Origin of the sequence: Actinomadura sp. NPDC049753, from assembly GCF_040674655.1 — a bacterium.
Taxonomy (GTDB): domain Bacteria; phylum Actinomycetota; class Actinomycetes; order Streptosporangiales; family Streptosporangiaceae; genus Spirillospora; species Spirillospora verrucosospora.
Genome location: NZ_JBFARL010000016.1, coordinates 1 through 57,671, shown reverse-complemented (window position 1 = coordinate 57,671; position 57,671 = coordinate 1). Strand labels below are relative to the sequence as shown.

Annotated in this window: 47 protein-coding genes and 1 pseudogene; 33 read left to right on the top strand and 15 right to left on the bottom strand. The window is 70.5% G+C overall.

Going from position 1 to position 57,671, the window contains the following annotated elements:
- Positions 1–128: 128 nt before the first annotated feature.
- The 11 genes from ssd to AB0K37_RS07010 all read left to right on the top strand — a co-directional run bounded on the left by ssd (position 129) and on the right by AB0K37_RS07010 (position 12,792).
- Positions 129–1,202: a septum site-determining protein Ssd gene (ssd, locus tag AB0K37_RS07060; protein ID WP_363976059.1), complete on the top strand. Its 1,074-nt coding sequence runs from the start codon at positions 129–131 to the stop codon at positions 1,200–1,202.
- Entirely contained in the window at positions 1,199–2,368 is a 1,170-nt protein-coding gene (locus tag AB0K37_RS07055) for a TadA family conjugal transfer-associated ATPase (protein WP_363976056.1), read from the top strand. The genes ssd and AB0K37_RS07055 overlap by 4 nt, the downstream gene beginning before the upstream one ends.
- A gap of 414 nt (positions 2,369–2,782) precedes the next feature.
- On the top strand, positions 2,783–3,478 hold the full coding sequence (locus AB0K37_RS07050; protein WP_363976053.1) for a type II secretion system F family protein: 696 nt from the start codon (positions 2,783–2,785) through the stop codon (positions 3,476–3,478).
- Positions 3,479–3,797: 319 nt separating this feature from the next.
- Positions 3,798–4,382, top strand: a complete 585-nt coding sequence (locus AB0K37_RS07045; RefSeq protein ID WP_363976050.1) for a type II secretion system F family protein — start codon at positions 3,798–3,800, stop codon at positions 4,380–4,382.
- Between the two features lie 297 nt (positions 4,383–4,679).
- Positions 4,680–5,831 carry a tyrosine-type recombinase/integrase gene (locus AB0K37_RS07040; protein ID WP_363976047.1) on the top strand — a complete coding sequence of 384 codons (1,152 nt, stop codon included), beginning with the start codon at positions 4,680–4,682 and terminating at the stop codon, positions 5,829–5,831.
- Positions 5,828–8,365, top strand: a complete 2,538-nt coding sequence (locus tag AB0K37_RS07035) for a tyrosine-type recombinase/integrase (protein ID WP_363976044.1) — start codon at positions 5,828–5,830, stop codon at positions 8,363–8,365. Before AB0K37_RS07040 ends, AB0K37_RS07035 begins: the two co-directional genes overlap by 4 nt.
- The gene (locus AB0K37_RS07030) at positions 8,362–9,024 is read left to right on the top strand and encodes a DUF6262 family protein (protein WP_363976041.1); all 663 of its coding nucleotides are present in this window, start codon (positions 8,362–8,364) and stop codon (positions 9,022–9,024) included. Before AB0K37_RS07035 ends, AB0K37_RS07030 begins: the two co-directional genes overlap by 4 nt.
- Positions 9,025–9,191: 167 nt before the next feature.
- Positions 9,192–10,010, top strand: a complete 819-nt coding sequence (locus AB0K37_RS07025; protein ID WP_363976039.1) for a hypothetical protein — start codon at positions 9,192–9,194, stop codon at positions 10,008–10,010.
- On the top strand, positions 10,010–11,041 hold the full coding sequence (locus AB0K37_RS07020; protein ID WP_363976036.1) for a hypothetical protein: 1,032 nt from the start codon (positions 10,010–10,012) through the stop codon (positions 11,039–11,041). Before AB0K37_RS07025 ends, AB0K37_RS07020 begins: the two co-directional genes overlap by 1 nt.
- Positions 11,038–11,589, top strand: a complete 552-nt coding sequence (locus AB0K37_RS07015; RefSeq protein WP_363976033.1) for a hypothetical protein — start codon at positions 11,038–11,040, stop codon at positions 11,587–11,589. Before AB0K37_RS07020 ends, AB0K37_RS07015 begins: the two co-directional genes overlap by 4 nt.
- A gap of 579 nt (positions 11,590–12,168) precedes the next feature.
- A complete protein-coding gene (locus AB0K37_RS07010) occupies positions 12,169–12,792 on the top strand; it encodes a hypothetical protein (RefSeq protein ID WP_363976031.1) in 624 nt (207 codons plus the stop codon).
- A gap of 352 nt (positions 12,793–13,144) precedes the next feature.
- On the opposite strand, the gene AB0K37_RS07005 is transcribed toward AB0K37_RS07010, so the two are convergent.
- Positions 13,145–14,446 carry a hypothetical protein gene (locus tag AB0K37_RS07005; protein ID WP_363976028.1) on the bottom strand — a complete coding sequence of 434 codons (1,302 nt, stop codon included), beginning with the start codon at positions 14,444–14,446 and terminating at the stop codon, positions 13,145–13,147.
- 398 nt (positions 14,447–14,844) lie between these two features.
- Between AB0K37_RS07005 and AB0K37_RS07000 the strand changes: the two genes are divergently transcribed.
- Positions 14,845–15,258 (top strand): hypothetical protein, encoded by a 414-nt coding sequence (locus tag AB0K37_RS07000; RefSeq protein ID WP_363976025.1) that lies wholly within the window; start codon positions 14,845–14,847, stop codon positions 15,256–15,258.
- Between the two features lie 519 nt (positions 15,259–15,777).
- Positions 15,778–16,318: pseudogene (locus AB0K37_RS06995) on the top strand (recombinase family protein).
- 117 nt (positions 16,319–16,435) lie between these two features.
- On the opposite strand, the gene AB0K37_RS06990 reads toward AB0K37_RS06995, so the two are convergent.
- Complete coding sequence (locus AB0K37_RS06990) at positions 16,436–17,011, bottom strand: hypothetical protein (protein WP_363976022.1); 576 nt, start codon at positions 17,009–17,011, stop codon at positions 16,436–16,438.
- A 103-nt stretch (positions 17,012–17,114) separates the two neighbouring features.
- Positions 17,115–17,357 carry a hypothetical protein gene (locus tag AB0K37_RS06985; RefSeq protein WP_363976019.1) on the bottom strand — a complete coding sequence of 81 codons (243 nt, stop codon included), beginning with the start codon at positions 17,355–17,357 and terminating at the stop codon, positions 17,115–17,117.
- A gap of 370 nt (positions 17,358–17,727) precedes the next feature.
- Here AB0K37_RS06985 and AB0K37_RS06980 point away from each other — a divergent pair, with 370 nt between their 5' ends.
- Together AB0K37_RS06980 and AB0K37_RS06975 are read left to right on the top strand one after the other, a co-directional pair.
- Positions 17,728–18,924 carry a DUF5753 domain-containing protein gene (locus AB0K37_RS06980; protein WP_363976016.1) on the top strand — a complete coding sequence of 399 codons (1,197 nt, stop codon included), beginning with the start codon at positions 17,728–17,730 and terminating at the stop codon, positions 18,922–18,924.
- 90 nt (positions 18,925–19,014) lie between these two features.
- Positions 19,015–19,851 (top strand): SAM-dependent methyltransferase, encoded by an 837-nt coding sequence (locus tag AB0K37_RS06975; RefSeq protein ID WP_363976014.1) that lies wholly within the window; start codon positions 19,015–19,017, stop codon positions 19,849–19,851.
- A gap of 925 nt (positions 19,852–20,776) precedes the next feature.
- On the opposite strand, the gene AB0K37_RS06970 is transcribed toward AB0K37_RS06975, so the two are convergent.
- The 3 genes from AB0K37_RS06970 to AB0K37_RS06960 all read right to left on the bottom strand — a co-directional run bounded on the left by AB0K37_RS06970 (position 20,777) and on the right by AB0K37_RS06960 (position 23,048).
- On the bottom strand, positions 20,777–21,289 hold the full coding sequence (locus AB0K37_RS06970) for a hypothetical protein (RefSeq protein WP_363976011.1): 513 nt from the start codon (positions 21,287–21,289) through the stop codon (positions 20,777–20,779).
- Positions 21,286–21,636, bottom strand: a complete 351-nt coding sequence (locus AB0K37_RS06965; protein WP_363976008.1) for a helix-turn-helix transcriptional regulator — start codon at positions 21,634–21,636, stop codon at positions 21,286–21,288. The genes AB0K37_RS06970 and AB0K37_RS06965 overlap by 4 nt, the downstream gene beginning before the upstream one ends.
- Before the next feature lie 494 nt (positions 21,637–22,130).
- Complete coding sequence (locus tag AB0K37_RS06960) at positions 22,131–23,048, bottom strand: hypothetical protein (protein ID WP_363976005.1); 918 nt, start codon at positions 23,046–23,048, stop codon at positions 22,131–22,133.
- A 727-nt stretch (positions 23,049–23,775) separates the two neighbouring features.
- On the opposite strand from AB0K37_RS06960, the gene AB0K37_RS06955 reads away from it, so the two are divergent.
- Together AB0K37_RS06955 and AB0K37_RS06950 are read left to right on the top strand one after the other, a co-directional pair.
- Positions 23,776–24,249, top strand: a complete 474-nt coding sequence (locus AB0K37_RS06955; protein WP_363976096.1) for an IS3 family transposase — start codon at positions 23,776–23,778, stop codon at positions 24,247–24,249.
- Positions 24,204–24,425: a hypothetical protein gene (locus AB0K37_RS06950; protein WP_363976002.1), complete on the top strand. Its 222-nt coding sequence runs from the start codon at positions 24,204–24,206 to the stop codon at positions 24,423–24,425. Before AB0K37_RS06955 ends, AB0K37_RS06950 begins: the two co-directional genes overlap by 46 nt.
- A 174-nt stretch (positions 24,426–24,599) precedes the next feature.
- Here the strand turns inward: AB0K37_RS06950 and AB0K37_RS06945 are convergent, their stop codons facing one another.
- Entirely contained in the window at positions 24,600–27,554 is a 2,955-nt protein-coding gene (locus AB0K37_RS06945) for an N-6 DNA methylase (RefSeq protein WP_363975999.1), read from the bottom strand.
- Between the two features lie 638 nt (positions 27,555–28,192).
- Positions 28,193–31,612, bottom strand: coding sequence for an NB-ARC domain-containing protein (locus AB0K37_RS06940; protein WP_363975997.1), 3,420 nt, complete (start codon positions 31,610–31,612; stop codon positions 28,193–28,195).
- A 478-nt stretch (positions 31,613–32,090) separates the two neighbouring features.
- On the opposite strand from AB0K37_RS06940, the gene AB0K37_RS06935 reads away from it, so the two are divergent.
- Entirely contained in the window at positions 32,091–32,633 is a 543-nt protein-coding gene (locus tag AB0K37_RS06935) for a hypothetical protein (RefSeq protein ID WP_363975994.1), read from the top strand.
- A gap of 162 nt (positions 32,634–32,795) precedes the next feature.
- Here AB0K37_RS06935 and AB0K37_RS06930 read toward each other — a convergent pair whose 3' ends face one another.
- On the bottom strand, positions 32,796–33,395 hold the full coding sequence (locus AB0K37_RS06930) for a hypothetical protein (RefSeq protein WP_363975991.1): 600 nt from the start codon (positions 33,393–33,395) through the stop codon (positions 32,796–32,798).
- A gap of 640 nt (positions 33,396–34,035) precedes the next feature.
- Here AB0K37_RS06930 and AB0K37_RS06925 point away from each other — a divergent pair.
- The 5 genes from AB0K37_RS06925 to AB0K37_RS06905 all read left to right on the top strand — a co-directional run bounded on the left by AB0K37_RS06925 (position 34,036) and on the right by AB0K37_RS06905 (position 38,245).
- On the top strand, positions 34,036–34,170 hold the full coding sequence (locus AB0K37_RS06925; protein ID WP_363975988.1) for a DUF4244 domain-containing protein: 135 nt from the start codon (positions 34,036–34,038) through the stop codon (positions 34,168–34,170).
- Between the two features lie 11 nt (positions 34,171–34,181).
- Positions 34,182–34,526: a TadE family type IV pilus minor pilin gene (locus AB0K37_RS06920; RefSeq protein WP_363975985.1), complete on the top strand. Its 345-nt coding sequence runs from the start codon at positions 34,182–34,184 to the stop codon at positions 34,524–34,526.
- 164 nt (positions 34,527–34,690) lie between these two features.
- Positions 34,691–35,095, top strand: coding sequence for an Rv3654c family TadE-like protein (locus tag AB0K37_RS06915; RefSeq protein ID WP_363975982.1), 405 nt, complete (start codon positions 34,691–34,693; stop codon positions 35,093–35,095).
- 210 nt (positions 35,096–35,305) lie between these two features.
- Positions 35,306–36,520, top strand: a complete 1,215-nt coding sequence (locus tag AB0K37_RS06910) for a hypothetical protein (RefSeq protein ID WP_363975980.1) — start codon at positions 35,306–35,308, stop codon at positions 36,518–36,520.
- Positions 36,521–37,873: 1,353 nt separating this feature from the next.
- Positions 37,874–38,245 (top strand): hypothetical protein, encoded by a 372-nt coding sequence (locus AB0K37_RS06905; protein WP_363975977.1) that lies wholly within the window; start codon positions 37,874–37,876, stop codon positions 38,243–38,245.
- A gap of 5 nt (positions 38,246–38,250) precedes the next feature.
- On the opposite strand, the gene AB0K37_RS06900 is transcribed toward AB0K37_RS06905, so the two are convergent.
- Positions 38,251–40,560, bottom strand: a complete 2,310-nt coding sequence (locus AB0K37_RS06900; RefSeq protein ID WP_363975974.1) for a DEAD/DEAH box helicase — start codon at positions 40,558–40,560, stop codon at positions 38,251–38,253.
- A 246-nt stretch (positions 40,561–40,806) separates the two neighbouring features.
- On the opposite strand from AB0K37_RS06900, the gene AB0K37_RS06895 reads away from it, so the two are divergent.
- The 5 genes from AB0K37_RS06895 to AB0K37_RS06875 all read left to right on the top strand — a co-directional run bounded on the left by AB0K37_RS06895 (position 40,807) and on the right by AB0K37_RS06875 (position 46,274).
- Positions 40,807–41,160, top strand: coding sequence for an STAS domain-containing protein (locus tag AB0K37_RS06895; RefSeq protein WP_021597910.1), 354 nt, complete (start codon positions 40,807–40,809; stop codon positions 41,158–41,160).
- A gap of 16 nt (positions 41,161–41,176) precedes the next feature.
- Positions 41,177–41,626, top strand: a complete 450-nt coding sequence (locus tag AB0K37_RS06890; protein WP_363975970.1) for an ATP-binding protein — start codon at positions 41,177–41,179, stop codon at positions 41,624–41,626.
- A 1,379-nt stretch (positions 41,627–43,005) separates the two neighbouring features.
- On the top strand, positions 43,006–45,522 hold the full coding sequence (locus AB0K37_RS06885; RefSeq protein WP_363975967.1) for a sodium-translocating pyrophosphatase: 2,517 nt from the start codon (positions 43,006–43,008) through the stop codon (positions 45,520–45,522).
- 130 nt (positions 45,523–45,652) lie between these two features.
- Entirely contained in the window at positions 45,653–45,793 is a 141-nt protein-coding gene (locus AB0K37_RS06880; protein ID WP_345187328.1) for a hypothetical protein, read from the top strand.
- Between the two features lie 10 nt (positions 45,794–45,803).
- A complete protein-coding gene (locus AB0K37_RS06875; protein ID WP_363975964.1) occupies positions 45,804–46,274 on the top strand; it encodes a histidine phosphatase family protein in 471 nt (156 codons plus the stop codon).
- 4 nt (positions 46,275–46,278) lie between these two features.
- Here the strand turns inward: AB0K37_RS06875 and AB0K37_RS06870 are convergent, their stop codons facing one another.
- From AB0K37_RS06870 to AB0K37_RS06850, 5 genes are all read right to left on the bottom strand, one after another.
- The gene (locus AB0K37_RS06870) at positions 46,279–48,528 is read right to left on the bottom strand and encodes an FUSC family protein (protein WP_363975961.1); all 2,250 of its coding nucleotides are present in this window, start codon (positions 48,526–48,528) and stop codon (positions 46,279–46,281) included.
- Between the two features lie 61 nt (positions 48,529–48,589).
- On the bottom strand, positions 48,590–49,792 hold the full coding sequence (gene serB / locus AB0K37_RS06865; protein WP_363975960.1) for a phosphoserine phosphatase SerB: 1,203 nt from the start codon (positions 49,790–49,792) through the stop codon (positions 48,590–48,592).
- A gap of 64 nt (positions 49,793–49,856) precedes the next feature.
- Positions 49,857–50,900, bottom strand: a complete 1,044-nt coding sequence (locus AB0K37_RS06860; protein ID WP_363975957.1) for an S-adenosylmethionine:tRNA ribosyltransferase-isomerase — start codon at positions 50,898–50,900, stop codon at positions 49,857–49,859.
- A complete protein-coding gene (locus tag AB0K37_RS06855; protein ID WP_363975954.1) occupies positions 50,897–52,228 on the bottom strand; it encodes an MFS transporter in 1,332 nt (443 codons plus the stop codon). The genes AB0K37_RS06860 and AB0K37_RS06855 overlap by 4 nt, the downstream gene beginning before the upstream one ends.
- Positions 52,229–52,251: 23 nt before the next feature.
- Positions 52,252–52,920, bottom strand: a complete 669-nt coding sequence (locus AB0K37_RS06850) for an SDR family oxidoreductase (protein ID WP_363975951.1) — start codon at positions 52,918–52,920, stop codon at positions 52,252–52,254.
- A 214-nt stretch (positions 52,921–53,134) separates the two neighbouring features.
- Between AB0K37_RS06850 and AB0K37_RS06845 the strand changes: the two genes are divergently transcribed.
- The 5 genes from AB0K37_RS06845 (at position 53,135) to AB0K37_RS06825 (ending at position 57,470) form a co-directional block, all read left to right on the top strand.
- Positions 53,135–54,274: a GAF domain-containing sensor histidine kinase gene (locus AB0K37_RS06845; protein ID WP_363975948.1), complete on the top strand. Its 1,140-nt coding sequence runs from the start codon at positions 53,135–53,137 to the stop codon at positions 54,272–54,274.
- Positions 54,271–54,972 carry a response regulator transcription factor gene (locus AB0K37_RS06840; protein ID WP_363975945.1) on the top strand — a complete coding sequence of 234 codons (702 nt, stop codon included), beginning with the start codon at positions 54,271–54,273 and terminating at the stop codon, positions 54,970–54,972. Before AB0K37_RS06845 ends, AB0K37_RS06840 begins: the two co-directional genes overlap by 4 nt.
- 36 nt (positions 54,973–55,008) lie before the next feature.
- Positions 55,009–55,794 carry a protein phosphatase 2C domain-containing protein gene (locus AB0K37_RS06835; protein ID WP_363975943.1) on the top strand — a complete coding sequence of 262 codons (786 nt, stop codon included), beginning with the start codon at positions 55,009–55,011 and terminating at the stop codon, positions 55,792–55,794.
- A 529-nt stretch (positions 55,795–56,323) separates the two neighbouring features.
- Positions 56,324–56,668 (top strand): DUF2752 domain-containing protein, encoded by a 345-nt coding sequence (locus AB0K37_RS06830; RefSeq protein ID WP_363975940.1) that lies wholly within the window; start codon positions 56,324–56,326, stop codon positions 56,666–56,668.
- Positions 56,669–56,756: 88 nt separating this feature from the next.
- Positions 56,757–57,470, top strand: a complete 714-nt coding sequence (locus AB0K37_RS06825) for an RDD family protein (protein WP_363975937.1) — start codon at positions 56,757–56,759, stop codon at positions 57,468–57,470.
- The last annotated feature ends 201 nt before the right edge of the window (positions 57,471–57,671 follow it).

The window sequence follows — 57,671 nt, the reverse complement described above, 5'->3', positions numbered from 1 at the left end:
CCCGGGGTGAACGATCCCGCGCCACCGCCCGCCCGCCCCGGCGAAGTTATCCACAGTCCGCGGAACCTTCTCGCCGCCTCCGCCGCGCGCCGCAAGGTGGATGTCTCCGAACGTCGAAGGAGCATCCGATGAACCTCGCGGCACTGATCGTCACCGGCGACCCCGCGCTCGCCGACGGCCTCCTGCGCCTCGCCGCGGCCGCCGACGCCCACGCCGAGGTCGCCTACGGCGCCGACGAGGCCAGACCCGCCTGGGCCTGGCCCTCCCTCATCCTCGTGGGCGCCGACGTCGCCGAGGACGTCGCCGCCGCCGGCCTCCAGCGCCGTCCGGGCGTCGTCCTCGTCACCGGCGGCGCCGCCCCCGACGCCTACCGCCTGGCCGTGGAGGCCGGCGCCCAGGACGTCGTCGCCCTCCCCGACCACGAGGACTGGCTGATCGACGCCTTCGCCGCCGCCTGCGAGCCCGAGGGCGGCTGGGCCACCGCCCTCTGCGTCGTCGGCGCCCGCGGCGGCGCCGGGGCCAGCGTCCTCGCGACCGCGCTCGGCCTCCGCGCGGCGGGCACGGGCCTGCGCACCCTCCTCGTCGACGCCGACCCGTTCGGCGGCGGCATCGACCTCCTCCTCGGCCTGGAGTCGCACGAAGGCGTCCGCTGGCCCGACCTGGCCGAACGCCGCGGCCGCCTCAGCACGGCGACCCTCCGCGAGACCCTGCCCGGCACGGGCGACCTGTCCGTCCTGTCCTGGCGGCGCGGCGAGCCCGTCCCGGTCTCCGAGGAGGCCGTCCGCTCCCTGTTCGACGCCGCCGCCCGCGGATTCGACCTGGTCGTCGCGGACGTCCCCCGCCACCCCGGCGACCTCGGCCGGGCGGCCCTGCGCGCCGCCGCCGTCACGTTCCTCCTCGTCCCGGCCGAGGTCCGCGCCACCGTGGCGGCCGACGGCCTCGCCGCCGCCCTCCGCCGCGACACCGCCGACCTGCGCCTCGTCGTCCAGGGCCCCGCCCCGGGAGGCATCACCCCCGACGCCGTCGCGGGCGTCCTCGGCCTTCCGTTCGCCGGTTCCTTCGACCGCGACCGCCGCCTCCCCACCGCCATCGACTCCGGCGACCTCGAACGCGCGTGCCGCCGCGGCCCCCTCGCCGACTTCTGCGCCACCGTCCTGGCCGACCTCGCCCTCCAGCCCTACGCCTACCGGGAGGCGGTATGACCGGCCTCTCCGACGCCGTCCGCGACCGGCTCGCCCACACGGGCGGCGAAGCCACCACCGGCCGCGTCGCCGCCGCGCTCCGCGCCGAGGAGCGCCTGCTGGGCGACCGCGAAGTACTGGCCCTGGCCGACGAGTTACGCGCCGAGTTCGTCGGCGCCGGCCCCCTGGAGCCGCTGCTGCGCTCGCCGGACGTCACCGACGTCCTGGTGAACGGCCCCGACGAGGTCTGGATCGACACCGGCTCCGGCCTGGTCCGCACCGCGGTGCGCTTCCCGGACGAGGCGACCCTCCGCCGCCTGGCCCAGCGCCTCACCGCCGCAGCAGGCCGCCGCCTCGACGACGCCTCCCCCTACGCCGACGCCCGCCTCCCCGGCGGCGTCCGCCTGCACGCCGTCCTCCCACCGGTGGCCGCGACCGGCACCTGCCTGTCCCTGCGCCTCCCCCGCCGCCGCGCCTTCACGCTGGACGAACTGGTCGCGGCCCGCACCGTCCCCGCTGGGGGCGCCGACCTGCTGGCCGCCCTGATCGATTCCCGAGCGGCCTTCCTGATCAGCGGCGGCACCGGCACAGGCAAGACCACGCTTCTGAGCAGCTTGCTCTCTCTGGCGAACCCGTCCGAACGCCTCCTCCTGGTAGAGGATTCGGCCGAACTGAAGCCCACCCACCCCCACGTCGTCAGGCTGGAGGCACGTCCGCCCAACACTGAGGGCGCCGGCGGCGTGACCCTCAACGACCTGGTCCGCCAAGCCCTCCGCATGCGCCCCGACCGCCTAGTGGTAGGCGAGGTGAGAGGCCCTGAAGTAGTAGTTCTCCTGCAAGCTCTGAACACGGGGCACGAGGGAGGCTGCGGCACCCTCCACGCGAACACAGCAGCCGACGTCCCCGCACGCCTCGAAGCCCTGGCATGCGCGGCGGGCCTGACCCGAGAAGCCGTCCACAGCCAGTTGGCCGCCGCGTTGGACATCATCGTCCACCTGGTCCGCGACCCCGGCGGAGGCCGCCGCCGAGTAGCCGAGATCTGCCTCCTCCAGCGTGCCCCGAACGGCCTGGTCGGCGTGGTCCCCGCAATCTCCTTCACCGCCTCCGGCGAGACCATCCCCGCCGCAGGCGCAACCGCACTGACCACCCGCCTGAAAGCCCCCAACGATGACCGCGACCACCCCTAGAGCCCAAGAGGCCCCCACCTCCAGCACCCCAACTGGATCGCCCGCCCCATACTCTGCGCTGCCGCCGCGCGGACGTGCCGGACATCCACCCCGCGCCCTCACGCCTGTTCCATTACGAGGCACCACGTGTCGATCGTCCGACCCGTACTCTGAGCCGCCGCATGGATATGCCGGAGACCCCCGCCGCCTCCCGCCTGATCCGCACAAGGCACGACAGGCTGATCGACTACCAGGTCTCTGCACAGCGGTGGCCGGTGGCGGGTGGCGGGTCGCCCTACGCAAGGCTCGCCCAGGCGCTTCTGGTCCAGATCGCTTGCGAGGCACGTGGTGTCGATCTCCTTGGCCGTCCTCCGCGCGGACGACTCAAATACCCGCCCCCGAGCCGTTCCGCCTGCTCCGCCTGCGAGGTGGCTGATGTTCATCGTCCTCGCCGCCTTCTGCGCGGCGGCCGCGGTGTGGACCTATCTGGCGCCCACTCCGGCGGCCCATCGCCTCGACCGCCTGGGTGCGGCACCACCGGGCGACCCGATGCGTCCGCTGCGCATCAGACTGGAGAGCTTCAGGGAACGTCGAACGCTGCCGCAACGCCGGCGAAGCTCGATCATCGAACTCTGCGACGCCATGGCCGCCGAGCTGTCCGCCGGCCGGACCCCTGACGAAGCCTTCACAGCAGCCGCCGCCGTCCTCGACCCACACGTCTCGAAAGAACTGCTCGGCCTGCCTCGCCCGCCCCCGGACCACCTGGACGAACTGGCGAGGCAGCCAGGCGCCGAAGGCCTTCGCCTCCTGGCGGCCTGCTGGCGCGTCGGCTCAGAACGCGGCGGCACCTTGGCCACCGTCCTGGATGGCCTGGCAAGCGCCCTCCGCGATGAGGAGGCCCAACGCCAGGACGTATCCGTCCAGCTAGCCGGCCCTCGAGCCACGGCCCGCCTCCTGGCCGCCCTCCCGCTCCTGGGCCTGGCCATGGCCGCCGCCCTGGGCGCCCACCCCATTCCGTTCCTCTGCACCACCCTTCCCGGCCTCGCCTGCCTGATCACAGGCACCGCCCTCAACGCCACCGGCCTCTACTGGACCCGCCACCTGGCCAAATCCGCCGAATCCCCCCACTAGCCGACGCCTCAACCCACCCGGAGAGCCGCCATGAACGCCCAGAGATCCGCATGGAGGAGGTGAAGTGATGACGACCCTCATGGCCATGCTCTGCGCCGCAGCATCGGGGTTCCTCTTTCCCAAGGGGATCGACGCCTCCACGCGGAGGCTGATCGGTCAGTTCGGAGAGCCTTCCCCGAGGCATGCATCTCCCAGACGACGGCTCGCATGGGCGACAGATCACGCTCGCCCTCAAAGGAGATCCATCCCAGCTACGGGGGTGAAGGAGCGAGACGGGCCATCCAAGGCGTCCGGGCGCCGCGACGTCATTCTTCGACGGGTGGCCGCCGGCGTGGCGGGAGCGCTGTGCGTGGTGCTGCTGGGCGGTCTGGCCGGTGGAGTGATCGGCGTGCTGGTCGCCGCGGGCGTCTGGCTGTCCTTCAGCCGCCTCGGCAGTGGGGAACGCCGCCGCAGACGGGCACGACTCATCGCCGATCTCCCCGTCGCGGTCGATCTCCTCGCCGCCTGCCTGCGCGGCGGCGCGCCCTGGCACGAGGCGGTCGAAGCGGTCGCGGACGCGGTGGGAGGCCCGCTCGGCGAGGAACTGCGGGCCGTGTCCGTTCAGATCAGACTGGGGGCCGACCCGGCGGAAGCCTGGCCGGCCCTGGCGGAGGAGCCGATGCTCGCGCCCTTGGCGCGTGCGGCCGTCCGGGCGGCGTCGACGGGTGCGGCGCTGGCCCCGTCCCTCGGCCGCCTCGCCCGTGACCAGCGCCGTGTGGCACGTGCGGCAGCCGCCGCCAGAGCACGATCGGCGGGCATTCGGGCACTCGCTCCACTCGGCCTGTGCTTCCTTCCCGCCTTCGTCCTCCTCGGAGTCGTCCCGGCCATCGCCGGGATCGCCTCGACGATCCTCCTGCCCTGGTGAGCGGGTTATCCACAGAATGCGGTTCGCCCATCACCCAGCTTCCCCGCAGAGCAGCCTGGTACCGACCACGAGCGAAAGGAGCCCCGATGAGGGCATGGAAAACGGTGGTGCGGCGATGGTCCGGCACGTGCAAGGACCGCGGGATGTCCACAGCCGAGTACGCGGTAGGCACCATCGTTATCTGGAGTGACTATATGCAGTCATCCATGTACAGCATGTAGGGTCTGCTGGTCCGTGCCTTACATGTATCTGGGGGGCTGTTCAGGCATGTCATCCATGTCAGCGACGTTGCCTGCGGTGCCGCAGCGTTACCGCCGTGAGCGTGCGGTGGCCGCTGATGGGTCCGTGCTGTGGGTGGTAGTGGATGAGGACTTCGGTCTGCACGCCGAGGCGTGCGCGTATCTGGCGGGGCTGCGGGGGGCCGGCAGGGCGTTCAACACCGAGCAGACGTACGCGGGCCGGATCGCGTTGTACTTGTCGTACTGCGTGGATCACGGGGTGGATTGGTCGAGGCCTTCGCTGGCGCAGTTGGCCGCGATGATGCGGTGGCTGGTGGACGAACCGCTGCCGCCTCAGTCGCGCAAGCCGGGGGCGGCGGTGCGGTTCCGCGACAAGAGGACCGCGAACGCGATCATGGGGACGGCGGGTGGGTTCCTGGCGTGGTGCTGCGCGCGGGGGTGGGTGCCGCCAGCGGTGGTGGCGATGTTGGGCGAGCCGAAGTTCCTGCGGTTCGTTCCTCCGGGGTTCGACGTGGGTGAAGACGGTCAGAACCGGACAGTGACGGCCCGCACGATCAAGTTCCGAGTCGCGGTGCCGGGCTATGAGTGGCTGTCGGACGAGGAGATCGGCGTGCTGCTGAGTCTGGCCAGGCACGCCCGTGACGCCTTCTTGATCCAGGTGCTGGCCGCCACGGCGATGAGGATCGGTGAGGCGCTGGGGATGCGGCGCGAGGATATGCACCTGCTGCCGGATTCCCGGTTGCTGGGGTGCCGGCATGAGGGCCCGCACGTGCATGTCGTGCGGCGGGTGAACGCCAACGGCGCGTTCTCCAAGGCGCGCAGTCCGCGGGTGATCCCGGTGGAGGCCGATACGACCGAGGCTTATGTGCGCTACCGGCACGAGCGGGACGAGGTCGCCGAGGCGGCGGACTGCGACATGGTGTTTGTGAATCTGTTCCGTGCTCCACTGGGTGAGCCGATGAAGTACGACAACGCCCACGATCTGTTCTGCCGTCTGGCGGCCCGGGCCGGGTTCCGGGCTCGTCCGCACATGCTGCGGCACAGTGCGATCACCACGATGCGGCGGGCGGGGGTGGAGCGGCGGGTGGTCCAGGAGATCGCCGGCCACGTGTCGGAGTCGTCGCAGGATGTGTATTCCCACGTCACCGACGCCGACAAGCGGGAGGCGGTCGAGATGGTGGCGGCCAAGCGCAGGGCGGCGCGGTCGTGACCGGCCCGGGCGCCGGCGGTGAGGTGATCGTCCTCGGGGAGCGGGCGGAGCGCGGGGCGGGATCGGCATCGGGCCAGACGCCGGGGCTGTCGCCCGAGGAGGCCGCGTCCTGGTCGCAGTGGCTGTCGGCGAACACGCCGCCGGGGTGGCGGCCCGGGGAGTGGGACCGTTCGACGCGGCTGTTCACCGGAGATGTGAGCAACCGGTCCACGGTGGCCTATCGGTGCACGGTGGCGGCCTGCGACCGGGTCTCGCGCACCCAGGCGCTGTGTGACCACTGCGAGAAGGCGCTGCCGGGTTCGGGGCTGGCGCTGGAGGAGTTCCGGGCGGTGTTCGTCCCGGACCGCGACCGGGTGGTCGACGGCCGGGCGGGACAGTGCGCGGTGGCGGGCTGCCCGCGGGACGCGGCGTTGTGGGGGTTGTGCTCGGCGCACGGTTCGCTGCGTTACAAGGACATGATGCGGGGCCTTGGCGGGGCTGATGATCTGCAGGAGTGGATCGCGGCCGCGACTGCTTATGAGGCGGTGCCTGCTTGCCTGGTGGGCGGCTGCGAGCGGGACGGGCGGCAGGGCTGGGGGCTTTGCGACATCCACACCCGGCGGCTGAAGGCCGACGGGATGCAGGCGGTGGAGGAGGTCTGGCTGGACCGTCAGGCCCCTCACCTGATGGTTCATCAGTTCTCGCTGGCACCGCTGGAGCCGCTGGTGCGGACGGAAGTGCTGTTCGCGCTGGCAGCGCGCGATGAGCGGGGGCAGCGCCTGGACCCGACCGCGGTCCGTCAGTCGGTGCGGATCCTGGCCGACCACCAGGTCGGCTCGATCGCGGTGTTCGCGTTCGGGGAGTTGCCGCGGCGGGCGGCGGCGAATGTGGATGCGCTGCTGCGGGAGACGTTCCGGGTGGTGGCGGCGGCGTTCGACCGGTTCCGCGGCGTGGATCCTGCGAGCCGACCGACGCTGGATCTGGCCGAGTTGGGCGCTCGCGGCAAACGCGGCAAGCCCACGGCCAGACCCGGCGATCTGGACATATCGATGATCCGCCAGGTCTGGCTGCGGGAGGCCCTGGCCGCCTGGATCAGCGAGGCCAAACCGACGACTGCCGACGCCCGCCGGGCGCACCGGGCGGTGCAGACCGCGGCCAGGGCTTTGGACGCCCGCCCTGGCGGCGGCCTGCAGGTCGCGTCGTTGGCCTTCGCCGACATGAACGCGGTCGTCGCGGGGTTCGAGCACCTGGTCAAGGCCGACGGGCAGCCGATGGGCGCCAAGCACAAGTCCAATCTGCTGTCGATGTGGTTCAAGGTCCTGGACTGGGGCCGGCTCACCGACCGGTTGAACGGGATGGGCGCGGGGTTCACCCGGCATCCCTCGCACGTGATCCGCCAGCCTGACCCGAATGAGGACGAGATCGGCAGGGCCATCCCCGAGTCGGTGATCGCTCAGCTGGACGCCCACACCGACCTTTTGGGCGTGGGGATCCGGCACGGGCGGATGACAGAGCAGCAGGTGGCCGCGATGTCGGTGGCGGTCTATGAGCTGCTGCGCGACACCGGCCGGCGCCCCTATGAGATCGCCCAGCTGGACCTGGATTGCCTGGAGAGGGACGGGAACGACTGGCAGCTGCGTTGGGACAACGGCAAGGGCGGCCGCAACGGCCGACGGCTGCCGATCCCATCGGAGACGGTGGCCACCATCCACACCTGGCAGGCGGTACGCGCCACGGTCGAGTTGCCGAGCGGGTCGCAGGGGTTCCTGTTTCCCCCTGCGGGTGAGTTCGGGCAGGTCCGGCACCTGGAGTCCGCCCAGATCTCGCCGATCGTCCGGGCGTTCGCCGACGCCGTTCCCACGTTGTTGGCAGAGGAGTTTGGGCCGGACGGACAACGGCTGCCGTTCGACCGGTCCTTGATCTTCCCCTATGCGTTCCGGCATTCGTACTGCCAGCGGCACGCGGACGAAGGAGTGCCGATCGACGTGCTGCGCGAGTTGATGGACCACCGCTCGGCGAACACGACCGCCCGCTACTACAAGGTTTCCCTGAAGCGCAAGCGGGAGGCGGTGAAGGTGGCCGCACGGCACGGCTTCGACCGGGCGGGCCGGGACCAGAAGGCGTGCTCGGGGACCACCTACCAGGCCCAATCGGTGGCGGTGCCGTTCGGCCGCTGCAGGGAACCGGCCAACGTCAAGGCGGGTGGGAGGGCCTGTGTCATCCGCTACCAGTGCGCCGCCTGCAAGTTTTTCGCTCCCGACCCCACGCACCTGCCCGCGATGGAAGAACAGATCGCGACGATGCGCATCGACCGGGAGACCGCGTTGGCGATGGAGGTCGATGAGTTCGTCCTGCGCAACTTCGACGACAACATCGAGGCGATGGAGAGAGTGGCCGCTGTCGCGCGGGACAAGCTGGCCGCGCTGCCCGAAGACGAGCGGGCGGAGTTGCTAGAGGCCACCGAGGTGCTGCGGGTCGTCCGCGCCCAGCAGGCGGGCACCGCGATCGAGCTGGGGATGCCCCGGCTGCCAGGTCGCGGACAGGAGACCGCATGAGCAGCGGGACGGGCGACTCACCGTCGCCTGCGGTGGCCGGAGGAAGGCGGCGCAGTGGAGGGCGGCAAAGTGGCGAGCAGCGCAGTCCCGGCGAGGTGCTGGCCGCCGCGCGAGCCGAGGACAGCCGCCGCAAACGGGCCAGGGTGCTGGCCGCGTTGGAGGAGCTGAAGGCCAGCGGGGAGAAGATCTCGGCGCAGGCGGTCGCCCGCCGCGCCGGGGTGTCACGCATGCTGGTCTACTCACAGGGTGTCCGTGAGCACGTCGAGGCCGCTATCGCCGGGCAGGCCCGCGCGGCGGACAAGTCTCAGCGGCGCGCCGAGAAGTTGGGGGCCAGAGCCGACGGGGCCTCGGCCGCGTCCCTGGCCTGCGACCTGCAGCTGGCCCGCGAGGAGATCAGACAGCTGCGCGCCGAGCGCGACAAGCTGAAGGCCACCGTTCAGCGCGGGCTCGGGGCGGCGCTGGAACACGCCGGCACCGCCGAGCTGACGGCACGGATCAACGAGCTGCTGGCACAGGTCGAACGCCTGGCCGTCGAACGCGACGCCACCGCAGCGCACAACGCGCAACTGCAGGCCAGGCTGACCGACGCCGAGAACAATCTGACCGCCAACCGCCAAGCCCTCAAAAAAATGATCAAATCGGCCAACCTCGAAGGGTGACCGCCGCGGGCGTCTGTCAAGCAACCCGCACCTGCCAGACCTGACCAGGCAATCACCCAACAGGATCGTAGTCATTCGCTTACACTGCGTGCTCGTCGTTGGTCGGGCTCCGGTCGGGGGTTGGGTTGAGGTTCACTGAGCGCGACGTGCGCGAATGCCGCCGTCTGATGATCGCAGGACGCGCTGGGCAGCTGGCCATCGGCGACATCCTGGCGGCCGAGTGGGCCGGCAGCGCCGCCGCGCTCGGAGCGTTCTGCGAGCGGATCGGCTTGTCGGTGAGCACGGCCAAGCAGTGGCGGGCGACGGCGGCGGCGGTCACCCCCGACCTGCGCATGCACCTGGAAGAGTCCGGTGTCTTCGTCTCCTACAGCGTGTTGCGGGAGGGCGCCCGCCCGCGGGGCGGCCAAGTGCCCGATCCCGGCTACGCCAAGCTGCATCATCTGATCGCCGACGCCCGCAACGCCGGGGTCGACCGGGTCAACCTGGCCACTTACCAGACCGTCCTGGGCACGGCGCCGCCGCTGGCCGCGGTCATGAGCCCAGCAGCCCGCGACGCCGACGACGAGGTCGCCGACTACGTCACCGAGGTCCAGCACAGCCCCAACCGTGACGACCTGGTCAACTACCTGGCCATCCAAGAGAAGGTGACCCGCGCCGAGGTGACCGCCGCGCTCGAGGCCCGCAGGACCGAGAAAGCCGAGCAGCAGTCCCAGACCCCGTCCGCCCCGCCCCAGGCGGGAAGTGGCGCCGCGCTGGTCGCGGCCTTGACCGCGCTGGCCGGACAGGCCGGACGGCTGGCCAAGCGCTTTCCTCCGAACATCCTCAAACTCGACCCCGCAGAGCAGGTCGACGTCTCGGTCGCGCTTGGCGACCTGGACGTGTTCATGGTCTGGGCCCGCCAGGTCAGCGCGATCCCGGCCGCCGCCGCGCGCACCAGCCGCCGCCCGGCCGCTGCTGCACAGGCTATGGCGCACCAGGCCACCTGATGAATACGGAGGAGGGCTACTGGACGCCCGAGCCGGACCTGCCCAAGCAGGCCCAGCCCAAGCAGGCCCGACCTGAGCAGGGGACCGCGCCGACCGGCAATGACGGCGAGGAGGCCCTCGCCGACGACATCGCCCAGTTCACCAGCATCGAGCAGTCGGGCCCATGGATGCTGGCCTACCTGGTCGCAAGACGTGTCCTGCCCGGGGAAGGCGACGGGGTCGGGTTCGAACAGGAGTCCACAAAGTGTTTCGGCCGAAACACTTTCCTGCGGATCAGCGCGCGGGAGTTCGCCAAGCGGGCCGACACCAGCGCCAAGCGGGTCATGGCCCTCTGGCGGGCATGGAACCGGCTGGCCGAGGCCACCGATGGCCTGTTTCCGCACGCCCTGGACCTGCAACCCGGTGAACATATCGAGCTTCCCGACCTCAAGAAGTATCCGTTCTACGGCAAGGACGGCTATTACCGCGGTTGGGAGACCAGGAACATGTCGGCCGAGCGGCGCGAGAACATCGAGCGGGAGGCCGAGGCGTCCGGGATCCGGCCTGCGGCCATCACCTACGTCATCAGCCACCCGAGCGCGGTCAAGAACGCGCTGCTGGCCGACGAGACGACCCGGACGGCGGCCAGGGATGCCTTGGCGGAGTTCGACGCCCGTCAGGCCAGAGCGGACGCAGACGACCGTGAGGCCGCCGACGCGGTCACCTCGCAGCGGACCAGTGAGTTCGACGCCCACCGCAGCGAGCGGGAATCCCTCGCCGCGGCGGCCCGGGCCGCCCGGGACGGAAACGAGGCCGATGCGTCGATGGAGGTGTTCAACGCCATCGCCGCGATCAAGATGGCCGCCGCCCGGGCGGTGGCCCGGTTGAGCAAGCAGCACATCAACTTCACCCCGGAGCGGGCCGAGGCCATCGCCGACCTCTGCGACGACGCCGAGACCGCCATCGCAGCCGTCCGGGACCTGGCCACCGGTGCCGCCCTGGACGACGCCGCCCTGGCCGCGTTTCTGGACGACAATGGCGGACTGCGGTGAGCCCGCGGCGGGACGCGGCCGGCTGGACGCAGGCCGAGACCGACGTCGCGGACGTGATGATGTGGCTGCTTAGCAACCACGGCCAGGAACTGTCCTACGACGACATCGGCAAAGGCGTCGGGATCAAGAGCAAGCCCCGGCTGCAGCGGGCGGTCCGGCTGGTCCGGGTGATCGCCGCCGACCGGGGCGACCGACTGGAGCGGTTCATGCCGTCGACCGACCCCAAGCGCCGCCGGATCTTCACCACCCGCTACATGCGCCAAGGCAACGGGGACCAGTTCAGCGCCCGCGACGCCATGGCAGCCGCACGAGCGGCGATGACGTCGGTGAAGGACATGCACCGCGCGACCACCTTCGAAGCCGCCAACACCCGCTCGATCGCCCAGACCGAGTTCCAGGCGATGGCCCAGGCCGCCGACGAGTGCATCACCAAAGTCGCCGGCATCGACAAGATCGGCCCCCAGACGGTCCGGCGCGAGGACACCAGCCTGCTCACCCAGATGATCGCCGACCTGGAAGCCAGGCTTACCGAGCCGACGACGAAGTGATCAGCGGTACCCATTGCGCACCGTTCTGCAGGCAACGGTTCGCATGCCGCAGCGGGTTCTTCCGTTCAGTCCTGGCCCCGGGGATCGGTCAACGCCCTCTGACGGGTCGGCGACGATTCGGCCAGCAGATGGAGTCCCTGCGTGTCGTGCCGCTCCCTGCCCGTACTCGCCATCAAGGTGATCAAATGCTCGACCTGTACGAGCCTGTCACCGTCTGGCGTCAAGAAAGGAGCGGCGGCGTTGTACCTGGTGCGTGCCGAACGACAAGATCCCGAATTCCCCACCTGGCATCTGATGTGCCCGGTCTGCGGCGCCTTGCCGGGGACCAGCTGCGTGCAGGACGGCCAAGAGCAGCGCGCACTGCACCCATCACGCCGCCTGTCGATCCAGGAACGCAACCGCCGAGCCGCGGCCGGATGGGTCCCTCCGGAACTGGCCGTCCGACAAGGACGACGCACGCAACCGCCAGCACACCCCCAGGCCCCAGCCCCAGCCCCAGCCCCAGCCCCAGCCCCAGCCCCAGCCAGCGTGCCGGCCGCTCGAAGGACGCCGCGGCACTCCTCACTGGCCGAGGCGTTGATGCGGTTCCTGGCCTCGGTCGCCGACGAAGACGGCGTTGTCCGGCTGCCGCGCTGGCAGGTCGCCGTGGGGTGTGGCTACGTGACCGCGACCAGGCCATGGGACAAGACCCGCCAGGCCAAGATGGCGGGGGTCATGCGCACGCTGCGCCTGAGCGGTCGGCTGCGGGTCCTGGCCGCACCGACCGAGCCCGGAGGACCCGAGACCCTGCAGATCGAACGCAAGCGAACCCGACGCAAACGAGTCGATGACCTCACCGCGACCGCACGGCCCGAACCCCCATCGGCACCGTCCCTGGCAGCCAGAACTCGGAACGAGCTGACCAGTGATCCGCACATGCGGGCATTCGATGAACGCGCGACCCGCTGGCCCGAGGACCGCCGCAGGACCTGGCGAAGCGTCTGGGCAGCGGTGCTTACCCAGAGCACCAGCGGATACTTCGACGGCGACGCCGACACGCTGGCCGCCATGGCCAGCGACCATCTCGGCAGGAACGTGACACCGCAGACCGTCGTCCAGTTCCTGCGATGGAGCGTCGCGACCCGCCTCACCGACCAGGTCCGTCAAGGCGATCCGAGCCGGTTCCAGATCCGGCCCCTCGCCGACGAACAGCGAGATAGGTGACAACTCTGCCGCGCTGGGCTGATCGGCGTCGTAGACGGGCTGGTGCGGTTGGGCTGCCAGGAGCGGGCCGAGGTTGCCGCGCGGGGTGATCGCGCCGGCCTGGGCCAGGTGTAGTGCGGTGGTGGCGACGGTGAGCGTCCCCCGCGCATAGCAGCCCTGGTGGCTGGACTGGTCGGGGCACCACCCGAGGTCGTTCGTTCATCAGCACCTCGGCTGGTGCCGACCAGGACTCCGATGCCCGTGGCCCGACTTCTGGAGCTGTTGAGTTTCGGCGGGTTTGAGCCAGGAGTTGGCGGGCCAGGGCAGGGCCTCCGAGGAGGATCGGACCGCAGGGGGCCTCCTCGAAGGGCCTTCACGACTCAGCGATGTCGAGCAGGTCTTGGTAGCGCCTTTCGATGTAGGTGCTCTGGGTGCACGCCCGCTGGACGTCCTTGTCGGACCCGAGTTCGATGAGGATCGGCCGGGCGATTTCCTGAGCGTCCTGGATGATCGAGGCGACAAGCGGGGCGCCGGAGTTGCTGTAGAACACCTTCCGGTTCACCCCCATGCCGCGGCCCCCCGGCTCACCCACGTAGAGCAGCACCATCCACTTGAGGATCTCGCGGAGTTCCTGGTCCGGGATCGCCTGCAGCCCACCGAACTCCTGAAGCTTGCGGAGAAGGTCCCCGTGGGCCGTGGTGGAGGACCAGTGGTGACCGATGCGGTTCAACTGCTCGAGGAAGGCCGCGAAGAACGCGCGACGCTGCGGCTTCCGCAGGTACGGGAGTACACCGGACGCAGACGCCACCCGGACCTGAAGCTCGGTCAGCGGGGTCCGCCGGCCGATCTTGTCCTGAACATGCTTGGCCAGCTCGACCGTTACGGCAGGCCGGGTCACCTCAGCAAGGATCCCCGTCATCGTGAAGGCGTTCTGCCGAACCAGGTCCGGCTCGTCGTCGCTGGTGGCAGTGGAGAACAGGAACTTCCCGATCTCTAGCTGGCGGCTGTCTGGCGCGTGCTGGTAGTCCTCCACCAAGCTGGGGTCCGCGGTGGCCGGGCCGGCGGTCTCGATGACTTTTTTGACCTCGCTGACCCGGATGAGGGTCACCGGGTCCCGCGAGAGGACCGCCTCAATGCAGGTCTTGAAGATGTAGACGCAGTCCTCGACCCCGGCCTCGTACTCCGAGTCCTCGTGCTCCAGGTCGCGGCGTATCTCGTAAGACCTGGACAACCGGCGCCACTCAGGGCGTGACAGCAGACCCATGCGGTACGACAGCTCGATGATGTTGTGCGTCGAGTAGTTCTCGATGTCCTCCGGCCGCTCCACCGACGGGAGCTTGCTCGCCTTCGCGGCGTCCCGGGCAATGTCGAGACCCGCGATGTTGATCTTCTCCCGAAGGTCTGCGATCGCAGCGTTGAGGAGCCGCTGGCAGGCGCTGCTCGGGTCAACGGCCATGAGCCGACGGACGCGCTCGATCAGCCCCTTCGACTGCCACTGCGGCCGGATCCGCGACATGAGCTCTGGCAGCCCACTGTCCTGGATCACCTCAACGTCCGGGTGAACGATCACCGCTACTTCGCTCCCGGGTTCGTTCGCCACGTTCGTCCTCCCGTTTCGTCGCTTCGCCGGCTCCATGCTGCCAGCGCGGGACACCTCAACGGCCGTCTTTTTCATCCGGGGCCCCACGGCGGCTCCCCTTGCAGCCGCGGCATTGCGCTGCATGGCCCTGTTTGCGCGGTCGTCGGCGGGGCCCGGCCGGGCGTCAACATCGTGTTGAAGCCCTCGCCTTCAAAGGGGGTTCCGGCAGTAACGGCGGAATCCAGTGGATATGGCTCTGACCTGGCGTTCGATGCCACTCAACTCCGCTCGCTAACGCCGTTGGCCGGTCGGCTGCCACTCAAGCTCCGACGTTACGTCCGTTGAGCGTTCCGACGCGGGTGTGGCCCGCCGTCCCGGTGCTAGCCGCTGCAAGCACCTCGCCGGACCACCCCCGGACGATCGGCACGCCCCACCATCTATGGGCTTGATCGACAGGCCCCGGCGCCGGCCCCGGCGAGGGCTACATTTTCCCGATGACATTGACACCGGCACGGCAGCGGAACGCCGTCTCCGGGGGGATGGCGCTCGGTCTGATATTGAACAAGCGCGTCTCCCTCCCGCACAACAAGGTCGCGCTCGATCTGTCGTTCGAGGGGGCGTGGGAGTCTTGGCCCTACCGGTCCAAGTTCCCGCAGGTTGCTAGGGACCTGGCCAACGGTACGGACGGGATCGTGGCGATGACGCGAGCCGACGAGGACAAGCACACGGCCGGGGTCCTGTACTGGAAGGTCGACGGCTCTTCGCTGCGGATCGCCACCCGGGATCCCGACTGGGCGCCGGACAACCCCGAGGACCTCGCCTACGCCGCCAAGAGGATCGGTGAGGAGGTCCCTTTGGAGGGCTGGCGGAACCTGGCGAAGGAGTTCATCGACCGTTTCGAGAGCTAAACCCTACGCGGACGCCCCGCACTCTCCTCCCTCGGAGCGGGCGGGGCGTCGGTGTTCACGGCCCGAACGCGAACGAGAGCTACTCCCGTGCCGGGCGGAGCGGGCGCCGAGCCGCTGCGCCTTGGCGCGGTGCTCGCGGACGCGTTCGTGGTTGCAAGGCGCGGCCGGTACGTCCAGGCCATGGACAGACACACTCCGATGGACAGGACGGGCCATCCGGATCCAGTCCGCGGCCGCCAGCGACCCGCGCAGCGATTCATGGCAGGACGACTTCGACCGGCGTGCGCAGTCGGCGGTCGACCGCAACGAAGACCAGAACGAGCCGGTCAGGGGGCGACCAGCATCGCAACGAACAGACTCGTTAGGCGGTCATTTCGGCTGACGCTGGCGTCACATTCCGTTCCGATGTGCCTGGCCGTTAGGGGAGCGCTCAACGAGACACTCTCCGACGCGAACGCCGAGATGACCGACCTGCGAGAACGCCGCCTCATATAGGTGGTCCGTGAAAAACGTCCGGCGATGGGGGCTAAATGGTTACGCTGCGTGAGCGGGGGAAGTGATCGGCTACGCCCGTTGCTCAACCGTCCTACAGGGTCTCACCGCCTGACCGAGATTCTGCACGGACTCGGCGTGCCCGATGATCGCATCTGTCTCGACACAAGGTTCACCGGCACCAACCGGGAACGGCCGGCCTCGGCCAGGCCGCTCACAGCCGTCCGCGCTGGCGACACCGTGGTCGCCCCCAAACTGAACCGGCCCGCCCGATCGGTCCCCGACGCCCGCGATATCGGAGAACTCTCGTCGACGAGGAGTACGCCTCTCGCTGGGCGGCAGCATCCGCGACCCCGCCAACTCCATTAGCAAGATGTTCTCCGACATGCTCGCCGTCTTCGGCGAGTTCGAGGCCGACCTGCTAAAGATGCGCACCCGCGAAGGGATGGCCATGGCCCGCACCCGCGGCAACCTGGAACCCGAACTGGTCGAGCCCAAGTACGACGACGCAGCGTTCGCCGAGGCAGCGGCTTTTATCGCTGATGAGGGAGGCGAAGAGGAACTCTAGGCGCCGCCGAAGCTCAGCCGGGCAGGGCCCCCGGAGTCCTACGGCCGACTAACTAGCGGGCGGATCGTCTCAGAGCCAGCCGGTTGAGCCCGAGGACTGGCATCGGCGGAGCACCGGTCAGTGCTCGGTGTTGTAGGTGGGGGGCAGCCAGAGGTAGCCGCTGGCCCGGGTCTCCTTGTGCCTGATGTTGATCGGGCGGTAGGCGGCGCGGTTGATGCGCCCGGTCGCAGCGGCGTGCTGGTAGAGCTCCTGGGAGACCAGCATCGCCAAGTCGGCGTCGGGGGCCTCGTGCAGGCGCTGTTTGAAGGCCGGGGCCTCCAGGAGCCGGAAAAGGTGGGTCAGCGGTGCGCCGAGGACCCCGTGGTCGTCGTGCTCGACGTCGCCGGCGTGGACGGCCATGCGGAGCCGGAGGCGCCCGAGGTCGTTGGCCAGGCGGTTGGAGCGGCGCAGCAGCGCGGTGAGGTGGTGGGCGAGGGGATCCATGACGTTGGTGGGCGCTACCTCGCTCGGAAGCAGGATGAGCGCGCCATCGCCGCGGTCCTCGGTATAGCACTCCGCCCACGGCAGGTGGGAGGTCTCGAAGGCCTGCTGGAGGTTCTCGTACAGGTGCTTGCGCAGCAGCCGTTGGGCGTCGGCGTCGCGCCGCTGGTCACCGAACCGGAGGATGTCGACGCCGACGAGCGTTGTGTGCATGAGGACTCGCTAGAAGTATGGGCGCGGTCGGGGGAGTGGGGAGAGCGCCCGCCGGGTCGGCGGCAAACCGCGGTGGGCTACCACGCGGCGGGCGGGCTGGAGATCAGTCGAGCATGGACTCGTCGGCCCAGAACTCGACGAGCTGGTCCGCGGTGAGGTCTGCGAGCGGCGCCTCGGGCAGGGTCCTGCCGGTCTGGATCGACCGGATGGTGATCAGCGACAGTGCGTCTCGCGCCTCGTCCAGGCACCTGGCGCCGGTGCCAATGGCTGCCGCGCCTGCCGGGCCGGAGGCGGCGGGTTCGGAGGCGGCGATGAGGCGGCGGAGCGGCGAGGCGGGGCAGAACATGGCGATCTCCTCCGTGCGATGGGTGTGGGGCCCGCGCTCGCCTGGAGGTTGGACCTGGGCGGCGGGGATGGTTCACCCTGACGGCCGCAAGCGGACCCGCGCCCCCTGAACATCGGTTCCCGGATGTTCCCGGATATACCGCCGGGTATCCGGGTCGTGTCCGGGAACTCAGGCTATTCGGCCATTCGCTTGGTGCGACTGTCTCCTGGCATGTTGAGTGATCCTCAACTAGCGCGACTGCTATGTGTCATGTGACCCGCTATCCGGAGGCACGCCGCCGCTATGGTCGGCGACATGGCGGGTGAACGACCTGGAAACGATCGGATGAAACATGACGAGAAATGATCATGATGGCCGGTACTCCGCAGTGGTGACCCTGCTGAATCGTGATCGCAATACGGCCAATAACCCCACTTTCACCGAAATTAAGCGCATTTCGGCCGAACTGTCCGGCCGCACGTTCCACGGGGTGAAGATCAAGGAGGTGCCCCGCACGACGGCCAACGACGTCCTGTGCGGCAAGCACAAGAGCAGGCTTCGCTGGGAACTGGCGGTGAGCCTGCGGGCAGTGATCCACCACATCGCCGAGCAGCAAGGCATCGCCGCCGCGGCGATGACGCCCTGGGAGGAGTTTCACCGAAGCTTCTACCAGCCCCGAACCACGGCCGCCGCGGCCGCCGAGCCGCCATCCGAACGGCGCCATGCCCACCAGGAGCCGACGTCGCCGTGCCGCGCACCCGCGGCAGCGCCCGGCCGGGCACAGCACGACACGCCGGCGCCCAGGCCGGGGCCTGGCAGGCCCGGTCAGGCGCCCGGGCGCGGCACCAGCCTGATCTCCTGCGACCCGCTGGCAGCCAGCATGGGGCTCGGAGCGGCCTTCTTGTCGGTAGCCGGTGCGCAGCCCCCGGGCCACTGCCCCCGCCAGGCCGCACGAGAACTGCTGGACCGCATCCGCGCGGACAATGAGGGATGGTGGAGCGAGTACCGCCCCTTAATCCCAGAATGGCTCAGGCCCTACCTCACCCTAGAGCGCCTGCTGTCCCTGATCCGCGTCTACGCCCCGCACTGCGTTCCCGGCCTGCTCCAGGCCCCCGGCTACGCTCGGCACCTCATCACCCAGGACCTGCCCGACGTCGAAGAGGGTGAACTCGCCCGGCGCGTCGAGCTGCGCAAGGTGCGCCAGCAGATCCTGCACCGCCCCGACCCGCCGCACTATTGGGCCGTGATCGACCAGCGCGCCCTGAACTGCCGCGCGGCGCCGCCGGAGGCGCTGCTCGAGCAGATCCAGTACCTGATCTCCCTGGCCGCCTACCCGCACGTCACCATTCAGCTCCTGTGCGGCGCCAGAGCCGAACGCGCCGTCCCCGACGGGCCGCTCACCTTAATGCGGTTCCCCGAGACCGCACTGGGCGACATCGCCTTCTTCGAGCACTACGACTTCGGCCACTACGTCGACGACGCCCAGACCAGCGAAGAGCTCGTACTGCGCTTCAACCGGCTAGCCGCCCGAGCCCTGGAACCTCATGACAGTGTCACCTGGCTGCTGGGAATGCGTGACCAGCTCTAGCAATGATCCGCTCCCTGATGCAATACCGCTCCCGGTCTGCTCTCATGTCACCCCAGGGGGAGACATCCACGCGCAGACCGAGGGCTCACGATGTGCAGCGACGACCGGCAGTGCCGTTCCAGACCCGACATTCCACCCGATAAGGCACATGGATCTTCCATCCATGCCGATGTCCCCCATTCGGCGCGGGTCTGGAATTACTGGATCGGAGGAAAGGACAATTTCCCCGTCGACCAGCAGGCCGGCGACGACTACGCGCGGATCTTCCCCGGAATCGTTCCGCTGGCCCGCGCCGGCCGCGACTTCATCGACCGCGTCGTCACCTACCTGACCGCCGACGAAGGCGTCCGGCAGTTCCTCGACATCGGGACCGGGCTGCCGGCCGACAACCACACCCACCAGCTCGCCCAGCGCGCCGCCCCCGACTCCCGCGTGGTCTACGTCGACAACGACCCGCTGGTCCTGGTCCTGGGACGCGCGCTGGCGACCAGCAGCCCCGAAGGCGCCGCCGACTACCTCGACGCCGACCTGCGCCACCCCGAGCAGGTCCTCACCGGCGCACGCCAGTTCCTGAACTTCCTCCAGCCGATCGCGCTGATGCTGATGGGCGTCATGGGCCATGTCCCCGACGACGACACCGCCCACGCCATCGTCGACACACTGCTGGACGCACTCCCGCCCGGCAGCTTCCTGGCCCTCTACGACGGCACCGCCACCGACCAGGCGTTCATCGACGCCCAGCACGACTACGACTCCACCGGCGCCGCCCCCTACCGGCTCCGCAGCCCCGATCAGATCCGCGAGTTCTTCACCGGCCTCGACCTCATCGACCCCGGCGTCGTACCGCTGACGCACTGGCGACCCGCCCCCTCCCCCATCACCCCCGACACCGTCGAGGCCTACGGCGGCATCGCCAGAAAGCCCTGACCTCGTCGAGGCTGTCGACGAGGTCGCTCGTGCGCGCCAGGCCTTGATCAGGGCGCTCTCGGAGGCCGTGCCCTGGCTGGGCCTGCGAACTTGCGGCTTCCATGTGGAGTTCGTGCTGTCGCTGGAAATGATCAATCTCGTTGTGGACCAGTGGACATGCGGGCACCTTGGAGATGCCGGATCCGCCGCGGCTGCGCGGAGCAGGAGAGGCGTCGGGGCGCATGTGACATCGTGGCCGTGACCGGACAGGTGATCAGGCAGATGGCCAGCACAGGCACGCCACCAAGGCGCCCCGGCCCGAACTCCCCGTGCCGCATGATGAATCTATCGCGGCACCGGTCGCCCGCTCCAGAGGAGAGTTCGAGGAGGTTTCTCCGCTCGCGCCCGCGCCCCGGCGGCGAGCACGACAGGCCCCGCTTCTTCAAACGGACGGCCGCGGCGCGCCGGAGCGAGACGAGAATCGACGACGAAGCAACCGCGAACCGCGCGGCACAGGACGGGCTCCGGTTGCCTCAGACACGTCCGGCACCCGAATGGTGGCTCGTCTGCAGCCTTGCCCCTCCTGGTGCACCACAGAGCATTTCGACGCCGACGCCTACCTGCACCTAGAGGACGGGTTCCATCACCTCAGCGAGCCGGTGGACATCCTCACCACCGACATCAGCAAGGTCCCCGACGGTGAGCCGACAACCGTCCAGTTGCGCTTGAAGGCGTTCGTGGCCCCGCTGAACGCCGCGCCCGGCCCAAGTCGAACTCGCCCTCCTCGACAACGAAGACGCCGCCGTGGAACTAACCCCCGAACTCGCCCGGCGCATCGTAGCGGTACTGCACGACCTGGGCGAGCGAGCAAAAGGCTGACTCGAGGCTCGTCCCGATCGCGGGCACCGCGGGCGACCGTCCGCCGCGCACCTCCACTAGCCAGCGATCATTTCGGAGGTATGCGCGTGTACTGTTTGCGCCGCCGTACGGTCCGAATCACCACGACCGCAGAGCTGATCAGAATCAGAGCACCGAATAAGGCCATCCCCGCCGCAAGGTCGAACACACTGGCCACACCTGCTGCCCCGATCCACCACACGGCCAGCGTGGGGAGAACGGTCAGGCTCTGGAGAAGAGTCAGGTTCTGCTGTTCCCGCGTCGCTTTCTGAAGCAGGGCCTGGCGTGCTCGTCCCGCGGTGCGCGCGATGGCCAGCGCCGCGGCGCCACCGCCGAAGAAGGCCGCGGTTGCGAGCTTGAGGATGTTGCCGGGCCGGGCCTGGATCAGCGCCTGCCACTCCTCAGCTCGCTGGGCCGCCAGGTCGGCATCGTCGGCGTAGAAGGATCGTGCGGCACGCCGCACGATCATGCGGGCAAGCGCCGGAGTGAGCGCACTGATCTCGGCCACGGCCAAACCGGCGGCGATGCCGCAGCAGACCCCCATCATCACCGCGCTGTTCACCGCGCCTCCAGCCCGCCGCCGGACACACCGCCCAGTCCCGGCGCCGGCCGCGGGCGGCGGCGCAGTGCCTGCGGGCGGCGCTCGCGCAGCACCGCGACCACAGCCTGGGCCCCGGTAGGGGTGAGAGTGTAGAACTTCCGCCGCGGTTTACCCGCGACGGGATTGGCGCTCTCCCATTCGCTGTCCAGCCAGCCCGCCTCGGCGAACCTGTCCAGCGCGCGGTACACCGTCGGCCCGTGCCGCCCGGTCGCCCTCATGATCTCCCAGCCGTGCAGCTGGACCCGCTGGCGATGCGCAGAAAGCAGCGCCTCTAGGACGTCAAGCTGCGCGCCGGTCACCCTCTTCATAACTACTAATGTACCTATGCTGGTTCGCTCGCGGAGGCAGAACTTGCTACTGCGACCTCATTCAGACGACCCGGCGGCGACACCCTGCGCGCCTCAACCGGCTCGGTGTCTGCTGGTCAGCAGGACCGAGGCGTCGACCGGGCCCGGGCCCGCAGAACCCGCCTCTCACTCCCCCTCTTCGGGCAGCAGGGCGTCAGCAACGCGAGTAGGCAGCAGGTCGGCCGGCCGGGCGCCGGGCCCCAGGGGATCCTCCGGTCCGGCGGTACGGAAGGCGCGGACCTGGTGGCGGCAGCCGAGACTGGTGAGGCTTCCAGTGTGAAGGAGTCCCGCGGACGCGTGCCCGGCGTCGGCGCCGATCGGCAAGCGCGCCCCCGCGCATGGCGGGCTCGACCACGCTCTCCTGATGGCCGAGCGCCATCGGGCCCGCGCCCGCGTCGCCCGCCTGCGTCGCCTGCCCCCGGCGCAAGGGAATCGACGATCCGGCCGCAGCGGGCTCACCCGTATCTAGCCATCACGGCCTGGACGTCCAGGCCGTAGGGGCGCTGCCGCCGAAGGTTCAGATCGACACCACCAGCGCCGATCAACTCCATCGAGTAGCACTCGTTGTAGCGGGTGGGGTCGCTGTCGTCGCAGCGGCACACGCGGGCGGGTTCTTGGAGTTCGGCGTCCAATCCGAACTGGGGGTCCAGCAGCAGGTCGAGCACACGGCGATGAAAGGGACCGCCCCGCCACTCCAGCTCAACACAACCGCGGCGGCTGGACCACAGATCCCAGTACGAGGCGGAGGTGCCGTCGCCGCTGAGGACGTTGACCCGTCGCAGCACGTCCGACAGGAAGGCGTTGCCATCCCGGCCGTAGTCGCAATGGTGCCCGTAACGGGCAGAGAATTCGATCTCCGCCGAATGCCAGCTGTCGGGCTTGGCCAGCCATGCAACGTTGCGGGAGTCGATGCCGCTCAGCGCGTATTTCGTGGCCCTCTCCCACCTCTTGCCCGAGACCCTGACCACGATGCGTCCAGCCTCGCCCAGCCGCCGCAGCGACACGAAGCGATCACGGACATGAGCGCGAAGCCCGGGGATACCGGTGACCTCGCTGCCATCGGCCTCGATCCGGGGCAGCACCTGGTCGATGAACTGCGGCAGCAGGCGCGGATGAACGCTCACCTGAAGTGCGTCGCGCTCGCCCAGAACGTAGTTGAGCCCCAGCGGCGGAAGCGGGCCCCCGGCCCCTTCCCTCTTGGAGAAACTCTCGTCCCTCCGGCCGTAGTCGAACCTTCCGCAGGCGAACAGCAGCCGCGTCTCGAGGGCTGCCTGGGTGACGCTGGCGGCGGGGATCAGGCGCTGACCGTCCCCTCGGGCCGCCAGGTATCTGCCTGCGACGACACCATGAGCGCCGGTGTACCGCTGAAGCATGTGGGCAGGCGATTGCGAACGCGAGTGAGGCATGATGCATCTCCGTCACCCCCCGGCCGGGTCCAGTTCGGAGAAGCGCGCAGCGACCTCTGCACATGCTGAAACGCAAGGTGGTGGGGCAACGGCCCCTAGGGTCACTGGATGATCGCGGCCGGGGCGATCACCCGGACGAGGCGTCCACACCGCCCGGCATCTATCCCTGACTGCAGGCTAGACCGAGCACAACCCGCTCCCCGTCTGACTCGGCCTGAAGCTAGACGAGTCTTTGCTTTCCTCGGGAGGCGTCATGGGGTAGGGCGCCCAGGCGCGCCGACCTGTGAACGCCCCGCCACCCCGATCGAACGCGGTCGGCTCCGGGCCGCCGCTGGCTGCCTGCCGGCGCGCGGGCCTGGAGCCACCCCGCCCGTCAGGCCGGGACAGTTCAGCCAGGCGGCACTGCCTGCCCACTGCGGGCGGTGCCTCACGAGCTGTTGTTGGCGTCCGTGGGGCGCCGAGGTGGGTGTGTTATGTTGTTCGTGCGGACCCGCCCCACACTCGTGGACTAGCGGGTCTAGCTTCTTTCCAGGGCGCGGCCCCGAGCATCCCGACACCTGACCGCCCGCCACAACCTCGCCCGCTGGACGGGGCAGGCCGGTGATCTGAGGGCGGCCTGTCCGTCCACCTACTACGCTGCCAAGTCACGTCCCGCCTCGCCTCGGGCGGTGCGTGACGAGTTACAAAGACCGAGATCACCCGCATCTTCGAGGCCAACTTTCGGGTCTATGGTGCCCGGAAGGTCTGGCGGCAGTTGCAGCGCGAGGGGCACCAGGTGGCGCGCTGCACGGTTGAGCGCCTGATGCGCGAACTCGGTCTGCACGGTGCCCGCCGCGGCCGCAAGATCCGTACCACCGTGCGCGACGACGGGCATGAGCGGGCCGTCGATCTGCTGCGCCGCGACTTCACCGCCAGCAGCCCGAACCGCCGGTGGGTAGCCGACTTCACGCACGTGACCACCTGCGCCGGCGTGGTCTACGTCGCGTTCGTGGTCGAGATCTTCTCCCGCGCGATCGTCGGCTGGACCGCCTCGACCACCAAGCGGACCAGGCTGGTGCTGGACGCCCTGGACATGGCGCTGTCGCGGCGCGACCGGGCGGACACCCCGTCGGGCCCGGCCTGGTGCACCACAGCGACGCCGGGTCGCAGTACACCTCTTTCCGGTTAACCACGCACCTGGTCGACGCCGGTATCGACGCCTCCATCGGCACCGTCGGCGACGCGCTCGACAACGCACTGATGGAGTCGGCGATCGGCCTGTACAAGACCGAGCTGTTCAAACCGCATGGGCCGTGGAAAAACCTGACCGGCGTCGAGCTGGCCACCGCCGAGTACGTGGACTGATACAACACCACCCGGCTCCACGGTGAGATCAGCCACGTACCACCCGACGAATACGATGCCCTCCACTACCGCCAGAACCACCCAACCACAGGTCACAGCCACAACCTAAAGCCTCTACCGAACCCGGGGCGCTTCACTGGGTGAAGACGGGCTTCCTGACCCATACGCTGGCGTCTAGGCGCCGAGGAGTTCGATGACGATCTCCTCGATCTCCGGGGCCGCGGTTCCTGCGGCGAGGGCGTCCCGGGCGCTGCGTCGCAGGGCTACGAAATTCCCGCTGGTATCCAGGTCGAGTTCGTTGATGAGGTCGGCTTCTGTCTGACCCAAGTCGGCGAGGCGCTGGTGGACGGGGTTATCCGGGTTGTACAGCGGGATCGGGAGCTTCCACAGGTGCTTGTCGATGTCGCGTTCGTCTTTGCCGTAGGACATCAGGGGACGGACCGCGTCGGTGAGCGCGGGACTGTTGAGGATGGCGCACAGGTACATGCCTTCCGCGCGGCTGGTCACGGTGGCCCAATACAGCTTGTGGTCGATGACCGCGGTGGGGTTGTCGACGAGCGCGGCGGCGACGTGCATGCCTGCCTTGCCATAGACCAGACGAAGCGGCGTGCCGGGGAGCTGGACGGACAGTTTGCGGCGGAAGTCGAGTTGGTCGAGAAGGCTGAGGCGGTCACTGGAGCGGTTCTCGTTCCAGAGCTGCTCGGCGCTGCGCCACCATCGGCTGAGCCCGGGGTAGAGGTCCAGCCGGTCATGGTCGCTGTGCAGGATCTCGGTGCCTGCTAGCGGGAGCACCGCCTCGCGGGGCGGTAGAACGCGGTAGGGCAGGACGCTCTCACCCAGGAGGACCGGGCGGATGAACTCGGTTTCCACGACCTCGCTGAGGTCCGGTAGGTCCTTCCAGGGCTTCTTTTCGGTGCTGCTGCGCTGGGATTGGACGGCCCGTCGGCCCGCACCGTATCCCAGCGGACTCGACGGCTGAGGTCGGACGAAGAACAGGAGCCTGGGGAAGATCGTGGCGCCGTTGGCGAAGCGGGCCCCATACGGGGAGGGCGCCTCATCATCCACATCGTGGACGACCAGCCGGGCGGGGTGGCGGCTCAGATGAACGGTGGCCTCGGCCCAGGTGAGAGACCCTCGCGGCAGTTTGCCTGTCCAGCGCTGGGTTTCCACCGGGAGGCGCTGGGCGGTGCTGGAGCGGCGGCCGAGCACGACGGCGCCGCCACGGGGGAAGAAGTGGGGGCGGATGCGGCGCAGGTCCCAGGATTCGGTGAAGGCCACAGTGGTGACCTCGGAGGGGTCAGGGTAGTGGCCAGCGCGGAATCCGGCGAAGTAGCCGCGGTCGAGCACCGCGTTGGGCAGGACGAAGGCGAAGGTTCCGCCGGTCTTGAGGTACTGCTGGACGGCGCGGGCGACGAACAGGCCGGACAGGTCCTGTTGGGTCGCGACGGTGTTTCCGTGCCACAGGCCCCGGTCCTGGGACATCTGCCGGAAGATCTTCTGCATTTCGGCGGGCATGTAACGGTACGACAGCCAGGGCGGGTTGCCCACCAGAACGTCGACGCGGTTGGCGGTGCGGCTGAGCCAGACTGGCCGGACCAGGTTGCGGATGTAGTAGCTCCAGATGTGGTCGCGGCCCTCGTCGTGCAACTCGCACAGCGTCCGGAAGCTGTCGGTGATGGCGGGCTGGTCGGCCTCGGGGATGGCCAGGCGTTTGAACAGGGCGGTGAGCCTCGGGATGCTGCCTGGGGTGCGGTTCTTGGTGGCCAGGTCGGCGAGTTCGCTGATCAGCCGGTCGAAGGCGCCGGCGTCGGCCAGGAGGTGGTCGGGGAAGCGGAGCTCGTCTTCGTACATGCGGTTGCCGACGCCGGCGGAGATGAGCAGGTTGCCCTCGCTGAACAGGTCGACGCGCTGGGTCCACTGGATGCTGTCGCCCAGGTAGACCGGCACAGTGATCGGGCCGCGCCGCTGGTCGGTGAGGCGGTCGCGGCCGATGGCCAGCAGATAGGTGACGCGGGCCAGCGCGACGGCGACCGGGTGCAGGTCGATGCCCAGCACCCGGTCGGTCAGCTCGGCGAGCGCTTGGCCGAGCGGGACGTCGGCCTGTTCGGCGGCGGCCAGGTTGCGGCGGACGGCGTGGAACAGGAACGTCCCTGAGCCGCAGGCGGGGTCTACGACGCTTTGGTGACGCGGGTCGGTGACGGCCTGTTCGACGACCTGCTCGGCGAGCCAGTCGGGGGTGTAGTACTCGCCCAGCCGTTTGCGGGTGTCGGTGCCGATCACCGACTCGTAGAACACCTTGAGGACGTCGTGGTCGACGTTGCTCCAGTCGAAGCGTGCCAGCCGACGCGCCAGGCTCCGGATGAAAGACTCCCCGCCGGGGATCTCGATCACCCAGTCGAAGAAGTCCTCTTCGACGACACCGTAAAGCTGGGCGAGGGTGAACCGGTGCCCGCCCAGCAGCGTGGCCGGCTGGATGTCGGTGACGTCCAAGCCCAGCACCAGGTGCGCGATGATCTCGGCGCTGTTGACCAGCAGCGTGTGTTCCAGGAACAGCTCGTCGTCGTCGGTGAACTGGGTGCCCAGCGCGCTGCGTAGCAGCTTGGCCCACAGTTCCCGCTTGATCTGCACGGTGGGGGCCTGGCCGTGGTCGGCGTACATCGCCGCCAGCGCCGCCCGGTCCAGGGCGTACCCGGAGCTGGACGCGCCGAGCTGCGCTTCGATCTCTCGCGGCGTGGGCGGCACGTTTGTGCGGGTGGCCAATACCCCTTCCAGCCAGGTCAGCAGGGCGACCAGATCGGGCCGAGACGGGCGCAAAGCGTGCCGGGTCGTCTCCACCAGTTCACCGGCACGCAGGTGGTAGGCCCGCCAATCCGTGCCGTCGGTCAAGATCCCCACATACCGCTGTCCGGTGTGCCGACTGCGGCTATCGACGTAGCCGGCCAGTTGCCGCTGCGCATCGGCCACCACCGCCGTGCTACGCAGATCCTTCTTCACCTCGATGACGGTGAACCCGACCTCGATATCGATACGGCGGCGCCCTGGGACGGGGGTCTCCAGATCCACCGACAGGTCATGGTCGGACAGCCCGAGTCCACCAGTGAGCAGAAGTTGCCGGATGTCGGCCTGCACGGTTGCCTCACTGCGAACTCGGTCCCGGCTGGCCAGCCGTCCGAGAAGCGAGGAGAGCTGGTCACTGGCCGCTGCATCGGTTGCCACGCTAGTTGTCTACCACGCAGCCGATCCGAGTGTGTGCCGTCCGGATGTGGGCGGATCGCCGGTCCGGGAGGACATACACGGGGCCACCACGACGACGGACCAACCTTTCCCACCCGGGATCCAGCCTTGCGCCCCCCGGTCTCTGTCGGAAACGGTCGACAGCTGGACGCCGGTCTTCAGGGCCCGTCCGGTGATGAGGGGATCGCTGCCCGTACGAAGTGGCCTCAGTCCCCTCCCGCGCCGCGTTCAGCGCAGCACGCCCGACCGCCCGGCCGGACCGGTCCTCCGTGGTGTTCAGCGATACAAAGATCGCGGCCTCCAAGGTGCCCCCCTCCTCGATAAGCCAGCCGGGCCCCGGCGGCGAGGTCGCCGTACTGCCGCCGGACACCGAGCCGTACACCACGGCAGCGGCCTCCGTGCGCGGCTGGAGTATTAGGCGCGCCCCGCGGCGAAATCGCCGTCGAACTCGGGATGACCCAGTCCTGGCAGTACGGGCCGCAACCGGCGCATTACTCCAGTCTCGCACCGCGCCGCTGCTGCGCCCGGCAAGGTCAGATGGGCGGCATGAGTTGCAACTGATGGGCCTCACCGTCAACGACGATGACCTTGGCGGAGTCATCGGGGGCGAACCGGCACTCCGACACCCGTCGGTCACTGCGCCACAGGGCCAACTCACATCCATCCGCAACGTCCCATACCCGAACCATGCTGTCGGAGTTGCCGGTGAGGATGCGATCACCGTCCGGGCTATACGCCACCGACACCACCGAGGTGGTGGGGCCAGTGAGCCGGAGGAGTTGGCGGCCGGTGGCGGTGTCCCACACCCGCGCCGTGCCGTCAGAGTCGCCGGTGAGGACGCGGTCACCGTCCGGACTGAACGCCACCGCGGAGACCTGCCCAGTGTGGCTGGTGAGTTGAAGGAGTTCGCGGCCGGTGGCGGCGTCCCACACCCGCGCCGTGCCGTCAGAGTCGCCGGTGAGGACACGGTCACCGTCCGGTGAGAACGCCACCGCATAGACCTGGCGGGTGGGCCCGTTGAGTCGTAGAAGTTCGCGGCCGGTGGCGGTGTCCCACAATCGCGCCGGGCCGTCATGGTCACCGATGAGGACGCGGTCACCGTCCGGACTGAACGCCACCGCATAGACCCGGCGGGCGGCCCCGGGGAGCTGGTAGAGAACGCGGCCGGTGGAGGTGTCCCACATCCGCGCCGGGCCGATAGCGCCGCCTACGAGAGCGCGCCCGCCGTCCGGACTCAACGCCACCGACACCACCGACCCGAAGTGGCCGGTGAACTGGAGGAGCTCGCGGCCGGTGGCCGCATCCCACACCCGCGCCGTGCCGTCAGAGTCCCCGGTCAGCACACGGGTCCCGTCCGAACTGAGAGCGGACGGTCCGGGAAGGAGCGCGGTAGATCGCGGGGGTGGCTCGGCCAACCCGTTAGCGGTGTCCCAGATCCGCGCCGTACCATCGCCACCACCGGTGAGGGCACGGGCACCGTCCGGACTGAACGCCACCGACACCACCGGCCGGGTGTGGCCGGTGAGTCGGAGAAGTTCGCGGCCGGTGGCGGCGTCCCACACCCGCGCCGTGCCGTCAGAGTCGCCGGTGAGGACGCGGTCACCGTCGGGACTGAACGCCACCGCAGAGACATGGCGGGTAGGCCCGGTGAGTTGAAGGATCTCGCGGCCGGTGGCGGAGTCCCACACCCGCGCCGTGCCGTCGTCGCCGCCCGTGAGGGCACGAGAACCGTCCGGACTGAACGCCACCGACCCGACTGAGCGGTGGTGGCCGGTGAGCTGAAAGAGTTCACGGCCGGTGGCGGCGTCCCACATCCGCACCGGGCCGCCGAAGCCAGCAGTGAGTACGCGCCCGCCGTCCGGACTGAACGCCACCGACAACACCTGCCGGGTATGGCCGGTGAGTCGGAGAAGTTCGCGGCCGGTGGCGGTGTCCCAAATGCGCGCCCCGACGCCGCCGCCTGTGAGAGCGCGCCCACCATCCGGACTGAACGCCGCCGACACCGCCGACCCGAAGGGGCCGGTGAGCAGTTCGCGGCCAGTGACGGCGTCCCAAATCCGCGCCGGGCCGTCGAAGCCAGCAGTGAGTACGCGGCCACCGTCCGGACTGAACGCCACCGACATCACCCTGCCTGAGTGGCCGGTGAGCCGAAAGAGTTCGCGGCCGGTGGCGGTGTCCCACATCCGCGCTGTGCCGTCGAGACCAGCGGTGAGGGCACGGGCACCGTCCGGACTGAACGCCACCGACGTCACCGCGTCACTGTGGCCAGTAAGGATAAGTTCGAGGGGATGTTCGGCGGGGATGAGGACGCCGGGCGTTAGGGACTCCAACCGCCAGGTGGGTTCAGGCGGTTGCAATGTTGCGGCCCAGGCGGCGACCTCGGGATCGGGGTGCTCGACGAGGCGGCCGACGAGCTGTCCGGTGAGCAGCCCTGCCAGCCCAGTGCTGGGCCGGGTGAGTGCGGGTGCGGACTTCATCAACGCCCGACGGATCGCTATCGCCCGTGGGTGGGCGGTGTGTGTGTAATCGCTGATCAGGTCAGGCAGACTGGCGGTGGTGATCCGCAACAGCATCCAGCTCAGCCGGCTGAGCAGCCGTACCAGGTCCTCACAGTGGCCGGCTTGGGTCAGGTGCCAGGCCAGGTTGCCGGGCAGATAGAGATCGCTGGCAGCGATGTCGGTCCAGTCGCCGGACCCACGAACCTGATAGCCGGTTAGGAGGGCGGTGTGCGCGGCGCGTACCTGCTCGGGTCCGAGTCGCTGGATGCAGGTGTCATAGTGCAGGTCGTGCGCCACGTACCAGCCGCCCCCGTCTCCACCTGCACCGACGGGCGTGAGCAGGGACCGCCCGATCAGGTCAGTGAGCAGGGCTTTGGTTTGCAGGTCGGTGTGGGGGTGCCAGAGCGCGGCGGCGGCGGTTGCGGTGAACGGGCCGCGGCCGGTGAACACCGCTAGTTGCAGGTAGCGGTTGCGGTCGGCGGGCGGCAGGTCGTCGATACCGATGTCGATCGCGGCGCGCAGGCTCGGGTGCTCGTACTGCGGAGTGAAGTCCCCTTTGACCTGCTGCAAGTCTTGGTCGATGAGGGTGAGGATGTCGTCGTAGCTGCGGCCGCGGCAGGCCATCGCGCCGGCCATCGCCACGCCCAGGGCCAGGTTCTGCAGCCGGGTGCACAACCGGTAGGCCCCCTGCGGGAGCTCGGCGGCGCGCTGGTTGGTCCAGACCGCCAAGATGTCCAGCGCCTGGGTCTGGGTGAGCTCGTCGATCTCCACTACGGTGGCGTCGCTGGTCAGAGCGAGGTCGTTGCTGCGGGTGGTGAACAGCACAGGGCAGCCAGATCCAAGGTCGAGCACTGCGTCCAGGGGGGCGCGGGTCCACACGTTGTCCAGCACGATCAGCAGCCGCCGACGCCGCAGCAGCGCTTTCAAACTGTCGCGGGCCTCGTCCACGCTGGCGTAAGCCGGCTCGACGACGCCGAGCAGGCGAGCGAACCGGGTCAGCAGCGCCAGCGGATCAGTTCCGGGCTCGGCCTTCAACCACACCGCCGTCTTATAGCGGCGCCGCAACCGCCATGTCCGCGAAACCGCGGCGGCCAGCGTCGACTTGCCCGCCCCACCGAACCCCACCAACGCCACCACCGGCGCACGATGCCCCCTACGCGGCCGGCGCCGCAGGGCCGCCACGGCCCGACCGGACAGGTCCGGGCGCTTGACGAACCGCCGCCCCGGCCGCGGCGCATCCCCCAAAAACCCGTCCGGGCCGGCCAACTCCCGTAACGGCCGGTCGGCGTTCCACAGCCACGCCCACCGCACCACGGCCACCACGATCGCCAACGTCGCCGCGATCGCACCGACCCAACTGGCCCGCTCCAGCGCCTTGTCGCCCCACCACCCCTTCTCCGAATGCGAGCCGGTCACCGCCCACACCAGTCCCGCCACGATCACCGCGCCGACCAACGCCGCCGCCGCCCAACGGCGCCCGCCCCCCCGCCGCGCCCCTTGTCTCGCCATGGCACCGCATCCTGCCGCACCCGCCAGCCGCCTGGACCGATACCGCCCATCCCGGCCACACCGGGCTCGGCTGCGGCGGGCTCGACCTGGCCACCACGCTCTGGACACACGACGACGGCGATAGCCTGCGCCGACTCGGTCGTGCGGGCCAGGCTAACGACCTCGGCATGTCACGCGCACGGGCGAGGAGCAGACCGTATCGCCCTACCCCGGGGCTCTATCAGCCGTCCAGCGCATCGTCGCGCGTTCGGCCGCGCGCACGCGGGGATTGCTCCTTGTTCTGTATGAGCTGCAAGTCCGCCCCGCAACACCGGAATACCCCCACCCTCTGGGCGGAGCCACTGGACCAAGGAGATCGGCCGATACCGGCAGATCCGCTTCCAACCGGGGATCTGGGACCAGGCGCGCCGTTACCGTGCCAGGCGTGGACCCGATCGCCGGAACCGCCCTTGCCGTTTCCATCATCGGCACCTTCATCAGCACCGCCGCCTGGCGGGCCGCTCATCGCTCGGCCCGCGCCGATCAACTCCTCAGCCAGATCGAGGCCGACCGCCGGCATGCGGAGCTGACTCCCCAGTTCACCGTCACCGTCAGCCGGGACAGCTTAGGCTCCGGTGTGAGACTGCTGCTCCACCTATCCGGCCCGCTCCCGCTCGGCAGACTCGACGAGATCACCCTCACCGTCCACGAAGGCGCCTACGGCTTCCTCCACCTTCTAGGAGGCCCACGATTGGCCGGTGCCCCGCCTCGGATAAGGCCGACGCGGAGCAATGGTCGGCTCACCGTCGGCGAGACCCTCGAACTCCACTTGCACCCCATGAGCGAGGACGAAAGCCCACACGTTCGGCGGCGCCGACGATCCACGTCATCCATCATGCTGGTTCTGAAGTGCTCCAAGACGGGACTGCCGGTCTGGACGGTACCTATCACCATCGCCGTCCCAGAGGAACCGCGGCAGATGCCTTGACCGCCTCAACTCTGCCCTCTTAGGGGGCGCATCCCGACAATGGTCGTGATCAGTGCACGCACGTGGCACCCGACCGGCCCGGTCTGAATCGGCCGCTTCGGGCCAGCATGGTTTCACCCCGCCGTCCGCCTTCAACGGTGGCGCCCCGCTCTTCCTGCGGCTTCAGCCGAAGATGTGCCGGTGCACCTGAACGGGTGTGCGCAGTTCCCGGGCATGCGGGCTGATCTTGTTGGCTGCGAGGTGGAAGGCGAACCGGGCCGGGTCCGGTAGGTCTTCGGGGGCGCGCATCGAGGGCCAGGAGCTGGCCACGCTGTGGACGTCCCACACGCTCACCCGGACGTGGACGTCCTCGTCGAACAGGTCCTCGTAGTCGTCGCGGTGGGCGCGGACATGCCCAAGGAACCGCAGCATGACGGCGGCGGCGAACGCCTCGGGCCCGTCGGCCGACTCCTGGATGCCGTACCCGTCTCCGCCTCCCACGTCGCGCCAGTGGCTACTGCCCTCCTCGACGGCCTCGACCCGGAAGGCGTAACGGCCAGGCTGCCGCAGGTAGTCCGCTCCCCCGTACTTGGCGTTCTGAGCTCCATCGGCCGCCCAGGCAGCGATATGGGCCAGCAAAACCGCCGCACGCTCCAGGTCCGTCGCGTCTTCGCTCAGGCCCGCCTGCCCGACCCCGGGCAGGTTCAGCGACTCGGCGACCTGTTCCAACTCCTGTAGCGGCGGCAGCCTTCGCAGGCCGCTCCCGGTGGGGTTCTCGCGCATACCCGCGAGTGTGTCGTACGGACGCCCCGCGGGCTCTGACTTCGACGGAGCAGTTCCAATATCTGCCGGGACCGGCCACCAGGATCCCCACCTGCCTGATCTCCGTGCCCGCAGAGACCCCTGAACAGGGCTCGACCTGGACCTGGCCGGTGGCCGCGGTGCCGCGGCGGGCACTGGCGATCTTATGGGTGACCACGGCGGCGGTCCTGGCCAGGACCAGCGCGATGACCAGCCACCACCACGCCCAACGACCCTCGCTGAGAACCTGGTTGATCGCCACTCCGCCCGCCACCCCCCAGCGCAGCCGAGGCAGCATCCAGCAACACACCCAACGCACCAAGCCCCGCGACCCAGCGACCCGGTCCCTGGAGCCGGCCGGACCCGGCGGTCCTGGCCCATCAGGCTCGCCGGGCGGAGCAGCCTGGGCAGGGAGGTCCATACCGCGACCTTACGAACAGCGATCTGGCCGCCACCGCCAACCGCGCCAAAGACCGATCCCGCGGCCGCCATCGGTCACCGCGGCATCGACTCAGATCAATCGACTCCCGAACGGACCTACGCGCGCTACAGCCCCAGGCTGGGGCGACACTTCCCATCACGTGCCTTACGTGGCTGACAGAACTACAAGCCTCTGACCAGCTTGTTCGCTCAACTACCCCAGATAACATTCACCGCGGCGGCCTTCGCGGGCCTGCTGTTCAAGATCGTGACCAGTCCCCAGGTGAAGACGATGCTCTTACGGATCATCGAGAAGGCGCTCAATCTGGCCGGTTGAGGGATCGCGGGATGGCCACGGCGGAGATCGCCGTGGCCCTCCCCTCCCTGGTGCTGGTCACCGCGATCGCGCTGTGGGGCGTCAGGGCGGCGTCCGTACAACTCGCCTGTACGGACGCGGCCCGGAGCGGCGCCCGGGCGGCGGCCAGAGGCGAGTCCCTCAGCGCCGTCCGCGAGCTGGTGGAGAGCGGCGTCCCGAAGGAGGCGACCGTCCGGCTCCACCGCGACGAGGCCACCGTCCGCGTCGACATCTCGGCCCCCGTAGCCCCCGCCACCGCGATCGGCCTACCAGCCGTCATCATCCACGCCCACGCGGCCGCTGAAACAGAACCCAGCACCCCACCCGCCACCCCATGACCACCAGGACGGCACCAACAGGCGAGTGGAAGTAAAAGAAACCGCGCACGAGGGCAGAGCGACGAGCCGACGTGCAGTGAGGGACGGCAATGAGGACGGCCAGAGGGGAGGGGCAGTGAGGTCACCGGTTGGGGACGCGGGGGACGCGGGGGAGGTGAGGGCGAATGAGGTTGTGGGGTGGGGATCGAGGGTCCGGGACGATCTGGGTTCTGGGGTTCGCAGTGCTTGTCTGGGTGGTGGGGGTGGCTGCGATCCTGGTCGGTGGGGTTCGGGGAGCGCGGCATCGGGGTGAGGCAGCGGCCGACATGGCGGCACTCGCGGGGGCGGCGCGAGTCGCCGATGGGGGCAGGTCCGCCTGCGCGAGGGCAAGGGAGATCGCGGTCGGGTCGGGGGCGCGGGTGGTGCGGTGCCGGGTGCGGGGTGAGATCGTCGACGTCTCGGTGGCTGTCGAAGTCCCGATGCTCATGGGACTGAAGGGGCGGCGGATCGTTTCTCGGGCAAGGGCTGGTCCTGCGGAGCAGGACGGCGTACCCTGGCGCCACATGTCTCGTTGCACTGAGTGTCAATAGAGGCGGGGAGGGTGCGCAGAGTGAAACGCGTTCCTCTTTGTCATCCCTCTGTGACTTTTGCTACCCGGTGGTACGTTACGCTGCCGTAAGCCCGTAGTTATCGTCAGGTGCGGTGCGCCCGGCGGAAGACCGGCGCGAGCTGTCGAAGGGATTGAGGCCGTGACCATCATTCGCAGGATCGGTGCGATCGCGCTTGCGGCACCCCTTGCGATGAGCTTCCCGGTACTCGCCGCCCTGCCTGCGCAGGCGGCCTCGACCAGCGTCATCACCCCGTCGGACGGCGCTGTCATCAGCAGCGGCTCCCAGGTCACCGCGAAGGCTCACTTCGACTTCGCGATCACGATGCAGCTCCGGGTGGACGGTCCCGGGATAGGCGACACGTTCCTCCAGGAGAAGGGTCTCTCCGGCGATATGTCCGGAACCTTCTCGATCAGCCGGAATGGTCGTTACAAGGTCTACCTGCTCGGCAAGCAGACCAACCACGTCTACGACTCCAACACCTTCACCGTGCGCATCGCGCCGGCCGCGCCCACCGGCGTGTCCGCCAGCGCGTCCGGCGGCAAGCTCGTCGTGAAGTGGAACCGCGGCCTCGAAGACGACCTCACCGGCTACGCGCTCGCCGGTTCGGGCGTGAAGTCCAAGTCCGGCTCGCTGAACTCCCTCTGCTCGGGAACGAGCTGCTCCACCACCCTGTCGCTGACCAGGTCCAGCGGCGCGGCCTCGGTGGGCGTCAAGGCGATCCGGTCCACGGGCACGGGTGGCTCGATCTACTCGGGCATCGCATCGGCGACCGCTTCACTGGGAGGCGGGACCGGTTCCGTTCCTGGCGGCGGTTCGGTGCCGTCACTGCCGTCCGGCGGTTCCGGGGTCCCCAGCGCCGGGACGCCGCTGACCCCGTTCAACAACGACTCGCCGGTGACCCTCCCGTCCGTCCAGCCGGACGGTGCGACGCCCGGGTTCACCTACCCCGCGCCGCAGATCGCCACCGACTCGCCGAAGGCCCAGAACATCGCGGCGACCGACCGGCTCCAGTGGGGCAAGAGCGTCGGCATCGCGCTGGTCCTGCTGATCGTCGCCGCCCACCTCGGGACCTGGACGCGCCGCCTGCGCGTCGCCCAGGCGGGCACGAGCAGCAACGGCATGGCGGCCCGCATCGCACGCAGCGGCACCGGCCGCAAGCGGGTGAGCAAGTCGCGCGAGCAGATCGCGCGCGCCGAGGCCCTCGCCAAGACCGCCCCGGTGGTGGCCGCCGGAGCCAAGGGAGCCCGCTCCTCCAAGCGCGCGACCCGCACCGCCGTCCGCGACGCGAAGCCGAAGGCCGGCCGCCGGCCCGCGACCCTCGGCAAGCCCTCCGGCGGAGTGAACGTCCGCCTCGCCAACTCCGGCGCGAAGACGAAGCCCAAGCGCGGCCGCCGCCGCAAGTAACCCATCTGGACACCGCGGACGGATCGCGGGGCCCAAGCCATCTCCGAGTGAGCTGGATGTGGTGGGTTCGCTCATCCTTGGCGGGAGGAGACGGCGTGCGAGGGCACGTCGCGGAGCGGATGACGCGGTCGCCGCGGCTCCTCAACCGGCTAGGCGCCGAGTTGCGGCACCGCCCGCACCGACCACGCTGACACGTCAGCCACACCGTCACGTCGGCCACCCTCACGTACCGGCCATGCTCACATCCTCCGGCCCTGGTCGGGCTGGCCGAGTATCACCGACCGTCCTGACACGGCGACCGTGCTGTCACGGCGACCGTGCTGGCACGGCGGTGGTGCTGTCACGGCGGTGGTGCTGGCACGGCGGTGGTGCTGGCACCGCGGCCACGCTTACGCGCTGACCGCCCCTCATACGCTGGCCGCGCTTACATGTCGGCTGCGTTCGTGCGTCGGCTACCGTCATGCGTCACGCCGCGGAACCGCGTCCGCACCGGGAGGGAGTCCACCTCGCACTCGCTGGCCCCTCGCCGCGCCCGCTCCCTTGGGGCGCCGACTGTGGGAGTTGCCGCCGCCGGGAAAGCGCTGCTGACCTCGGCCAGGGGGTGAGTGGTGGCCGTCGCGCTGATGCCCCTCCTCCGCCCGCCCCTACAACTGCGTATCGCCGCACGACGTTGTCCCCGCCCACACGACCGCCTTCAACTTGTGGTCGCCACCATGTTCGGTCTGATCGCCCACGCGTCGGTTGGCCCGCCACAAATCCAACAACCGCCCACCCAACCCACCCCCAACACGTGCCCCGGCGACCCACAAGCGCAACCGACCCGTGAGCCTGGCCGACCCGCAAGCCCGGCCAAAGTGCGTGAGCCCGGTCAGTGGGTGAGCCCGGCCAGTGCGTGAGGCCGGTCAGTGCGTGAGGCCGGTCAGCGCGTGAAGGCGACCAGCGTGTGAGCGCAGGCTAAGCGCGAGCTCGGCTGGGCGTGTGCGTGGGTTCGGCTGGCCTGTCAGGGCGGTCAGTGCGTGGGCTCGGTCAGCGTGTGGGCGCAGGTGAAGCGTGAGCTCGGCTGGGGGTGGGCGTTGGTTCGGTCGGTCTGTCGGGCCGGGCAGTGCGTGGGTTCGGTCAGTTCGTGGGCGCAGGCGACGCGCGAGCGTGTGAGTGCGTGTGGGGGGTGGGGTTTTGCCTGGGTGTGGCTTGGGCTTCTTGGGGTGGGTGTTGGCGGTGGGGCTGGCGAGGGGTCTGGGCAAGGTCTAGGCTGCCTTGCCAGTCGGATCGTCTGGCTTGTCCGGCAATGCGGTCCGTCGTCCGAGACCTCGGCCCCGTCCTGCACAGGGGCCCGATGGAGAGGAGACCCTCCGCATGATCTTCCTGGGACTGCTCGTCGCGCTCGCCGCCGGAGCGGCCGGCGTGGCCGTGGTGCTGGACAACCCGGATGCGGCCCAGCTGACCCTGTTCGGCGACGAGGTTCCGGGGGTCACCTCGCAATGGCACGTCTTCATGGCCGGTGCCATCGTCGCCATCGTGTTCATGGCGGGGATGATGGTCGCGTCGCTGGGGTTCCGGCGCACGATGAACATGCGGCGCGAGCTGCGGGACCTGCGGGACGAGCACGAGGAGTCCCTGCAGACGCTGGAGATGGAGCGGCGCAGGCTGCAGCAGGCTCTGGCCCAGGCCCGACGCGGGATGGACGACCAGGCCTCCGTCCCCGCCCAGCGCGTCGCGCCCAACTGACCTCGCTACGCCGGTGCCTCGTGAAGGAGGACGGCCAGAAGGTCGAGGGCGCCGCGCTTGTCCAGGGGGTCGTTGCCGTTACCGCATTTGGGGGACTGGATGCAGGACGGGCAGCCTGAATCGCACTCGCAGGACGCGATGGCGTCGCGGGTAGCGCGTAGCCAGGCGGCGGCGTCGCCGTAACCGCGCTCGGCGAACCCGGCGCCGCCTTCGTGGCCGTCGTAGACGAAGACGGTGAGCAGCCCGGTATCTGGGTGGACGGCCGTAGAGACGCCGCCGATGTCCCAGCGGTCGCACGTGGCGAACAAGGGGAGCAGACCGATCGAGGCGTGTTCGGCGGCGTGGGCGGCGCCTGCCAGGTCGAGGTCGTCCAGACGTGAGATCTGGGCTTCGGAGAGGGTCCACCAGACGGCGCGCGTTCGGAGGGTCCGCGGCGGCAGGTCCAGGGGCTTTTCGCCGAGCATCTCCCCTGTCTGCAAGCGGCGCATCTGGTAGGCGACCACTTGGCGGGTGACCTCGACGGTCCCGAAGCTGAGCGTGGCCTCGCCCCAGGAGACCGAGCGGAGCCGCTCCACGATGCTGATGTCGGTGACGTCGCGGGCGGTGGTCGAGTAGTCGGGGTCGGCCGCCTCGACGAGCGCGACGGAGTCGTCCAGGTCGAGGGTCTGGACGATGAACGACTCGCCTTGGTGGATGTAGACGGCGCCGTCGTGGACGGTGGTGTGCGCGGACGGCTCATCCACGGTGCCGAGGAGCCGGCCGGTGGACGCCTCGACGACCTGGATGGGAGCGCCGCCCGCGCCCCGGATGTCGGCGAGGTCGCAGGCCCTGTCGCGGCGCGTCCAGTACCAGCCGGCGGGACGGCGGCGCAGGAGACCGCGCCGCACCAGGTCCGGCAGGAGGTCGGCGGTCGCGGGCCCGAAGAGCGGGAGGTCGTCCTCGGTGAGCGGCATCTCGGACGCCGCCGCGCACAGGTGCGGTTCGAGCACGTAGGGGTTGTCGGGGTCGAGCACGGTGGCCTCGACCGGCGTCCCGAAGATCGCCTCGGGGTGGTGGACGAGGAACGTGTCGAGCGGGTCGTCGCGGGCCACCAGGACGGACAGGGCCGCCTGCCCGGAACGTCCGGCGCGCCCTGCCTGCTGCCAGAGGGACGCGCGGGTGCCCGGCCATCCGCACACCAGGACCGCGTCGAGCCCGGAGACGTCCACACCGAGCTCCAGGGCGTTCGTGCTCGCGAGGCCGATGATCGAGCGCGAGCGCAGCGCGGCCTCCAGGGCGCGCCGTTCCTCGGGCAGATAACCCGCCCGGTAGGCGGCGACCTGCTCGGCCAAGCCGGGGGCTACCTCGTGCAGAGCGCGCTTGGCGCTGAGCGCCACCGACTCTGCGCCCCGCCTGGACCGGACGAAGGCAAGCGTCTGGACACCCTCGACGACAAGGTCTGCCAAGAGGTCACCGGCCTCAGCGGTGGCCGTACGGCGAACGGGTGCGCCCTGCTCACCGCGCAAGTCCGTCAGTGGCGGCTCCCATAGGGCGAACGTGGCGGGGCCCCGCGGGGAGGCGTCCTCGTCCACGGCCACTACATCAAGGCCGGTAAGACGGGACGCGGCCGTAGCGGGCTCCGACGCGGTGGCCGAAGCGAGGATGAACGTGGGAGAGGCGTGGTAGCGCCCGCACACCCGGCGCAAACGGCGCAGAACCTGCGCGACGTGCGACCCGAAGACCCCGCGGTACCCGTGGGCCTCGTCGATGACGACATAACGGAGGCGGCGCAGGAAGGACGACCACCGGGCATGCCCGGGAAGGATCGACCTGTGCAGCATGTCTGGGTTGGTCAGCACGTAGTTGGCGTGCTGCCGGACCCACGTCCGCTCGTCCTGCGGCGTGTCGCCGTCGTAGGTCGCCGCGCGAACCTTGGTGAGGCGCAGCGCGCGGAGAGCGCGGAGCTGGTCGGCTGCCAGAGCCTTGGTCGGCGAGAGGTAGAGAACCGTCCCCTCGTGGCGAGGGTTCTCGTCGCCCGCGTAGATCGCCTCGACGCAGGGCAGCAGGTAGGCGAGCGACTTGCCGGACGCCGTCCCTGTGGCGATGATCACAGAACGTCCGGCGCGGGCGTGCTCGGCCGCGGCGGACTGGTGCTCCCAGGGGGACTCGATGCCGGCGGCGGCCAGCCGCTCCACCAGCAGCGGCGGCGACCAGGAGGGCCACGCGGCTCGGCGCCCCTGACGTGCGGGAACGCTCTCCACATGGGTGATGCGTTCGCGCCGTCCGGGGTCGGCGAGCAGCCGGTCCAGGGGAGTTGAGGATCTTTGGGCGCCCATCAGGTTTTCAGTGTGCCAGCCGGGGCAAAACTACGGGAACGCCCCGGCGCCGGAGGGCCCGTTCCCCCTGCTCTGACCCTGAGATCAGCAGGTCAGACGGGATGGCGCGAACTTTCGCCCGTGTGGGCGATTACGCGCGTACACGACGCCGGAGCGTGGTTGAATCACGGCGAAGTCTCGGCGTTCGGCGCCTGCCCATGGGGCCGGACGGCGGGATCGGATAGCTGCACGGCGCGTGGAGGATCTGTGGATCTGAAGGTTAACGACTACACCACCGACGATGGCCTCACCGTCATCAACGTGGAGGGCGAGATCGACGTCTACACGGCGCCGAAGCTTCGCGAGAAGCTCATCGACCTGGTGAACAAGGGCAAGTTCCACCTGCTCGTGGACATGGAGAAGGTGGAGTTCCTCGACTCGACCGGTCTCGGCGTGCTCGTCGGCGGGCTGAAGCGGGTGCGCGCCCACGACGGCTCGCTGGAGCTCGTGTGCACCCAGGAGCGCATCCTCAAGATCTTCCGGATCACGGGGCTGACCAAGGTCTTCGGCATCCACGACTCGATCGCCGAGGCCGAGGAGAAGCGCAAGGGCGCCAAGTAGGCGGCCCGCGGCTGAGATGTCGACCGTTGAACTGTCCTTCAGCGCGCTGCCCGTCCACGTCCGGACCGCCCGGCTGATCGTCACCGCCGTCGCCCGTCGCAGCGGCGTCGCCGAACCTCTCCTGGACGAGGTCCGGCTCGCGGTCGCCGAAGCGTGCTCCCGGGCCGTGGAGGCGCACCGCCGGCACTGCCCGGACGAACCCGTCCGCCTCGAACTGCGCGGCGAGAAAGGCCGCTTCGAGGTGATCGTCAGCGACACCGTGCCCGGCGACCTCCCGCCGGAGGGGCTCCCCGCAGCCGCCGTGGACGAGGGAGCGGACGAGTTCGAGTACGGCCTGGGGGAGGGCACCGCTGAACTGGGTCTGGCCGTCATCGCCGGGCTCGCCGACGACGTGGAGATCGCCAACACGCCGAAGGGGGTCCAGATACGGATGAGCTGGCCGGCCGAAGCCGAGGCGACCATCTAGACGCGCCCGCGCCACCGCGACCAAAGGCCCCGCCACCGGCGGGGCCTTTGTATTGCGTTTCTCTCCTCCTTCGGCCTGGCGGCCCTGCTGTGCCTATTGCAGTGCCCTCCTCCTTCGGGCCCAGAGGGCCCTCCATCGTCGAGCACTGCGGCGATCGCTGGCATCGCTCCGGCTCGCCTTGCGGCTCGCTGCGCGATCAGGTTCTCGCTTCGCTCGCACCTGCCTTCGGACGCGATCGCGATCCTGAGGTTGTCGCGTGGTTGCGGCGGTGGCTGAGGCCGTTGCGCCGGCTATCAGCGTGCTCTTCTTCTGGCCCATGGGGCCTCCAGCGTCGGGTACCGCGGGTGATGGGTGGCATCGCTTCGCCGGTTGCCGGATCAGGTCCTCCGTCTCGGTTGAAGCTTCGGACGTCGGCCGCGGCCCCAGCGTGCTCTCCTTCCGGCCCGTGGGGCTTCCAGCGGATGGGTGGCATCGCTTCGGCTAGCTGCTGGATCAGGTTTTCCGCTTCGCTTGAAGCTGCGGACGTCGGCCGCGGCCCAGTGTGCTCTTCTTCTTTCGGCTCGTGTGGCCTCCAGCGTGGGGTGCCGGGGGGATGGGTGGGATCGCTTCGGCTTGTTGCTGGGTCAGGTTCTCTGCCTTGCTTGACGCTGCCTTCGGGTGTGGTCGGTCCTTGGCGGCCGCGTGGTTGCTGTGGTGGCTGAGGGGGCACGTGCCCGAGGTCGGCGGCCGCGCTCGGGGTGGTGCGCTTCTCCTTCGCGATCGCGAGCTTGATGTTGATCCAACGGCCGACCGCGTGGTGCTCATGACGGAACCGCGGCTCAGATGGCCGCCGCGGCCGCTCGGGACTCGTGGAGGGCGCCCTCGCGGACAGCGCGCTGGCTGGAGTGTGGTGCTGCCTGTCGGGGGTGGAGCGGTGTCGCCGAGGTGGTGACTGTGTGTGAGCGCGCTTGGGGACGGGTGGGGGTGGTGGGGTTGGGGGTGTGAGATTCTCTTGTGATCGTCGGATGTTGGCTCGATTTGGGTCTAGACATATTCCGTGTTAATGCTTAGCTTGAATGCGGACGCCGGTGGTCGTGCCGAGATGCCGGTCATGCCCCGTGCCCGTCAAGGTATCGGCGAGGTAATGAATGGCTGGCCCGGTCTGACCTGGGACGATGCCGCCTGATCAGGCCAATGGGTCAATTTCCGGCGTATCGCGTGTTTCATTTCGGCGACATCTTCATGAAGGGCGTCGCGGCCTTAACATTCGACTTACGCGTGCGTAGACTCCCGGCACCCGCGTTGCCGTGCGAGGCGTTCGAAATCGTGACTCGTTGGGTACGCGGTAAAGATCGCTTTTATCTCGGTCGCGATCGCAACGCCCCTGTCGAGGAGGACGGATGCCCGGGTTTTCCCTGTCAGACCCGGCCAGCGCTGAAGTGGATCTCGGCGGCGGCGACCTTTCCCTGGTCGTCGTCGTCGCCGTGGTCGCACTGCTCGCACTGGCCGTCGCCGCGGGTCTCGTACGCGACGTCCTGGCCGCCGGCCAGGGCACCGCCAAGATGCAAGAGATCGCGCGCGCCGTTCAGGTGGGCGCGGGCGCCTATCTGAAACGCCAGTTCCGGACGGTCGCGATCTTCGTGGTCCTGATCCCGCTCGTCCTGCTGCTCCTGCCCGCCGACTCCACCGGCGAGCGGATCGGCCGGTCCGTCTTCTTCGTCATCGGGGCGATCTTCTCCGCGGTCACCGGGTTCACCGGCATGTGGCTGGCCGTCCGGGGCAACGTCCGGGTCGCCGCGGCCGCCCGCGAGGAGGGCGGCGAGAAGATCGCGATGCGGATCGCCTTCCGCACCGGCGGCGTCGCCGGCATGTTCACCGTCGGCCTCGGCCTGTTCGGCGCCGCCGTCGTGGTCCTGGCCTACCAGGGCGACGCGCCGAAGGTGCTGGAGGGCTTCGGCTTCGGCGCCGCGCTGCTCGCCATGTTCATGCGGGTCGGCGGCGGCATCTTCACCAAGGCCGCCGACGTCGGCGCGGACCTGGTCGGCAAGGTCGAGCAGGGCATCCCCGAGGACGACCCGCGCAACGCGGCGACGATCGCCGACAACGTGGGCGACAACGTCGGCGACTGCGCCGGCATGGCCGCCGACCTGTTCGAGTCGTACGCGGTCATGCTCGTCGCGGCGCTGATCCTCGGCACCGCGGCGTTCGGGAACCAGGGCCTGGTGTTCCCGCTGATCGTGCCGATGATCGGCGTGATCACCGCGGTGATCGGCATCTTCGCGGTGGCGCCCCGCTCCGGCGACCGGTCCGGGATGACCGCGATCAACCGGGGCTTCTTCATCTCCGCGGGGATCTCGGCGGTCCTCGTCGCGGTCGCCGCGTTCGTGTACCTGCCCTCGTCGTTCGCGGAGCTGGACGGCGTCCGCGACAAGGCCATCGCCGGCCTGGACGCCGACCCGCGCTGGGTCGCGCTCGGCTCCGTCCTGATCGGCATCGTGCTCGCCAGCGCGATCCAGCTGCTCACCGGCTACTTCACCGAGACCAACCGCAAGCCGGTCAAGGAGGTCACCGACAGCGCCCGGACGGGTCCCGCCACCGTCATCCTGTCGGGCATCTCGCTCGGCCTGGAGTCCGCCGTCTACACCGCGCTGGTGATCGGCGCCGCCGTGTACGGGGCGTTCCTGCTCGGCTTCGGCAACACCACCGTCGCGCTGTTCGCGGTGGCGATGGCCGGCACCGGGCTGCTCACCACCGTCGGCGTGATCGTCTCGATGGACACCTTCGGGCCCGTCTCCGACAACGCCCAGGGCATCGCCGAGATGTCCGGGGACGTCCAGGGCGAGGCCGCCTCGGTGCTGGAGCGGCTGGACGCGGTCGGCAACACCACCAAGGCCATCACCAAGGGCATCGCGATCGCGACGGCGGTGCTCGCCGCGACCGCGCTGTTCGGCTCGTTCCGCACGACGGTGATCGCGGCGCTCGCCGACGCGTCGAAGGGCGCCAAGGACGCGATCGGCGCCGACTTCCTGAACTTCAACCTGTCGATCGCTAGCCCGAACGTGCTGATCGGGCTGATCATCGGCGCGGCCGTGGTGTTCATGTTCTCCGGCCTGGCGATCATGGCGGTGGGCCGCGCTGCCGGCCGGGTCGTGGTCGAGGTGCGCGAGCAGTTCCGCACCAAGCCCGGGATCATGGACTACACCGAGAAGCCCGACTACGACCGTGTCGTGGACATCTGCACCCGGGACGCGCAGCGCGAGCTCGCCACCCCGGGCCTGCTGGCCATCATGACGCCGATCGCGGTCGGCTTCGCCCTCGGGTACGCGCCCCTCGGGGCCTACCTCGGCGGCGCCATCGCGGCGGGCGTGCTGATGGCGGTGTTCCTCGCCAACTCCGGCGGCGCGTGGGACAACGCGAAGAAGCTCGTCGAGGAGGGCCACCTCGGAGGCAAGGGCAGCGAGGCGCACGAGGCCACGATCATCGGCGACACGGTCGGCGACCCGTTCAAGGACACCGCCGGCCCCGCGATCAATCCGCTGATCAAGGTGATGAACCTGGTCGCGCTGCTGATCGCGGACGCGGTGGTGACCTACGCGGGCAACACGGTGCTGCGCGTCGGCGTCACCGTGCTGTCCGTCGCGGTCGTCGTCGCGGCGATCGTGATCTCCAAGCGGCGCGCCGACCCGATCGGGGACTCGTCCGCCGACCCCGCCGTCGAGGGCGGCAGGCCGGGGCCGGACGCCGCGAAGAGCGGCGAGGCCGCGGGGGCGCTCGACAAGGGCGCACCGGAGGAGGCCAAGATCGGCGCCGAAGGCGCCGCGGGGGGTCGACCCCCCGCGAACAGCACCGTAGGGGCCGACTCGGCCGGGGCCGAGGCCGAGCCGGACGCCGAGGAGTCGTCCGCGGGCAAGTCCTGACCGCCTGAACGCGAGGGGCCGGTGGCGTCGCGCCGCCGGCCCCTCGCGCGTTTCCCAGGGGGCCCGTCCGACCATCCCGGACCCGGTCGTACGCTGTGCGGGAGGGACGGGACGTCCCGCCCTCGACCCAGTGGAGCGATCTCGGGAGGCGGCCGTGGCGAGCGGCGGCAAGCGGGCGATGTCGGGGCCCAAGGGCTTCGCGATCGTGATCGGCGGAATGTTCGGCATCATGCTCGTGCTGTGGACCCTGGCGGCCCTCGCGGCCCCCTAATGTGGCGCCCATGCCCACGCTCATCGTGCTCCGCCACGCCAAGGCCGAAGCCGGTCTCGGCATACCCGACATCGACCGCAGGCTCACCGATCGCGGGCGCCGGGACGCGACCACGGCCGGTGACTGGCTGCGCGCGAACGACCTCGTCCCCGGACGGGTCCTGTGCTCGCCCGCCGCGCGGACCCGGGAGACCCTGGCCCGCCTGGCGCTCGACGCGGACGTCGCCTTCGAGCCCGGCATCTACGACAACGACCCCGACGGGCTCCTCGCCCTCGTCTCCGAGGCGCCGGACGAGACCGGCACGCTCCTGCTGGTCGGGCACAACCCGTCCGTGCACCACCTCGTCCACGACCTGACGGGCCAGGCCCCCGACGCCTTCCCCACCTGCGCCCTCGCCGTGATCGACCTGCCTCCGGGCGACTGGGCCGACGTCCGGCCCGGCATCGGCACGCTGCGCACCGTCCACACGCCCAAGGACTGACGGCTCAGGGGCGCGGCTCGGCGGCCTCCAGGGACGACGCGATGACCTGGTTCACGTCCCGCCGCAGCTCCCCGATCGTGTAGCGGGTCCCGGAGACCTGCAGCAGGGCGTGCCGGAGCGGGGTGAGCTCGTCGGGGCCGACGCCCTCCTTGATCTCGGCGCGGCGCCGCCGGGTCAGCGTCGACAGGTAGGAGTCGAGCTCGGCGAGTTCCTCGGCCAGCTCCTCGGCGGGCGTGCCGGCCTCCGGGTCGCGCTCCCCCGGTTCCTCCAGCAGGCCGGCCGCCTCCTCCAGCTGGTCGGCGAGGCGGTCGAGGATCTCGGGGATCGGCCCGGTGTCCACGGCCCGCTCGCGGGACAGCTTCGCGACCGCGACGAGGTGGTCGCGGGCGCGGTGCGCGGCGGCCGCGGCCCTGCGCAGCAGGTCGATCAGGTCGAGGTCGGGCACCCGCTCGTGGCCGAGCCGGGTGCGGGTCTCGGCGACCGCCTCCGCCGCCCGCTCCGCCGTCACGATCGTGTCGTGCGGCAGCCGGGTCAGCTCCCCGGCGAGGACGTCCGCCGCCGTCCGGACGAGCCGGGCGTGGGTGCGCAGGAGCCGTTCGAGCTGTTCGGGCAGCCGTTCGAGGTGCCCGGCGGGCCAGAGCAGCAGGACGGCGAGGTAGGCCATGAGCGACCCGGCCAGGGTGAGGCCGATCCGCTCGCCGGCGGTGCGCCAGTCGGCGGGCGCGGAGAAGTCCAGCAGCATCATCGCCAGAGGGGTCCCGAACAGGGCCCAGTAGGCGAAGTTCACCGACCGCATCGCGAACCCGGCCCCCGCGAAGCAGAACGCGATCACCGCGACGGTGGCCTGCCCGGGCGCGAGCGTCAGGATGACCGCGGCGATGGCGGCCCCGGCCGCGGTGCCCCCGACGCGCTGGACGAGCCGGTCCACGGTCTCGCCGTAGGTGGCGCGCAGGCTCAGCATCGCGGTGATGGTCAGCCAGTGGCCGTGCGAGATCCCCAGCGAGGCGGCGAGCGCCATCGACACGACCGCCGTCACGTACACCCGCGCCACCTGCCGGAACGTGGGGGAGCGCGTGCGGACGGCGCGGGCGACCCGGTCCCAGGCGGGCATCGGGTCGAGCGTGCCCGGCATCCGCGGCGCCGCGAACGCGATGCGCAGCCCTCCCGCGACGAGGCGGCGCATGGAGGCGACCTCGCCGGCGATGCGGTCGACGGAGCGGCGCACCTGGCCGATCAGCGCGACCGCGACCAGGTTCTCGTCGCCGGCGAGCCCGGCGCGCCTGATCTGCTCGGCGGAGCGGACCATCCGGCGGACGGCGGCGGACTCCTCGCGGCCGAGCGGCGCCTCCCCCGCCGTGGCGAGCGCCCCGGCCAGCAGCCGCAGCCGGGCCGCGAGCGCGGAGATCGCCGTCTGCGTCTCCATCTCCCACTCGCGGTCCGGCGGGTAGTTCTTCGCCGCCTCCAGGACGGCTTGCAGCGTCACCGTCTCGTGCAGGACGCGCCCCAGCGCGTCGATCACCCGTTCGGGCCTCGTGGGTTCGTTCCCCGCCCGCCCCGACCGGTACAGCCCGTAGGTGGCGCGGGCGGCCGTCAGCGACTCCGACGCCGCCCGCCGCTTGGCCTCCCAGTCGGGGATGCGGGTGACCGCGAGCAGGTCGGGGTTCGTCAGCTCGACGGCGTCGAGGGGGCCCGCGTCGTGGGCTCCCACGTCCTGCGCCACGGCGTCCAGCGCCTCGGCGACCGCGTCCGCGGACTCGCTCAGCGCCTCCCGCAGCGGCCGCAGCCGCCGCGCGGGCCACGGCGCCAGCAGCAGCGCGGCGGTGAGCAGCCCGCCCACCAGCTCCAGCAGGCCGATGTTCACCACGTCCGCGGACGGCGGCCGGACGGCGCTCAGCAGCACCGCGAGCCCCGCCGTCGACCCGATCCGCGGCACCGCCACGCCGAGCGCGACCAGCGGCGGCACCACGACCACGGCCGGCCACAGATGCCCGCTGAGCAGCCCGCCCACCCCGGACCCGACCGCCACGATCAGCACGCCGACCGTGAGGTCGCGCGCCCGCGCCCCGTACGGGCCCTCCGGCGCGCGCAGGGCCACGAGATACGCCCCGAGCGCGATCATCGACCCCTGCGCGGCGTGCCCGGTCAGCGCCCCGACGAGCAGCGGCACGGAGACCGCGAGGGCGGCGGCCAACCCGTAGAAGGGCGCCGTCTGCCCGTGCACCTGGGCGTAAGCCCCCCGCGCCCGCCGCAGCATGAGGGCTGTCTACCCCAGGGGGCCGTGTTTTCCCAGGGGCGGCGACGCCCTGGCAGCCCCGCTATCCCTGGGGGTCTTCGGCGTCGGCGGCTTCCACTTCTTCGCGGGAGATGCCCAGGAGGAAGACGATGGTGTCGAGGTAGGGGACGTTGACGGCGGTGTCGGCGGCCTGGCGGACGACCGGCTTGGCGTTGTAGGCGATGCCGAGGCCGGCGGCCTGGAGCATGTCGAGGTCGTTGGCGCCGTCGCCGATCGCGACCGTCTGGCTGATCGGGATGCCGGCCTCGCGGGCGAAGCGCTCCAGGGCGGCCGCCTTGCCGGCGCGGTCGATGACCTGGCCGGTGACGCGCCCGGTGAGCTTGCCGTTCTGGATCTCCAGGGTGTTGGCGGCGGAGTAGTCGATGCCGAGGTCCTCGACGAGGGCGTCGGTGACCTGCGTGAAGCCGCCGCTGACGATCGCGAACTTGTAGTCGAGGCGCTTGAGGGTGCGGACCATGGTGCGGGCGCCGGCGGCGAGGCGGAGCCGGTCGCGGACGGAGTCGATGGCGGAGGCGTCGAGCCCTGCGAGGAGCGCGACCCGCTCGCGCAGGGAGCCCTCGAAGTCGAGTTCGCCGCGCATCGCGGCCTCGGTGACCTTGGCGACCTCGTCGAGGCAGCCGGCGTGCTCGGCGAGCAGCTCGATGACCTCGCCCTGGATGAGGGTGGAGTCGACGTCCATGACGATGAGCCGCTTGGCGCGCCGGTGCAGGCCGCTGTGCTGGACGGCGACGTCGACCCGCTGCTCGACGGCCTCGGCGGTGAGCGCGGCGCGCAGCCCGTCCGGGTCGGCGCCGGAGACGTCCATCTCGATGCAGGTGACGGGGTTCTGGGCGAGGCGCTCGATGCGGTCGATGTTGGCGCCGTGCGCGGAGATCCGCCCGGCGATGCCCGCCATGGCGGCGGGCATGAGCGGGTTGCCGAGGACGGTGACGTGCAGGCGCCCGCTGCGCTTCGGCATCCGCTTGTTGCGCCCGGTGGAGAGCTCGATCTCCATGTCGAGGTCGTTCGCGACGCGTTCGGCGGCGTTCCACACCCGTCCGATGTCGGCGCCCTCGGTGTAGGCGAGCAGGACCCCGAGGACGAGCCGTCCGCGGATCACGACCTGCTCCACGTCCGCCACCGTGAGGGGGAACTGGGAGAGTGTCCGGAAGAGGCGCGACGTGACGCCGGGGCGGTCGCGGCCGGTGAGTGTGATGAGCAGCGTGCGCTCTGCTGACCCGTCCATAGCTGTTCACAACGGTACCGGCCGCGCCGGGCGTCCCGCCCGCCAGGTCCGGCATGCGAGACGGCTATCCGGGAAGGATCAGGTTCAGATCGCCGAACTCGTGCCAGAGGTAGCGCTCGGCGAGGGCGGCCTCGTACGTGGCGTTGAGCAGGTCGCGGCCCGCGATGGCGGTCAGCATCATCAGGTGGGACGACTTCGGCTCGTGCAGGCCGGTGAGGAGGCCGTCCACGGCTCGGACACCGCCCTCGGGGGTCACGACGTGCTCGGTCCAGCCGGAGGACGCCTGGACGCGTCCGGAGGCGTCCACGGCCGTATCCAGGGCGCGCACGGCGGTGGTGCCGACGGCGATCACCCGGCGGCCCCGCGCCCGGACGTGCCCGACGAGGGCCGCGGTCGGCTCGGGGACGCTGTAGCGCTCGGCGTAGGGCGGCTCGTGGGCCTCGGGGGACGCGACGCCCGTGTGGAGGCTGATCGGGGCGATCAGGACGCCGTGCGACACCAGCCGCGTCACGAGTTCGGGCGTGAAGGGGCGGGCCGCGCTCGGCATCTCCGCGCCTCCGGACGAGCGGTCATGGGCGAACGCGGTCTGATAGGCGGCGACCGGCCAGTCGCGGCGGACGTACCCGTACCGGATCGGGACGCCGTGGCGTCGCAGGTAGGGGACGACGTCGGTGCTCAGCCGGGCCTGCCAGAGCCGGTCGGAGACCCCTCGGGCGCGGTCCACGTGCCGTCCGACGAGGGTGAGGGTGGCGCCGCCGGGCATCGGGATCCACTCGCCGGGGGAGCCTCCGGCGTACGGGCGGCCGGCCTTGCCGGCGAGGCGGCGCAGCTCGACGAGCCACAGCCGGTCGTCGGCGCCGGGGACCGGCGTGGAGAAGTGCACGCTGATCCGGTCGAGGCGGACGGCGGCGGGCAGCGTGGCCGAGGTGTTGACGACGAGCAGGTCGCCCGGGTCGAGCAGGCCCGGCAGGTCGCGGAACGCGTGGTGGGAGACCTCGCCGGCGGCGCGCCGGGAGACCAGGAGCCGGACGCCGTCGCGGGCCTGGCCGCGCGCCTCGGGCGGCTCGTGCGCCTCCAGCGCGGCGGGGAGGGTGAAGTCGACGGTCATGTCCGGACCTCCAGGCGGAGAGCGGCGACCACGCCGAACGCGGCGATCGCGGCGAACAGGGCTCCGGCGACGGCGAGCCCGGCGTCCAGCCGGGCGGCGCCGAAGCCGGTGACCAGCGTGCCCGCGACCCCGACCACGAGGGACGAGCCGAGGGTGTCGCTGATCTGCAGCGCGGAGGAGTTGACGCCCTGCTCGTCCTCGGCCGACAGGTCGAGCAGCAGGACGGAGAGGCTGCCGATGGAGAAGCCCATGCCGGCGCCGCCGACGATCCACGCGGGTGCGGCGAGCCAGCCGGAGAACTGCAGGGCGACGGTGGCGAGGACGATCCCGATGGTGACGAGCACGGCGCCGAGCAGGGCGTAGAACTCGCGGGGGCGCTCGGAGCGGCCCTGGATCTGGGACGCCGCCGACCAGCCGAGCGCGCCGACCGTCAGGACGATCCCCGCCTGCGTGGCGCTGAAGTCGTGCAGCCGGGTCAGCGCCAGCGGGATGAAGACGTCGGTGCCGAAGAAGGCCCCCGACAGCAGGCCCCGGACGAGGATGACGCTCGGCATCCCGCGGCGGAGCCGGAGCGTTCCGGGAGGCACCAGGCGGGGCAGCCCGAACGCGAGGCCCGCGAGGCCGAGGAGCACGGCCGACAGCAGCTTCCAGTCCGTCCCGTCGAGGCCGTAGAGGAGGACGCCGGTGCCGGCGGCGACGCCGAGGGCGGCCGGGTACCGCGACCTGCCCGGGGTCTGGGCGGCGCCGGACGGCGCGATGCCGCGCAGCACGGGGAGCAGCATCAGCGCCGGCGGGATCACCAGCGGGACGAGGCCGAGGAACACCCAGCGCCAGCCGGCGTGCTCGGCCAGGGCGCCGCCGGCCGCGGGGCCGACCAGCGACGGCAGCACCCAGGCGGCCGACAGCGCGGCGAAGACCCGGGACCGCAGGTCCTCCGGGTAGACGCGGGCGATCACCACGTAGAGGGCGACGAGGGGGACGCCGGTGCCGAGGCCCTGCACGGCGCGCCCGGCGACGAACACCCACATGGACGGCGCCGCGCCCGCGATCAGGAGCCCGGCGACGAACACGGCGAGCCCGAGCAGGAAGGGCCGGGTCGGTCCCGACCGGTCGACCCAGCCGCCCGCGAGCACCGTGGCCAGCAGGCTGGTGATCAGCGTCGCGCTGAAGCCCCACGCGTACAGGGACAGGCCGTCAAGATCGTTCGCGACGACCGGCATGACGGTGCCGACGGCCATGCTCTCGAACGCCAGCAGCGTCACGACCAGGACGATCCCGAGCGTCGCGGCCCGGAACCCGGTGCCCAATATGCCCTGTTTTGTTGTCACCCGATCATGATCAAGGATGGCGGTCATCGCGCGGCCGCCAGGTCCGCCGCGCGGTAGCGCCCGCTCGGAAGGCGGCCGGAGACGAGCCGGTGGAGCGCGGCGGCGGCCTCCTCGGGCGGCGGGGCCGCGTCCGCGTCCTCGCCCGCCGCGCGGAGCATCCCGGTGTTCATCTCGCCCGGGTCCGCCCACCACACGGCCACGTCGGGCTCCTCGGCCGCGAGGACGTTCGACAGCTGCTCCAGCGCCGCCTTGGACGCCCCGTAGCCGCCCCACGTCTCGTAGCCCTCCACGGCCGCGTCCGACGTGATGTTGAGGATCGCGCCGCGCCGCTCCCGCAGGCCGGGCAGGACGGCCTGGATCAGCGCGAGCGGCGCCACGACGTTCGTCGCGAACGTGTCCGCCAGGGCGTCCGCGGGAAGCGAGGCGAGCCGGGGCATCGGCGTCGGGCCGAGCGTGCTCGCGTTGTTGACGAGCAGGTCGAGCCCGCTCGCGACCGCGCGGGCGAGGTCGGCCCGGTGCGCGGGTTCGGCGACGTCCCCGGGGATCGCGGTCGCGCCGGTCTCGGCCGCGACCGCGGACAGCGCGCCGGCGTCGCGGGCGTCCACGACGAGGTTCCAGCCGTCCCGGGCGAGCGTGCGGGCGAGCGCCCGGCCGAGGCCTCGGGAGGCGCCGGTGATCAGTGCCGTCTTCATGCCCTCGACGCTAGGGACCGGCGCGTCCGGCGGCATCGGCCGACGGGTCCACCGGGCGGTCGTCGGATGGTCCTAGGACCGGCGTCCCGCGCCTCGGGGAGGGGCGCCGCGGCACGTACTCCCGCGGGCTGATTCGAGAAGACCCGCCTAGAGAGTACGGTCTTCACATGCGGGCGCCGAGGGGCGCCCCGCCGGGCGAGGGCGAGAGGCCGGGATGGTGACGGACGAGGGCTGCCGCGGCGACCAGGGCGCGACCCTGCACGCCGTCAGCTCCGCCGTGCTCGCGGTGACCCGCCACCTGTCCGTGCACGAGGTGCTCCAGGTGATCGTCCGGGCGGCCGCGCAGCTGCTGGACGCCCGCTACGCGGCCCTCGGCGTGCCCGACGACGAGGGCTCGTTCGCCGAGTTCGTCGTCGAGGGCGTCTCGGAGGAGGAGTGGGAGCGGATCGGCCCGCTGCCCCGCCAGCACGGGATGCTCGCCGCGATGCTGAAGAGCGACGCGCCGAAACGGCTCGGCGACATCCGCAAGGAGGCCGAGTTCGAGGGCTGGCCGGTCGCGCACCCCGTCCTGAAGGACTTCCTCGGCGTGCCGATCCGCGACGGCGAGGACGTTCTCGGCATCGTCTTCCTGGCCAACAAGCGACGTCCCGGCGGCTTCACCCAGGACGACGAAGACCTGCTCACCCTGTTCGCCGCGCACGCCGCGATCGCGATGGCGAACGCCCGCCTCTACGAGCACAACCGCGAGCTGACGGTCGTCGCCGAACGCAACCGGCTCGCCCGGGAGCTGCACGACGCCGTCGCGCAGAAGCTGTTCTCGCTGCGGCTGACGGCCCGCACCGCCTCCGCGCTGGCCGAACGCGACCCGGTCCGGACCGTCCGGGAGCTGGAGCAGGTCGAGCGGCTCGCCGCGGAGGCCCTCGCCGAACTGCGCGCCGTCATCTTCGAGCTGCGTCCCACCGATCTCGCGGACGGCCTCGTGGCGTCGCTGCGCAAGCACGTCGAGGTGCTCGACCGAGCGCACGAGTGCAACGTCCGCCTCAGCGCCGACGAAGCGATCGTCCTGCCGGAGGAGCACGAGGCCGTCGCCTTCCGCATCACCCAGGAGGCGCTCTACAACGCACTGCGCCACGCCGCGGCGAGCACCGTGCAGGTCCGGCTCCGCACGGAGGACGAACGGGCCGTCCTGGAGGTCTCGGACGACGGCACGGGTTTCGACGCGTCCGAGGTGGAGCCCCAAGGCGGGCTGGGTCTCACCTCCATGCGCGAGAGGGCGTACTCGATCGGCGGCGACCTCGCGATCGAGGCCGCGCCGGGCGGAGGCACGACGGTCCGGCTGGAGGTGCCGCTGTGAGCGCCGAGCGCGGGCCGATCCGGGTCCTGATCGCCGACGACCACCCGGTCGTCCGGCAGGGACTGCGGACCTTCCTCGGCATCCAGGACGACATCGAGGTCGTCGGCGAGGCCGAGGACGGCACGTCGGCCGTGACACTGGCCGAATCCCTGGAGCCCGATATCGTGCTCATGGACCTGAAGATGCCGGGCGCCGACGGCCTGACCGCGCTGGCGGAGCTGCGGGCGCGCGGCGTCACCGCACGGGTCCTCGTCCTGACCAGCGTGACGGAACGCGGGCACGTGCTGCCGGCGGTCCAGGCCGGGGCGGCCGGGTACCTGTACAAGGACGTCGACCCGCAGGCGCTCGTCCAGGCGATCCGGGCGGTCCACGACGGGCACGTCCTGTTCGCGCCGGACGCGGCCGAGGCGATGCTGCGGAACGGGACGGCGGGGGACGCGGGACGGGACGACCGCGGCCTCGCCGCGCTGACCGAACGGGAACGGGAGGTGCTCGTGCACATAGCGCGGGGCAGGTCGAACCGGGAGATCGCCCGCGCCCTCGTGGTGTCCGAGAAGACGGTCAAGACGCACGTCAGTAATCTGCTCATGAAACTGGGAGTCCAGGATCGGACGCAGGCGGCGCTGTACGCGGTCCGGCACGGTGTCGGAAACACGAGTGCCGCCGGGGAAACCGGGAAGACCAACGCCCGCGGCTGATACAACTCCTCTGACAGGATCGTCATCGAAATTGGTATGAACGTAGCAATCAGGTACGCAGCAGGCAGCGACATCGGGTGCAACCGGGAGAACAACGAGGACTCCGGGTACGCCGGTGCGCGGTTGATCGCGGTCGCGGACGGCATGGGCGGGTATGCGGGCGGCGAGGTCGCGAGCTCGACCGTGATCGGCTCACTGCGCTCGCTGGACACCGATGCCCACAAAGACGATCTTGTTGACATGCTGGGTCGCGCCGTGGCCGAGGCCAACGAGAAGTTGCGCATCGTCCGGGAGGAACGCCCCGACCTGAGCCGGATGGGCACCACGCTCACCGCCATGCTCTGGTCCGGCGAGTCCGTCGCGCTGGCGCACGTCGGAGACTCGCGCGGCTACCTGCTGCGCGACGGCGAGCTCTTCCAGATGACGCAGGACCACACCATGGACGAGCTGCTCAAGGCGGAGGCCGAGCAGGCCGGCCAGCAGGCCGATCCCGCCGAGACGTCCCGGCTCTCGCACGTGCTGTACCGCGTGCTGGACGGGCGCGACGACCGCGAGCCCGACCTGCGGCTGCGCGAGGCCCGTCTCGGCGACCGGTACCTGCTGTGCTCGGACGGCCTGAGCGGCCCGGTCGACGCGCAGAAGATCTACGAGGTGCTGTCCGCCGAGGCCGACCCGCAGCGCGCCGTCGACCGGCTGATCGAGATGGCCCGCGACAACGGCGGCCCCGACAACATCACCGCCGTCATCGCCGACGTCGTCGAGGCCGAGCACCTGTCCGGCTCCGAGGAGCCGGTCGTCGTCGGCGCCGCCGCCCAGGCCTGACGCCCGCCCGGCCCCGCAGCCCCGGGCCGGACGCCGGACCCGGCCCGACGCTCCCCGGGCCGGCCGATCCTTCGGGCCTCGATGCCCCCGGGCCAGGCGCGATGCGCCGATCCGCCCGCCCGCGCGACACGCCGCGCCCTCAGAACGCCGCGCCGTTCCTCACGGTCTCAGGCGCATCCTCGGCCTCGCCCCGCCCGCGCGCACGTCCCGTCCGCCGCACGCCCCGCACCGGACGATTCATTCATGCTCGGAACGCGAAAGAGTGCCCATGTAGCAGGTGATTTGTCCTACTCTTGCCCAAGAGGTGGTGTAGCCGAGCACTGAGTAACGGTCTGACACCGGATCGTTGCCCGGACTTGACCCGCCTCCGGGTGCACCCGATATACGGGTCACTCACCTGTATGTCATCGAGGCGGAGGATTCGTTGGGGGGAGCGCCCGGGGCGGCGTCCGCCGGTGCACCGCGAGGTGCTCTCGGGGGGATCGTCAGCCGGACCCTCACCGCAGCGCGGCACGGACCCCAGGGTGCGGTGCTGCGTGTCGCGGCGATGGCCGTCGCGGCCATCGGCGCGTCATGGATCCACCGCGTGAACGACCCCGGCGTGCTCTGTCCCCTGCGGGCGCTCACCGGAATCCCGTGTCCCCTGTGCGGGGGCACGACCGTGTTCATCGAGTTCGGCTCGGGCCGCCCCGGCCAGGCCGTCCTCGCGAACCCGGTCGCGCTCACCGGCGCCATCGCCGTCGCCGCCGCACCACTGGGGCTGGGTGAACGGTGGTGGGCACTCCAGCCGAAGACCCGCGCCTGGATGCTCGGCACCGCCCTCGTCGGGTCGGAGCTGTGGCAGCTCGTCCGGTTCGGTGTTCTGCGGGTTTGAGCCGCGGTCGGTCCTCGGTCAGACTTGCGGAGCCCACCGGGTCCGGCGGGCGTCACATAACCACAGGGTCAATCAATAAGGAGCAAGTGTGGGCAACCCCTACGACCCGTACGGTCAGCAGCCGGGCTACGGGCAGCAGCAGCCCGGGTACGGCCAGCAGCCCCCGGCCCAGCCCGGCTACGGCCAGCCCGGCGGGCAGCCCGGTTACGGTCAGCCCCCGGCGCAGCCCGGCTACGGCCAGCCCCCGGCCCAGCCGGGCTACGGTCAGCCCCCGGCGCAGCCCGGTTACGGCCAGCAGCCCCCGGCGCAGCCCGGCTACGGCCAGCAGCCCCCGGCGCAGCCCGGCTACGAGGTGCACCACCACCACTACGGCTCGACCGGCCAGCTCGCCGAGTGGGGCTCGCGCGCCGGCGGCTACATCATCGACTACCTGATCTTCGGTGGTCCGGTGTTCGTGCTGTACATCCTGATGATCATTCTTTCCAGCTCCGGCAGCTCGGGCGCGGCGCTGTTCGGCCTCCTGCTCATGCTGATCGGCGCGGCCATCTCCATCGCGGGCGGCCTGTGGATCTGCTACCAGGAGGGCACCACCGGCCAGTCCATCGGCAAGCGTCAGATGGGCATCCGCCTCGTCAGCGCGCAGACCGGCCAGCCCATCGGCTTCGGCATGGCCTTCGTGCGCAAGATCGCGCACGTCGCCGACAGCTTCCTGTGCTACATCGGCTTCCTCTGGCCGCTGTGGGACGAGCGCAAGCAGACCTTCGCCGACAAGATCTGCAACACCATCGTGGTCCGCGCCTGACCCACGACACACGACAGCGGGGCGCCCCACCCGGGACGCCCCGCTTCGCTGTCCAACCACAAAACCCCAGACGAAGCCCGCACTCCGCTCGACTAGCGCTCCGCTCCGGGCACCGGGCGGTGTGTTTGTGGGGGGCGCCCCCCACGCCCCCCTCCAAGGGCGGGTCCGACCCGGTGCCCTGCGCTCCGCTAGCGCTCCGCT

What these genes read in the sequence shown, in the direction of transcription:
- ssd (WP_363976059.1), top strand. Translation starts at nt 129, where the DNA reads ATGAACCTCGCGGCACTGATCGTCACCGGCGACCCCGCGCTCGCCGAC.
- AB0K37_RS07055 (WP_363976056.1), top strand. Translation starts at nt 1,199, where the DNA reads ATGACCGGCCTCTCCGACGCCGTCCGCGACCGGCTCGCCCACACGGGC.
- AB0K37_RS07050 (WP_363976053.1), top strand. Translation starts at nt 2,783, where the DNA reads ATGTTCATCGTCCTCGCCGCCTTCTGCGCGGCGGCCGCGGTGTGGACC.
- AB0K37_RS07030 (WP_363976041.1), top strand. Translation starts at nt 8,362, where the DNA reads ATGAGCAGCGGGACGGGCGACTCACCGTCGCCTGCGGTGGCCGGAGGA.
- AB0K37_RS07025 (WP_363976039.1), top strand. Translation starts at nt 9,192, where the DNA reads ATGATCGCAGGACGCGCTGGGCAGCTGGCCATCGGCGACATCCTGGCG.
- AB0K37_RS07020 (WP_363976036.1), top strand. Translation starts at nt 10,010, where the DNA reads ATGAATACGGAGGAGGGCTACTGGACGCCCGAGCCGGACCTGCCCAAG.
- AB0K37_RS07010 (WP_363976031.1), top strand. Translation starts at nt 12,169, where the DNA reads ATGCGGTTCCTGGCCTCGGTCGCCGACGAAGACGGCGTTGTCCGGCTG.
- AB0K37_RS07005 (WP_363976028.1), bottom strand. Translation starts at nt 14,446, where the DNA reads ATGAAAAAGACGGCCGTTGAGGTGTCCCGCGCTGGCAGCATGGAGCCG.
- AB0K37_RS07000 (WP_363976025.1), top strand. Translation starts at nt 14,845, where the DNA reads ATGACATTGACACCGGCACGGCAGCGGAACGCCGTCTCCGGGGGGATG.
- AB0K37_RS06990 (WP_363976022.1), bottom strand. Translation starts at nt 17,011, where the DNA reads ATGCACACAACGCTCGTCGGCGTCGACATCCTCCGGTTCGGTGACCAG.
- AB0K37_RS06985 (WP_363976019.1), bottom strand. Translation starts at nt 17,357, where the DNA reads ATGTTCTGCCCCGCCTCGCCGCTCCGCCGCCTCATCGCCGCCTCCGAA.
- AB0K37_RS06975 (WP_363976014.1), top strand. Translation starts at nt 19,015, where the DNA reads ATGTGCAGCGACGACCGGCAGTGCCGTTCCAGACCCGACATTCCACCC.
- AB0K37_RS06965 (WP_363976008.1), bottom strand. Translation starts at nt 21,636, where the DNA reads ATGAAGAGGGTGACCGGCGCGCAGCTTGACGTCCTAGAGGCGCTGCTT.
- AB0K37_RS06960 (WP_363976005.1), bottom strand. Translation starts at nt 23,048, where the DNA reads ATGCTTCAGCGGTACACCGGCGCTCATGGTGTCGTCGCAGGCAGATAC.
- AB0K37_RS06930 (WP_363975991.1), bottom strand. Translation starts at nt 33,395, where the DNA reads ATGCGCGAGAACCCCACCGGGAGCGGCCTGCGAAGGCTGCCGCCGCTA.
- AB0K37_RS06920 (WP_363975985.1), top strand. Translation starts at nt 34,182, where the DNA reads ATGGCCACGGCGGAGATCGCCGTGGCCCTCCCCTCCCTGGTGCTGGTC.
- AB0K37_RS06915 (WP_363975982.1), top strand. Translation starts at nt 34,691, where the DNA reads ATGAGGTTGTGGGGTGGGGATCGAGGGTCCGGGACGATCTGGGTTCTG.
- AB0K37_RS06910 (WP_363975980.1), top strand. Translation starts at nt 35,306, where the DNA reads ATGAGCTTCCCGGTACTCGCCGCCCTGCCTGCGCAGGCGGCCTCGACC.
- AB0K37_RS06905 (WP_363975977.1), top strand. Translation starts at nt 37,874, where the DNA reads ATGATCTTCCTGGGACTGCTCGTCGCGCTCGCCGCCGGAGCGGCCGGC.
- AB0K37_RS06900 (WP_363975974.1), bottom strand. Translation starts at nt 40,560, where the DNA reads ATGGGCGCCCAAAGATCCTCAACTCCCCTGGACCGGCTGCTCGCCGAC.
- AB0K37_RS06890 (WP_363975970.1), top strand. Translation starts at nt 41,177, where the DNA reads ATGTCGACCGTTGAACTGTCCTTCAGCGCGCTGCCCGTCCACGTCCGG.
- AB0K37_RS06885 (WP_363975967.1), top strand. Translation starts at nt 43,006, where the DNA reads ATGCCCGGGTTTTCCCTGTCAGACCCGGCCAGCGCTGAAGTGGATCTC.
- AB0K37_RS06875 (WP_363975964.1), top strand. Translation starts at nt 45,804, where the DNA reads ATGCCCACGCTCATCGTGCTCCGCCACGCCAAGGCCGAAGCCGGTCTC.
- AB0K37_RS06870 (WP_363975961.1), bottom strand. Translation starts at nt 48,528, where the DNA reads ATGCTGCGGCGGGCGCGGGGGGCTTACGCCCAGGTGCACGGGCAGACG.
- serB (WP_363975960.1), bottom strand. Translation starts at nt 49,792, where the DNA reads ATGGACGGGTCAGCAGAGCGCACGCTGCTCATCACACTCACCGGCCGC.
- AB0K37_RS06860 (WP_363975957.1), bottom strand. Translation starts at nt 50,900, where the DNA reads ATGACCGTCGACTTCACCCTCCCCGCCGCGCTGGAGGCGCACGAGCCG.
- AB0K37_RS06850 (WP_363975951.1), bottom strand. Translation starts at nt 52,920, where the DNA reads ATGAAGACGGCACTGATCACCGGCGCCTCCCGAGGCCTCGGCCGGGCG.
- AB0K37_RS06845 (WP_363975948.1), top strand. Translation starts at nt 53,135, where the DNA reads ATGGTGACGGACGAGGGCTGCCGCGGCGACCAGGGCGCGACCCTGCAC.
- AB0K37_RS06835 (WP_363975943.1), top strand. Translation starts at nt 55,009, where the DNA reads ATGAACGTAGCAATCAGGTACGCAGCAGGCAGCGACATCGGGTGCAAC.